Genomic DNA, 57671 nt, shown 5'->3' with positions numbered 1-57671 from the left:
ACCGCGAACGGTGTGCAGGACGATACGCAGATCCACACGCACATGTGTTATTCGGAGTTCAACGACATCATCGCGTCGATCGCCGACATGGATGCGGACGTGATCACGATCGAGACGTCGCGCTCGGACATGGAGCTGCTCGACGCGTTCGACAACTTCAAGTATCCGAACGAAATCGGGCCGGGCGTGTACGACATCCACTCGCCGAACATTCCGACGCAGGATCACGTCGTCAGCCTGATGAAGAAGGCGGCCGAGCGGATTCCAGCGGAACGCCTGTGGGTGAACCCGGACTGCGGCCTGAAGACGCGCCAGTGGGCGGAAGTGATTCCGGCGCTGACGAACATGGTCGCCGCCGCGAAGACGCTGCGCAACCAGATGCAGTAACGCGCGAACGCTGCGTGCCTGCTGCCCGGATCGATGATCCGGCGGCGGGTGTCGCACCGATCGGGATCGTCCCGGGCAGGCCACGGGACGTGTCGCTTCCCCTGCTTGTATTGTTGGATCCCCTTCCTGCCATGTTCGAACGCAGCCACTACCCGCTCGACCCGACCGCCCCGGAACTGTTCGATGCCATCCAGGAAGAAAACCGCCGCCAGGAAGCTCACATCGAGCTGATCGCGTCGGAAAACTACGCGAGCCCGGCCGTGATGGCCGCGCAGGGTTCGCCGCTCACGAACAAGTACGCGGAAGGTTATCCGGACAAGCGCTATTGCGGCGGTTGCGAGTACGTCGACGTCGTCGAGCAGTTGGCGATCGAGTGCGTGCGCAGGTCGCCGAGCTGACCAAACGTTTCCCGATGTATTCGTGACAGCACGCTGAGGAGGGCAAGGTGAGAAATGTGGAAAACGACGCGATCGAACGGCTGCTGAAGTCGCTTGACGACGACAGCGACGATTGCCAGGCGATGTACGAAGAGGTCGGCCGTGCAGTGGTGGACCGGCTGCGGCGGACCGATCGGGATGCGTTGCGTACCATTGCCCGCGCGTGGGTTGAATGCGATGAAGCACAAGCCGCGTTGCTCGACCTGGATTTTTTTTCTATGGAGCTTGGCGCGGCGAAGGAACGTGGCGAGCTGGCCGACGCCATGCTGCGCAATGTGGTCGGGAAAGTCGTTTTCAAGGATCCGACATGATTACGATTACGACGACTGGTTCGCGCGTGTGCGCGGGATGGCGCACGAGCCCGCGTGCGGCGTGCGCTGCAAGATGTGCTTCGACGTGCGTTTCGAGCGCACCGCGCGCTATCCGGGGTCGATATCCCGGGAATACAGCTGGCGCTAGGGCGGCGGCTCGGCACGCATGATCGAGATCAGAAAGCGCGAGACGTTTTATCAGCAGGAGTACTGCGGATGTGCGCATTCGCTACGCGATACCAACCTGCAGCGCGAGGCGAACGGTCGTGAGGCGATCGGGGGTGGCGCGACGTATTACACGAAGGACGCGCCTGAAGTCGGCAATCCAGAACGCTGACGATTGCCGCTTGCTTCGTCACATGCCCTGGTGTCCGGGCGTGCCGGTCGGTGCGTCAGGGGGCGGCGTTGCCGCGATCACCTGGCGCTCATGGTCCAGATCGAGCGAGCGGGACAGTAGCCAGTACACGCCCCCCGCGACGACCAGGCCGACGAGCCAGGCGATATCCACGCCACCGAGCAGGCGTGCGAACGGGCCGACGAAGATCTCGCGGTTCGCTTCGGCATCGACGATCGAGAAGAACGGCACCATCGCCCCGAAGCCGACCAGGTACGAGACGATGCCGCGCGGCTGCCAGGCGCCGTACAGACCGCCCGGCGTGAAGAAATGCGCGATCGCATAGTGGCCGCGTCGCACGAAGAAATAGTCGACGAGGTTCACCGCGGTCCACGGCACGAGGAAGTAGAGCATCAGCGTCAGGAACGTTTGCAGCAGCGCGATGCCGTTGCCGCGGATCGCGAACACGCACGCGAGTACGAACGTGCTGATCGCGACAATCGATGCGACGCGCGCGCGGCGCGTCGGCCGGATCGACACGATCGAGTCGATACCGGTAAGCACGGTCAGCATCGCGCTGTATGCGTTGAGCGCGATGATCGGCAGGAAGCCGACGAGCGACACGATCGCGATCAGCTTGCCGAGGCCCGGCACGAGCGACGCGCCGACGTCGTTCATCGCGACCAGTGCGTCCGCCGCGTGCAGCTTCTGCGCGAGCCACGCGCCGAGCCCGATCATCCAGGTGCCCGACAGCGATGCACCGGCGAAGATCACCGCGATCAGCTTCGCGCGGCTGGTGTGTTTCGGCAGATAGCGCGAATAGTCGGACACGTAGGGCGCATACGAAATGTTGTAGCTGGCGGCGATCGCAAACTGTGTGGCGAACCCGATCCAGTTGAAGCCTGGTGCGACGGCGGGTGAGGCGGCCGGTGCCGGTGCCGGCGCCGCGTGACCGAACGCGAGCGCGAGCGTGACGAGCGCATAGAGCGGCAGCGTCGCGATCAGTGCCCACGTGAAGGTCCGGTGCATCAGGTCGTGCCCGTAGATCGCGAGCAGCGCGCCGGTCGCGACGGCCGCGATAGCGACGAAACCGCCGTCGATCCCGAACACGTTGTGCACGCCGTCGACCAGCAGCGATACGTTGACGACGTTGAAGCCGACGAACACGAACAGCGTCGCGAGCAGCGCGACGATCACGCCGCGATAGCCGAATTGCGCACGAGACTGGATCATCTGCGGCAGCCCCATCTCGGGGCCCTGCGAGCCGTGAAACGCCATGAAGATCGTGCCGAACATGATCCCGAGCGCGCCCGCGAGCGTCGTCCAGCCGGCGGACAGGCCCATGCCGGGCCCGACGAAGCCGATCGAGATCGTGAAGAAATGGAAGTTGCCGAGGAACCAGAACGGCCCCTGGCTCGTGAGCTTCGCGTGGCGTTCGTGTTCCGGAATGTAGTCGATCGAGTGGTGCTCGATCGCCAGGCCGGCCGATTCGGTGTGGCCGAGATCGAGCGTGTCGGGGCGGTTCATGGCGGTCGTGTCTCCTGGGTCGCACGCGACTCGGCAAGGCGGCCGCGTGCGCCTGCCTGCCGCGACGCCGTCGAGGCAGGCGATGAATGTGGGGTGAGGCAGGCGGTGCGGCGCACCGCCGGGCTGCCTAATGAAAAACGGGCAGGCGAGGTTGCCTGCCCGTTGCGGGACGTTACGCGGTGCGCGCGCCGCGCGGCAGCGGCACTTCTTCCTTCCGGCTCGGCGCACCCGCATCGTCGATGCTGACGCGGCGTGAGATCAGCCACACGCACAGCGACGACAGGAGCGCGGCACTCGTGTACTGGAGCGCGAGCGGCCACCATTGCGGTGCGGTGTTCTGCGCGATGATGGTCGCGACCAGCGGCGTGAGGCCGCCGGCGAGTGCGCCGCACACCTGGTACGCGATCGAGATCGCCGTGTAGCGGATCCGCGCGACGAAGATGCCGCTGACGAAGCCCGCGACCACCGCGTAGTAGCCCGATTCCGCGAGCGTCGCGAGGCCGACGCCGACCGTGATCGACAGCGGCGTGCCCATATGCACGAGCGGCAGCATCAGGAACGGGACGATCGCGGCCCATGCGCCGGTGATCAGCAGCACGCGCGTGGTGCCGAAGCGCTGCGCGAGGAACGCGGCCGCGAGCTGCACGACGAACTGCAGCACCGCGACGATCGTCATGCAATGCAGCACCATCGACCGGTCGAGCGACAGGAACTGCGTCGCGTAGCTGATCATGAAGATGTTGCTGAAATACACGCCGGCGATGCCATACACGTTCGCGCCGATCGCGAGCAGCAGCAGCGGCCAGTACTTGAGCGCTTCGCGCAGCGGTTTTTGCGCGATGTTGCCACTTTTCTTGATCTCTTCGAACTCGGGCGATTCCGACACGCTCGCACGGATCACGAAGCCGACGATCAGCAGCACGGAGCTCGCAAGGAACGGCACGCGCCAGCCCCAGCTCATCATGTCTTCCTTCGACAGCGTGCTGATCGCGCCGAACGCGAGCATCGACAGGATCAGGCCGCTCGCGCTGCCGAGCTGCGCGAACGATGCGAAGAACGTGCGCTTGCCTTCCGGCGCATGCTCACCGGCGAGCAGCACCGCGCCGCCCCATTCGCCGCCCACCGCGATGCCTTGCAGCACGCGCATCAGCACGAGCAGGATCGGTGCGATCACACCGGCCTGCGCATGGGTCGGCAGCAGGCCGATCGCGACCGTCGACACGGCCATCAGCATCAGCGTTGCAAGCAACGAGCGCTTGCGGCCGAAGCGGTCGCCGAGATAGCCGAACATCACGCCGCCGAGCGGCCGCGCGAAGAAGCCGACCGCGAACGAGCCGAACGACGCGAGCAGGCTGATGAAGCGGTTTTCGCCGGGAAAGAACAGCGGCCCGAACACGATGGCGGCGGCGGTCGCGTAGCTATAGAAGTCGTACCACTCGATCGTGGTGCCGACGAACGACGCGAGCGCCGCCCGCTTGGGTTGCTTGACGGAAGTCCCCATCTTGATATGTGCTCCTCTGGAATCCTTTGATTTGGAATAGTCGTGGCGCGGGGATCAGTCGCGGTAGGCGACGCCCGGCAGCACGCACAGCAGTTCGTATGCGAGGTTCGCGCCGAGCAGCGCCGTGGTGCCGAACGGGTCGTACGGCGGCGCGACTTCGACGAGATCGCAGCCGACGATGTTCAAGCCCTTCGCGCCGCGGATGATCTCGAGCGCCTGCGGCACCGTGAGGCCCGCGATTTCCGGCGTGCCGGTGCCCGGCGCGTAGGCCGGGTCGATGCCGTCGATGTCGAAGCTGATGTAGACGGGCGTGTCGCCGACGCGCGCGCGCACTTCTTCCATCAGCGGCGCGAGCGACTTGTTCCAGCATTCCTCGGCCTGGACGACGCGGAAGCCCTGCTCGCGGCACCAGTCGAAATCCTCGGCGGCGTAGCCCGTGCCGCGCAGGCCGATCTGCGTGACCTTGTCGCCGTGCAGCAGGCCTTCCTCGACCGCGCGGCGGAACGGCGTGCCGTGCGCGATCTTTTCGCCCATCATCGTGTCGTTTACGTCGGCGTGTGCATCGACGTGGATCAATGCAACCTTGCCGTGCTTGCGGTGGATCGCGCGCAGGATCGGCAGCGCGATCGTATGGTCGCCGCCGAGCGTGATCGGCTTGCAGTCGTGCTCGAGGATCGCGTCGTACGCGGCTTCGATGCGCGCGATGGAATCGTGCAGGTTGTACGGATTGATCGCGACGTCGCCGATGTCGGCGATCTGCAGCGAATCGAACGGCGCGGCGCGCGTGGCCATGTTGTACGGGCGCAGCAGCACGGATTCGGTGCGGATCTGGCGCGGGCCGAAGCGCGCGCCGGTGCGGTTGGAGGTGCCGAGATCGAACGGCACGCCGACGAAACAGGCGTCGAGGCCTTCGGCGCTCGCCACGTGCGGCAGGCGCATCATCGTCGCGATGCCGCCGCAGCGCGGCATTTCATTGCCGCCGAGCGGCTGGAAATGGGTGTGGTCGTTCATGGGCTGTCTCTTCCGATGTGGGGTTGCCGTATCATGCGACGCGGCTTGGCGCACAGTTTTACGCGCTCAGCCGGGAAAGAAGAATGCGAAGATATCGACGTAAACATCGATTTTCATCGATGTATGGAAGGGGATGAGCGTGCTGGGGAATCTGTCGACCCTTGATCTGCGGTTGATCCGCGTGTTTCTCGCGGTCACGGACGCAGGCGGCGTATCGGCCGCGCAGGCGGTGCTGAACGTCGGGCAGTCGACGATCAGCGCGCAGCTGTCGTCGCTCGAGACGCGGCTCGGCTACCGGCTCTGCGAGCGCGGCCGCAGCGGCTTCCGGCTCACGCCGAAGGGCGAGCGGTTCCATGCGATGAGCCGCAAGCTGCTCGCGGCGCTCGACGAATTCGGGATGGCCGCGCGGCACATGGACCGCCAGCTGGTCGGCACGCTGCACATCGGCCTGATCGGCCATACGCCGGTCAGCCAGAACGCGCGGATCGCCGAGGCGATCGCCGCGTTCCGCACCCGCGACGAGGCCGTGCGTTTCTCGATCTCCGTGCGCGCGCCGGGCGATCTCGAGGAAAAACTGCTGAGCGACGAGATCCAGATCGCGGTCGGCTACTTCTGGCACCGGGTGCCGTCGCTGCACTACACGCCGCTGTTCATCGAGCGCCAGGTCGCGTACTGCGGCCGTGGCCATCCGCTGTTCGACGGCGCTGGCACGTTGACGCCGGCCGACGTCGCGGGCTTCGAATGGGCGTGGCGCTCGTATCCGCTGCCTGAAGCGCAGATGTCGACGACGCCCGACCGCGTGACCGCGACCGCCGACAACATGGAGGCCGTTGCGCTACTGATCCTGTCCGGCCACCACCTCGGCTATCTGCCGCAGCACTTCGCGGCGCCGTACGTCGCGCAGGGGCTGCTCACGCCACTCAATCCGGAGCAGTTGCGCTACGACGTGACGTTCCACATGGTCGTCGCGCGCAATGGGCGCGGCAATCCGCTCGTGGAGGCCTTTCTCGAGGATCTCGAACGCGCGCACCAGCCGCCCGACATCGCGTAGGCCGCCGGCATCAACAATGTGGAGGAGTGTTGCGGCAGCGTGCCCCGACGCGGCCCACATCGATCGGCGTCGAAGTGACGAACCGGCCGCAGGGTGCGGCTTGCGTGTGCGGTCCGCCCGCAGGCATCACGGTACCGGCAGCCCCGCGTCATGCTTGACCTCGCGCAGCGACAGCGCCGATTCGATCGACGTCACGCCGGGCAGCATCCGCAGCGATTCGCGCAGGAACGTGCCGTAATCGTCGAGATCGCGCGCCACCACCTGCAGCAGATAGTCGGCGGTGCCCGCCACGTTGTGGCACGCCAGGATCCGCTCGATGCCGAGCACTTCCCGCTCGAAGCGGTCGGCGGTCTTGCGGTCGTGTGTCGCGAACCGCACGAGCACGAACGCCACGACGCCGAAGCCGAGTGCCTGGCGCGACAGCTGCGCGCGGTAGCGCTCGATGTAGCCGTCGGTTTCGAGGCGCTTCAGGCGCCGCGCGCAAGGGGTCTCGGAGAGGCCCACGGTGTCGGCGAGGCGGGCAATCGGCAGGCGGCCGTCGCGCTGCACCGCGGCAAGGATGGCGCGGTCGGTTTTGTCGAGTTCGGTCATGTTGGCGGATTCCTGGTGCGGATTCGGTGATTGTGGCGGATTCCCCTGCAGATCGCCAATCCTGAGCCAAAGATGGCCAATAATCCCTCGTCCTCTGGCGGCAACATATCGTCGTAAGAGGACAGGGGCAGACCATGATTTCCACGCATTTGCTGTTGATTTATCTCGCCGCGCTGGCGGCCATCTATGCGGTGCCGGGGCCGGACATGGCGCTGGTGCTGCAGACCAGCATCGGCCGCGGCGTGCGGCCGGGGATGGCGGCGGCGGCCGGCCTGTCGCTCGCGCGCACCGCGCACGTGACGCTGTCCGCCTGCGGCGTCGCGGCGCTGATCCGCAGCGCGCCGTGGCTGTACGAAGTGATCCGTTACGGCGGCGCGCTCTATCTCGCCTATGTCGCGATCCAGGTGTTCCGTTCGCCGGTGTTCGCACTCGGCGACGGCGACGCGGCGGCCTCGGCGGGCGAACTGCGCCAGTCGTTCGTGAAGGGCCTGCTCACCAACCTGCTGAACCCGAAGGCGCTGCTGTTCTGCTCGGTGCTGCTGCCGCAGTTCGTGCGCCCCGAGGCCGGGCCGGTCGTGTTGCAGATGTTCGAGCTGGGCGCGCTGCTGGTGGCGGCTGGCGTGTGCTTCGACCTCGCGTGCGTGTTCGGCGCGTCGCGGATCGCCGCGTGGATGCGCGCGCATCCGCTTGCGCAGACGGTGCAGCGCTGGACGTTTTCCGCGGCGCTGATCGGCTTTGCGCTGCGCCTGTCGATGGACTGAGCGCCGATGCGGCGTCGCGCCGCCGCACCGGATGGAGGCCGTGCGCAACGCCGGCCCGCGCGTGTGCCCCGTCGCAGAAGGGCGTGCGCGCAAATCGTCTGACTGTTCTAAACTCCCTGTTACTTCGCGCTGCGCGAACCCGACCGACCGAACGGAACCGTCTCCCGCCGGCCCTGTCCGATTTCCTGGCTGTTCCGTGCAACGCGGTACCAAGGAGGGTCTGAACATGGCAAGGCATCTTCACGCCGACCGTGAACCCCGCATCGTCGCCGAGTCCAAGTGCCTCGGCCCGTGCGATCCGGCAGAACGCATCCACGTCACGATCATGTTGCGGCGGCAGGAAGAAGGGCAACTCGATACGCTGCTTCACCAGCTCGCCACCGGCGACGCGCAAGCGAAACCGGTGTCGCGCGAAACCTTCGCGCAACGCTTTTCCGCCAATCCCGACGACATTCGCAAGGCCGAGGACTTCGCACGTCGTCACCAGTTGACGGTCGATCGCGTCGATCCGGTCGAAAGCGTCGTCGTGCTGTCCGGCACGATCCAGCAGTTCGAAGCCGCGTTCGGCGTCAAGCTCGAGCGCTTCGAGCATCAGTCGATCGGCCAGTATCGCGGCCGCTCCGGCCCGATCGCGCTGCCCGATGATCTCGGCGACGCCGTCACGGCCGTGCTCGGCCTCGACAGCCGCCCGCAGGCGCGGCCGCACTTTCGGCTGCGTCCGCCGTTCAAGCCCGCGCGCGGCGGTGCGGCGGGTGTCACGTTCACCCCGATCCAGCTGGCGTCGCTGTATGGCTTTCCGGCCGGCGACGGCGCCGGGCAATGTATCGCGATCATCGAGCTCGGCGGCGGCTACCGCGCGGCGGACATCCAGCAGTATTTCCGCGGGCTCGGCATCACGACGCCGCCGACGCTCGTCGACGTGAACGTCGGCACCGGCCGCAACACGCCGACCGGCGACCCGAGCGGCCCGGACGGCGAAGTCGCGCTCGACATCGAAATCGCCGGTGCGATCGCGCCGGCCGCGAAGATCGCCGTCTACTTCGCGGCGAACAGCGACGCGGGCTTCATCCAGGCCGTCAACGCGGCCGTCAGCGATACGACCAACAAGCCATCGGTGATCTCGATCAGCTGGGGCGGCCCGGAGGCGATCTGGCAGACGCAGTCCGCGCAGGCGTTCAACCGTGTGCTGCAGGCGGCGGCTGCGCAGGGCATCACGGTGTGCGCGGCATCCGGCGACAGCGGCTCGGGCGACGGGCTGCAGGACGGCGCCGATCATGTCGACTTCCCCGCCTCGAGCCCGTACGTGCTCGGCTGCGGCGGCACGCAGCTCGACGCGCTACCCGGGCAGGGCATCCGCAGCGAGGTCACGTGGAACGACGAGGCGGCCGGCGGCGGCGCGGGCGGGGGCGGCGTCAGCACGCTGTTCGACCTGCCGGCGTGGCAGCAGGGGCTGAACGTCACGCGCGCCGACGGCAGCAGCACACCGCTCGCGAAGCGCGGCGTGCCGGACGTCGCCGGCGATGCGTCGCCGCAGACGGGCTACGAAGTGTCGATCGCGGGCACGGCCACGGTGATGGGCGGCACGAGCGCGGTCGCGCCGCTGTGGGCCGCACTGATCGCGCGGATCAATGTGGCGGCGAGTGCGGCGGCGGGCGGTGCGACTGCCGGCTGGGTCAACCCGGTGCTCTACAAGCATCCGGGCGCGCTGCGCGACATCACGCAGGGCTCGAACGGCACGTATGCGGCCGCGCAGGGCTGGGATGCATGCACGGGCCTCGGCAGCCCGAACGGTGCGCAGCTCGCCGCGATCCTGACGCGCAAGCCGTCGAGCTGACGGCCGCGGGTCACGTCTTTCCGTATGGCGCGGGCGGCCTGCCCGCGCCTTTTTCTCACCTCCAGGAGCAGCACGATGGGCATCGATTCCGCATCTTCCGGCGGCGTGTATCCGCTGCATCACGGCGACCACAATTCGCATGGCGTGCCGCCGACCGTCAACCCGGTCGCGCTCAGCCTCGGCCGCGACCAGCCGTTCTTCGATCCGGTCGCGTACGGCAACGGCCCCGACGACTCGGTGACCGACACGACCGAGGCGGCCGCGATCACGCATCACACGATCCTGATCGACGGGAAGCGCATCGCCTACACGGCGACGGCCGGCCATCTCGTGACGGTCGACCCGAGCAGTTCGCAGCCCGCCGCGAAGCTTTTCTACGTCGCGTTCACGGCCGACGGCGCAAAGGAAGAAACGCGGCCCGTGACGTTCTTCTATAACGGCGGGCCGGGCTCGTCGTCGGTGTTCGTGCTGTTGGGCTCGTTCGCGCCGAAGCGCATCAAGACGTCGATGCCGGGGTTCACGCCGCCCGCGCCGTACCAGATGGAAGACAACCCGGACAGCATGATCGACCACAGCGACCTGGTGTTCATCAACCCGGTCGGCACCGGCTATTCGGCGGCCGTCGCGCCGAACAAGAACCGCAACTTCTGGGGCGTCGACCAGGACGCCGATTCGCTGAAGCAGTTCATCAAGCGCTACCTGACGAAGAACAACCGCTGGAATTCGCCGAAGTACCTGTTCGGCGAATCGTACGGCACCGCGCGCAGCTGCGTGCTCGCGTACAAGCTGCACGAGGACGGCGTCGACCTGAACGGCGTCACGCTGCAATCGTCGATCCTCGACTACCGGCAGGCCGGCAACCCGGTCGGCGCGCTGCCGACCGCGGCGGCCGACGCGTGGTATCACAAGAAACTCGGCGTCACGCCGGCGCCGACCGATCTCGGCGCGTTCGTCGAGGAAGTCGCGCAGTTCTCGCGCACCGACTACCTGAACGCGTTGCGCACGGTCCCGCATGCGGACCCGGCTGCCGTGCAGAAGCTGTCGCAATACACGGGCATCGATACCGCGACGCTGCAATCGTGGAGCCTCAACATCGCCGGCTACGACACGCGCGGCAATTCGCTGTTCCTGACGACGCTGCTGCATGCGCAGGGGCTCGCGCTCGGCTCGTACGACGGCCGCGTGACCGGCATCTCGTCGGGCATCGCCGGCAAGATCGACCCGAACTCGGGCGGCAACGATCCGACGATGACGGCCGTGACGGGCGTCTATACGGCGATGTGGAACAGCTACCTGAACGAGCAGCTGAAGTTCACGTCGAATTCCGCGTTCACCGACCTGAACGACCAGGCGTTCCAGAATTGGGATTTCAGCCACATCGATCCGACCGGCGCGCAGCAGGGCATCGATGCGCAGGGGAACGTGATCCTCTATACGGCCGGCGATCTCGCCGCGGTGATGGCGCTGAACGTCGACCTGAAGGTGCTGTCGGCGAACGGCTTCTACGATTTCGTCACGCCGTTCTACCAGACCGTGATCGACCTGCAGCAGATGCCGCTCGAGGATCAGAAGGTGCGGCAGAACCTGTCCGCGCGTTTCTATCCGTCGGGGCACATGGTGTATCTCGACGGCGGCTCGCGTACCGCCCTCAAGCGAGACCTCGCGACGATGTACGACGCGACGGTCAGCAATACGGGCGCGCGGATGCGGATACGCGCGCTGCAGGCGTCGAAGACGGGCGGGCACGCGTAGCGGTGCCCGTAGGGAGGATGCCGCGCGCAGCCATGACGGTGCGCGCGGTTTTTTCTACCTGGGCGGCCGGCTTATGCAGTCGGCCAGTCGAACATCGTGTACGGCAGCGCGCGCTTGTGGCGCGAAGCGTCGTAGAAGCGCAGCACCGTTTCGTACACGTGGTCGCTGACCGGCTTGCCTTCGAGGAAATCGTCGATCTCGTCGTAGCTCACGCCGTACGCGTGCTCGTCGGGGCGCAGCGGGCGCAGTTCCTCGAGGTCGGCCGTCGGCACCTTCATCACGATCAGTTCCTCGCCGTCGAGCGCACGGGCCACCGCGCGCACGCGACGCTTGTTCAGCCCCGCGAGCGGCAGGATGTCCGCGCCGCCGTCACCGAACTTCGTGAAGAAACCCATCAGCGACTCGGCCGCGTGATCGGTGCCGATCACGATGCCGCGCTGCGCACCGGCCACCGCGTACTGCGCGATCATGCGCTCGCGCGCCTTGATGTTGCCGTGCACGAAGTCCTGCTGCGCCGGCGTCTCGAACACATGGCCAGATGCGGCCAGCGCGCCGAGCATCGCGTCGGCGGCGGGCTTCACGTTGACGGTCAGTTCCTCGTCCGCGCGGATGAACGCGAGCGCGCGCTGTGCATCGGCTTCGTCGTTCTGCACGCCGTTCGGCAAGCGCATGGCAACGAAGCGGGCATCGTAGCCGTCGGCGCGCAGCTTTTCGACCGACAGTTGCGCGAGCCGGCCGGCCGTCGACGAATCGACGCCACCGCTGATGCCGAGCACGTAGGTCCGCAGGCCGGTCGAACGCAGGTATTGCGCGAGGAACTCGACGCGGCGGGCGATCTCGGCCTCGGCGTCGAAGTGCGGGGCGACGTTCAGTTCGGCAATGATCGCGCGTTGGCGGCTGGCGTAATCGGCGGATGTCATGAAGGGAGTTCCGGAACGAAATCAAGGCGCCCATCATAAGCGCAATCGCGGCGCTGCGCCGCGCCGGGCGTGCGATCCGGCGATCTCGCGTTGCTTCGGCGAGACGGGCTGCCTCGCCGTGGTGCACGGTGCGCCGGGCGGGTGCAGGATGCCGCGCGCGGGGCATCCTGGCGCACGGCTCCGATGCGGGTACCGGCCCCGTGGCGCGCGTCAGCGCCGCGCGAGCACGACACCCACCAGCGCGAGCGCGAAGCCGGCAAGCTGGATCGCGGCGAGCGTTTCGCCGAACAGCCAGTAGCCCTGCAGCGCGGCCAGCGGCGGCGCGAGGAACAGCAGCGATGTCGCGCGCGCGGCGTTGCCGCGCCGCAGCATCCACATCAGCATCGAGATTGCGGCGCCGGACAGGAACACGACACCCCACACGAGCGACACCCACAGCGTCGGCGCGCCGATCCAGCGCGTCTCGTGCAGCAGCGCGACGAAGATCGCCGCGACGATGGCCGCACCGAAGTTCTGGATGGCAACGGCCGTGCGCAGGTCGCTCTGCGCGAGCTTGCCTTTCTGGTACAGCGAGCCGGCGGTGATCGACCCGACCGCGAGCACCGAGACGGCGACGACCAGCCACGCGGGCGCCGCGCCCGGCGGCGGCGCGACGCCGCCCGTGACCTTCGGCGCGAGCACGAGTGCGACGCCCGCGAGCCCGAGCGCCATCCCGAACCAGCCGCGCGCGGGCAGGCGCTCGTTGAACAGCGGGACGGCGAGCACGGCGGTGGCGAGCGGCTGCAGCGCGCCGAGCAGCGCCATGACGCCCGCGTTCAGCCCTTGCGCGACGGCCCAGTAGCTCGCGCCGAGATAGACGCCCTGCAGCAGCGCGCCCGCGATCAGGTGACGCGGCCATTCGCGCCGGGCTGGCCACGGCGCGCGCGTGACGAGCGCCACCGCGCCGAACAGCGTGGCCGTGCCCGCGAAACGCGCGAGCAGGAACAGGTTGGGATCGGCGTAGGGCTTGATTGCCCGCGCAACGATGAAGCCGGTGGACCAGAGTGCGACGAAGGCGGCGGCGACGATCGAGGTCAGCATGCGTGGCGGGCCGCGAGGCGGCCGGACAGAATCGTAAAGCCAGCCAGTATCGGGGGAAGCGATACCGGCGTCTTGTCGAATCCTGCACTCATGCTGCGTGCCGCGCATGCGGCCGTCGGGCCGGGCGGGGCAGGGGAGGGGCGCCGCCCCGCAGGCGGAGCGGGCGAGCGTGAAGCCGCGTGGATCAGTCGATCGAGAAGGTGTCGAGCGGCTGGTTGGCGCGAGCGTCGGTCGCGAAGCGCGCGGCGAGCTGTTCGTACAGCCGGCGTGCCTCGTCGAGCGTCAGATCGATCCAGTACGGATCGCCGGCCGCGTCGTTGAGTCGTTCGGGCGGAAACTGGATTTCGATCACACTGCCTTTGCGATACATGGCGCGAGCCCCTTTGCTTGGTCTGTCGTTCGGCGAAGCGCAAAGTGTAGCAACCGGCGCCGCGCCGATTCGCGCGCGTCGGGCAATACAGAATTTCGCTTTCGGGAAACCCGGCCGGCCCGGTTTCGCGCCGCAGTCAAATGCCGGTCAAACGGCCGTAATACAATGGTCGGCTTACCCATTACCAGTCGCCTCGGGCGCATACGCGATGCTGGCGGAACAACGTCATCAATTCATCCTGTCGGAGCTCGGACGGTCGGGCGCATTGTCGGTTGCGGAACTCGTCCGCTCGCTCGACGTGTCGCGCGAGACCGTGCGGCGCGACCTGAACGCACTGGCCGCACGCGGCCTGCTCGTGATGACGCACGGCGGCGCGCTGGCGGCTGACCGCCGCGAGCCGAGCCTGTCCGAGCGCGAAGCCGCGAACGCCGAAGCGAAGCGCACGATCGGGCGGCGCGCGGCCGAATTCGTGCCCGACGATGCGTCGGTGCTGATCGATTCGGGCAGCACGCCGCATGCGGTTGCGCTCGCGCTCGCCGACCGGCACCGGCTGTCGATCTACACGAACGACTGGCGCACCGCGTTCGTGCTCGCCCGGCGCAACGGCAACCGCGTGACGCTGCTCGGCGGCGAGTTGTCCGACGACGAGGACGCCACCTTCGGGTTCGACACGATCCAGCAGCTTGCGCAGTACCACGTCGATTTCGCGTTTGTCGGCGCCGGCGGCATCACGCCCGACGGCGAATGCACCGACTACTCGCGGCTCGCGGCCGAGGTGCGCAGCCGGATGATCGCGGCGGCCGGCACCGCGATGATCGTCGCCGACCATTCGAAATTCGGTCGCGTGACGCCCGTGCGGATCAACGGCACGGCGGCCGCCCGCTATCTCGTGACCGAACGCGCGCCCGACAAGGCCGTGCGCCGTGCGCTGACCGCGCGCGGGATCGAGCTGCTCGTGTGCGACTGACGCGCGTCCGACATACAAGGTTCATCGAATCGTCATCCTGCGGGAAGACGCGCCGTCAAGACTGACCCATTCAACTCGACCGGCCGCAAGGCCAGGGAGCAACGAATGACCGTCAGCGTGCGCAGCTATCTTTCCCCTACCCTGGTCCTGCTGGCCTTCGACTGGCCCGATGCGGCGTCGCGGTCCGATTTCCTCGGCTTCGCGATCCGGCGCACGCCGGGCTTCTGGTCGGCCGACGGCAAGACGCGCGCGCCGGACAGCTGGCTGCCGAACCGCCTGACGTTCGATGGCCCGGCCGCGCACACGCAGGGCGACGCGCCGACCGACCAGGCGCCGATCCAGAAATTCATGTGGTGGGATGCGCGGATCGATCCGCAGGACCGCGGCGCATCGTTCCGCTACGACGTGTATCCGGTCGTCGGCGCGCCGGCGAACCTGCAGGTGCTCGACGCGCAAGCCGGCGTGTGCGACGTGGTGCTGCCCGCGCACATCGAGGACGGCATCGGCACGTGGTTCAACCGCGCGGTGGTCAGCTCGCAGGCGTTCGCGAAGCAGGTCGCCGCGCTGGGCCTCGCGCCGAACGCGGCACCGAGCGACGCGCAGGCGCTGAAGCTGCGCACGTGGCTCGCGAACGACATGGAGCAGGTGTTCGCGGAGATGCTCGACCCCGCGTCGCGCGCGGCGTCGGCGGTCTATCACCTGACCGACACGCTGTGGGCGCTGCCCGCGTTCGAAGCGTTCGGACGTCAGCACGGCGAAGCGTCGCTCGCGATCGTCTACGACGCGCACACGACGGCGCGCAAGGGCAAGCCGCCGCTGCCGTCGCCGAACCAGCCGGCCGTCGACGCGCTGCAGGGTCTCGCGACGCTCGCGCCGCGCGACAAGACGCACATCATGCACGACAAGTTCATCGTGACCGATGCGTCGTCGAACCCGGTGCCCGCGCGCGTGCTGACCGGCTCCGCGAACTTCACGACCGAGGGACTCACGGAGCAGGCGAACGTGCTGCACGCGTTCGATTCGCCCGCGCTTGCCGCGCTGTACAACGATCGCGCGCATGCGCTGGCCGGGAATCCGTCGATCGCGGAGACGGCGAAGCTGTCGCCGGGCTGGTCGGAACCGATGACGATCGGCAGTGCGCAGGTGCGTGTCGCGTTTTCGCCGGAGCCGGCGGGGCAGCGCACCGAGATCGACACGATCGTCGCCGCGATCGCGGCCGCGAAGCATTCGGTGTCGTTCTGCCTGTTCATGCCGACCGACGCGGCGCTGCGCGACGCGTGCTTCGCTGCCGGCGACCGTGGGCTGATGATGTTCGGGCTGGTGAACAAGATCAACGTCGGCAGCGCAACGAAGGCCGATGCCGAGCAGCAGGCCGGCCAGACGCTCGATGCGGCGACGCTCGCGAACCTCGAGCTGTATCACCGCAGCCGCGACAACCACGACGTGATCGATGCCGCGTATTTCTCGCCGGCCACCGTGCCGCAGGGTTTCGAGCCCGAATTGCGCCTGTTCCCGGGGGAACCGGCGCCGGCCTTTCCGCCCGTCGTGATCCACCACAAGTTCATCGTGATCGATGCCGAAGGCGCGAATCCGGTCGTCTATACGGGCTCGGCGAACATGAGCCGCAACTCCGAGCAGTTCAACGACGAGAACCTGCTCGAGATCCGCGACCCGCGGATCGCAGCGATCTATCTCGCGGAATTCCTGCGGCTTTACGAGCACTACCGCGCGCGGGCACTGTCGATCAACGCGAAGCAGCACGGCACGGACGCCGGCACGGGTGCGCATGCGCGGCTCGCGCTTGCGCCCGATTCGAGCTGGGCGAAGAAGTATTACGCGGCGGGGAGCCCGGAAGAGAAGGCGCGGATCGCACTGGCGTCGACCGCGCCGACGGACTGACGCATGAGTGCGCGACGGGCGCGGATGTCGCGCGCCCGAGGTGTGGCTGGCAGGGGAAAGCGGCTAGCGCCGCCGCTTATGCGGCGACGTAGCGCAGCACGGCGTCGGCGATCGTGTCGCGATGCCGCGCGCGCAGGCGCGGCGCCGACGGATCGCGGCCGAACGCGGCGCCGAACGTGTAGCGGTTCGACACGCGGTGGAAGCAGAACGAGCTGATCAGCAGGTGCAGGTCGAATGCGTCGATGTCCGTGCGGAACGCGCCGCTCGCCGCGCCGCGCTCGACCAGTTCCTCGAGCGTCTTGATGATGCTGACGTTGCGGTTCTTGAACGACTTGAGCTGCTCGAGATACTTCGCGCCGTGGATGTTCTCGATCGACACGAGGCGGACGAAGTCGCGATGCTTGTCGTGATAGTCGAACGTGAATTCGACGAGGCGGCGCATGCCCTCGCGCGGTTCCATGTCGCCGACGTGCAGCTCCTGCTCGAGCGCGCGGATGTCGCCGTACACCTTCTCCAGCACGGCCTCGTACAAGCCTTCCTTGCTTTCGAAGTAGTAGTAGAGCATCCGCTTGGTCGTGTTCGTGCGCTCGGCGATGGCATCGACGCGCGCGCCGGAGAGGCCCATCGCGGAGAATTCCTGCGTGGCGACGTCGAGGATGTTGCGCTTGGTTTGCTCGGGATCGTATTTGCGCCGCGCATCGGACGGAAGCGCGCGGGGGGCGGACGTGGCGGCCTTGCTTCCTGCTTTCATGTGACTTTATTGTGGCTTCGGCGGCTTGGAAAAGCCATTCTAGCATGTGGAAAATTCCCGCCCGGCCGACCTCGCGCTCTAATCGGCAGGGCGGTTCCGGCCGCCGTGGCCGCCGCTCAGCGGCGGCAGGACGCGAGCGCGTCGCGGGCCTGGTATGCGCTGTACGTGAGCTGCGCGGCGGCGAGGCCCGCCAGCCCGAACGTGCGCGTGAGGCCGAATGCGTTGAAGCCTTCCGGCACCGGCCGGCCTTCGGCCAGCGCGGCCGCGAGCGCTTCGCCGGCGACCGTGGTCGGCGCCATCCCGTGGCCGCCGAACGCGATCGCGTGCCACACGCCGTCCGCGTCGCGGCCGATCTGCGGCATCTTGTGCCGCGCGTAGCTCATCAATCCGCCCCACGCGTAGTCGACCTTCACGCCTTCCAGTTGCGGATACACGCGCAGCAGGTCGCGCCGCAGCAGGCGCGCGATCGCGTCGGGGCCGCGGTCGAGCACGGAGATCCGGCCGCCCCACAGGATGCGCGTGTCCTTCAGCGGGCGGTAATAGTCGAATGCGAAACGCGTGTCGTAGATCGCGTACGGCGCGTCGATCGCGTCGGGCAGGCGCTCGCCGAGCGGTTCGGTCGCGATCACGTAGGTCGCGATCGGCAGCACCGCGCGCTCGATACGCGGCGACACGCCGCGCGCGTAGCCGCCGCCGGCGAACACGACATCCTTCGCGCGCACCGTGCCCTGCGCGGTGCGCACGACGTACCCGGCGCCTTCGCGCGCGATGCCGAGCGCGGCCGAACGTTCGTAGATGCGCGCGCCGCCGCGCGCGGCAGCGGCCGCGACGCCGAGCACGTACTTGAGCGGGTGGAAGTGGAAGGCGTTCGGCTCGAACAGGCCGCCGTAATAGCGCTGCGACTTCAGCCGCTCGCGCAGCGCGTTCGTCGAGACGGGCTCCCAGTCGACGCCGAGTTCGTTCTTCATCAGCGTGCGCACGCCGTCGAGTCGGGACGGATCGTCGAACCAGTTGGCGAGCATCACGCCCTGGTCGACGATGTCGCAGTCGATGCCGTAGCGCGCGATCCGCGCGCGGATCAGGTCGACCGCGTCGACGGTGAGCCGGTACAGCCGGCGCCCTTCGTCGCGGCCGAGCGTGCGCAGCAGGTCGGCGTTGTCGAGGCTGTAGCCGCCGAACACGAAGCCGCCGTTGCGGCCGGACGCGCCGAAGCCGACCCGTTCGCCGTCGAGCACGACCACGTCGCGCATGCCGCGCTCGACGAGGCCGAGTGCCGTGCACAGGCCGGCGAGCCCGCCGCCGACGACGCACACCTGCGTGTCGATCGTGCCGGTCAGTTGCGGATAGGGCTGGCGGGTAACGGTGGCTTCGTAGAAGTTCTGCATGTGATTCTGTGACTCGTAAACGGCGAAAAAAACGGACGGCGCGTCGATCTTGCCTGAACGCGCGCGCCGCGTCGAATGGAGGTTGTCAGGACGAACCGGCGGCGCTGTTCAGTCGGCCGCCGGCTCGCTGTGTTTCGTTACGCGCCCGACGTCGGGTTCGCGGGGCGGGCGATGTAGCCCGGTTGCTCGGCATGGGCCTGCGCCTCGGCCGCCTCGGCCGCTGCGGCCTTCGCGTTGCGTTCGATCCACGGCGCGATCTCCATGTCCTCGTAGCGGACCAGCCGGCATTTGCGCACGAGCGCGTAGCCGAGCCAGATGACGAAGAAGAACGGCACGCCGATGTAGGTCGCGGTGACGCCGGCCCAGTCGATCTTGTCGCCGAGGAACGCCTGGTAGTCCTGGCCCAGCGCGATGACCGCGCACAGCACGAACGCGAAGATCGGCCCGAACGGGAACCACTTGGACCGGTACGGCAGCTGGTCGAGCGAGTAACCCTGCTTCAGCAGGCCCTTGCGGAAACGGTAGTGGCTGATCGCGATGCCGAGCCACGTGATGAAGCCGGCCATGCCCGACGTGTTCAGCAGCCACAGGTAGACCGTCTTGTCGCCGTACAGCGACGTGAGGAAGCAGAGCGCACCGATGGCCGTCGTCGCATACAGCGCATTGCGCGGCACGCCGCCGCGTGACAGCTTCGCGAAGATCTTCGGCGCGCGGCCTTCGACGGCGAGGTTGTAGAGCATCCGCGTGGACGCATACATGCCCGAGTTGCCGGCCGACAGCACGGCCGTCAGGATCACCGCGTTCATCACGCCGGCCGCGACTGCGAGGCCCGCGTGGCGGAACACCAGCGTGAACGGGCTCACGCCGATGTCGGTCACGTCGCTTTTCAGCAGGCTCGGGTCGGTATAGGGAATCAGCACGCCGATCACGAAGATCGCGAGCACGTAGAACAGCAGGATGCGCCAGAAGATCTGGCTCACCGCGCGCGGGATCGTCTTGCGCGGGTTTTCCGATTCGCCGGCCGCGACGCCGATCATTTCCGTGCCCTGGAACGAGAAGCCGGCGATCATCGCGACGCCCATCAGCGCCGGCAAGCCACCCGCGAACGGCGCGTCGCCGATCGTGAAGTTGGTCCAGCCCGCGCTCGGGCCGCCCTTCAGAATGCCGAAGATCATCATCAGGCCGACACCGAGGAACGCGACCACCGTCAGCACCTTGATCAGCGCGAACCAGTATTCGGCCTCGCCGAAGCCGCGCACCGACAGCGCGTTGAGCGCGAAGATCAGGGTCAGGAAGAGCGCGCTCCACCAGACGCCCGGCACGTGCGGAAACCAGTAGTTCATCACGAGCTGCGCGGCGACGAGTTCGACCGCGAGCGTGACGGCCCAGCTGTACCAGTAGTTCCAGCCGATCGCGAAGCCGAAGCCTTCGTCGACGAACTTCGAGCCGTAAGTGGCGAACGAGCCCGACACGGGCATGAACGCGGCCATTTCGCCGAGGCTCGTCATCAGGAAGTAGACCATCAGGCCGATCAGCATGTACGCGACGATCGCGCCGCCGGGGCCGGCCTGCGAGATCGATGCGCCGGACGCGACGAACAGGCCCGTGCCGATCGAGCCGCCAATCGCGATCATCCGCAGATGGCGCTCCTGCAGGCTGCGGTGGAGGGACGGCTTCGCGGGGCGCGAGCCGGACGAATCAGGGGAATCGGGGCGAGCATCAGAATGCATGGGCGAGGGCTGGGCGCTGTCTCCGGATTGTTTTTTGGCTACGAAGCGCAACTCGTCGCCGGCCGCCGGCCGGACGGCGGCGGTGCCGTGCGGGCCGGGTTCGGGGGAACCGGGCCGCATTGCGCGTCGCGTTCGTCTGTCGTCCGGCCGCATTCGGGCGGCCGTCGGCGCGCCGGGTGCGGTGCACCTCGACGCGCTCCGATTGTGTGGGGCCGTGGCGCGGGCGGCAAACGATATTTCCGAACAGGGTGATGCAACTTTGTCATCAACTCGCAAGCTGACCGACGCGGCCGCCGGCGCGCGCCGATGGCCTGCGGGTCAAGCTTGAGACATGTATCGGCGCGACCAGGGGCGAGGGGGATCTGTCTCGCCGGGGTATTGCGTTTTCGGAATGAAGTCGTGAGTTAATATCAATAGCGGCCCGACTTGTGGCCGCCGACAATGTCATTCATGGATCGTGCCTTGCGAGGCGGGTGCGCGCCGTCCGGCCGGGTTTCCGGCGGCGGCGCTGCGCGATGCGCCGGACGGCGCACCGGGCCCGCCGCGCGGCGCATCCGCTTGCACAGGGCGCGCGAACGCGCTCCAATCGAATCACGCGGGCGGCGCTGCCGCCGCACCGATCAATCTGTCCCTGAAGAGGAAGTGATGCAATTCAACGACATTCTTGCTGCGCTCGATATCGATCTCGCCCAGTGGAAAGGCAATGCACTGACCGCGCGTTCGCCGCTCGACGGCGCGACGCTCGCGACGCTGGCTGTCGATACGCCGGCCGACGCAGAGCGCAAGATCGACGCTGCGCACGACGCATTCCTCAAGTGGCGCACGGTGCCGGCGCCGGTGCGCGGCGAGTTCGTGCGCGTGTTCGGCAACGTGCTCCGTGAGCACAAGGCCGAACTGGGCCGTCTCGTCACGCTCGAGGCCGGCAAGATCACGTCGGAAGGGCTCGGCGAAGTGCAGGAAATGATCGACATCTGCGATTTCGCGGTCGGCCTGTCGCGCCAGCTCTACGGTCTGACGATCGCGTCCGAGCGCCCGGGCCACCGGATGATGGAAACGTGGCACCCGATCGGCGTGTGCGGCGTGATTTCGGCGTTCAACTTCCCGGTCGCCGTGTGGGCCTGGAACGCGGCGCTCGCGTTCGTGTGCGGCGATTCGGTTGTGTGGAAGCCGTCCGAAAAGACGCCGCTCACCGCGATCGCGTGCCATGTGCTGCTCGAGAAGGCGATTCGCGAGTTCGAGAAGACGCATCCGGGCGTCGCGCCGAAGGGCCTGAGCCAGCTGGTGCTCGGCATGCGCGATGTCGGCGAGGTGCTGACGGCGTCGAAGAAGGTGCCGGTCGTCAGCGCGACGGGCAGCGTGCGGATGGGCCAGGAAGTCGCGAAGGTGCTGAGCCAGCGTCTCGCGCGCGGCATCCTCGAACTCGGCGGCAACAACGGGATGATCGTCGCGCCGAGCGCGGATCTGGATCTCGTGGTGCGCGCGGTCACGTTCGCGGCGGTCGGTACGGCCGGCCAGCGCTGCACGACGCTGCGTCGCCTGATCGTGCATCGCAGCCTGGTCGAACAGCTGCTGCCGCGCATCGAGAAGGCCTACACGTCGGTGAAGGTCGGCAACCCGCTTGAAGAAGGCACGCTGGTCGGCCCGCTGGTCGATCGCGCGTCGTTCGACGCGATGCAGAAGGCGCTGGGCGATGCACGCGAGCAGGGCGGCGAGGTGAAGGGCGGCGAGCGCGTCGACATCGGTCACGCGGATGCGTACTACGTGCGTCCGGCCATCGTGCGGATGCCGAAGCAATCGGCGGTGGTCGAGCGCGAAACGTTCGCACCGATCCTGTACGTGATGGTCTACGACAACTTCGACGACGCGATCGAACTGCACAACGCGGTGCCGCAAGGCCTGTCGTCGGCGATCTTCACGAACGACATGCGCGAGGCCGAGCAGTTCATGTCGGCAGCGGGCAGCGACTGCGGGATCGTCAACGTGAACATCGGCACGAGCGGCGCGGAAATCGGCGGCGCGTTCGGTGGCGAGAAGGAAACGGGCGGCGGCCGCGAGTCGGGTTCGGATGCGTGGAAGGCTTACATGCGCCGCGCGACGAACACGATCAACTACAGCCGTCAGCTGCCGCTGGCACAGGGCGTGAAGTTCGACGTTTGATGCGGCGCGCCGGTTTCGGCGCTGCGTGTGAGTAGAAAGGGCCGGCTGCCGCGTTGCGGTGCCGGCCCTTGGTGTTTTGGGGCGGCGCAATGCGGTATCGTGCGCGTTGGCGCCGATCGGGGTGATGGGCGCGGGGGATTGGATGACAGGCCGGGAACGCGCGCGGGCGACACGTCGACAGATGCGTTTCCCGGCGAACGGATCAACCGGCCCCGGCTGACGGTATCGGGATCGTGAACGGAAACGAGCTTTTCGCGAGACTGGCGATGTGGTCGCCGGTCGACCTGCAGGTCTATGCGTCTGCGTGTTTGCGTCGTTATTGCGACGCAAACGGGGTTTCGCACGCGGCCATCGATGCCCTCCTCGCGCATCTCGATGCCATCGCGGTCGCCCGGAGCCTGCCCGAGTGGGCGAGTCAAGGAGCCTTGCTCGAACTGAACGGCAGAGGCGATCCGGTTCCGCCAGGCGTCGAATCGGCACTGCCGGACGGCGAGTTGCCAAGGTTCATGGCGTTGGTCGAGGCCGTCGTCGAAGTCGGGATCGTCGATCTGTACGGCGCGAGAACCGATCGGCCGCTGGCTTTTCTTCGCAAGACGATCGCCGTCCTGGAGCAGGGCGGGATTCCGTTGCCGCCATTGACGAAGGTGTCGGGTCGATCGGCATCGGGTTGAATACCGCGAAACCAACTGCAAGCAAGCGAGACAAGATGGACGACATCAAAAGCAAGGTCAGGTTTGTCATTCCGGTGAAGCCGAAGGGCATCCGGGCCATGGTGGATTTCTATGAGCGTGGCCTGGGCTTTCAGGTCGTAGACGACCACGAAGTCTTGTTCGGGGGCGACGCCGGAGCCGGTCTGTTCGTCTATCGGGAGAAGCGCGATCCGGTCAGCGGCATCTCGATCCTGCAGATCTGGGTCGAAAAGGACTTCGGTGTCTTTTGCCGGCATCTGAAGGAGATCGGCGCGACGTTCACGGAGATCGCGCGCATGCGGGCCGGCTACGCAGCGCACGTCCTGGATCCCAGCGGAAACCTGATCACGATCCGGTGCGATGAGGATGACGCGCAGAACGACGAGATCGTCTACGGCTGGCCGGAGACGGTCACGATCGACTGACCGGATCGAGACGGAGAGGAAGAATGGATACGCTCGCCGACCTGATACGGGATGAATCGCACTTTCAAGCGGATTGCATTGCGTTCAGCCGGACACGCGTGATCGGCTACACGGTGGCCGGTTCGCGGCTGGATCTGGATGAGGCGATCGAGATCGACGTATCGGAGGTCACCGATGCGTTCGAGCGATTTTCGATCGAGATCGACGGGGTGACCTATGCGGGCGGCGAGGGTGCGTCGCACGGGTCGTACGGCTTCTTTTACAAGCGGACGGGACACCGCGTCGACTGGATCGTGATGTCGACGACGTCGGATCCGTTCGTCGCCGCCCGGCGCGCGGGCGGCGCCATCGCATTCATGACGCAGGCCGGACATGAATGGGTGGTGTCCGGGGACGATGTCGCGAACCTGCGCATCGACCGCGGACAGCCTCCTGTCTAGCGCGAACGCGCGCGGCGCGGAACGTGCATCACTGCTCCGCCACCGGCATGTTCTGCACGACCAGCATCTGCGGGCTCGACAGCGTGATCCCCGCTGCGCGCAACTGCTTCAGGATCTCGAACAGCAGATCGCTCTTCGTCGAACCGGCGATCCGCGGGCTCGACACGTAACCCGTCACGCTCAGCGTGATGCCGTCCGGGGTGAGCTGGCTGAACGTGACCGACGGCGCCGGCTTCTCGAGAATCGCGTCATGCGAGCGATACGCGTCGAGCAGCAGGTCGCGCACCTGCTCGGGATCGGTGTTCAGCGGGAACGTCAGCGCCAGCGTCGCGACGCCCTGCGTGCTGTTGCCCATCGTCACGTTGCGCACGTTCTGCGAGATCAGTTGCGAATTCGGCACGATCACGGTCGAGCGGTCGCTGAGCTGGATCTCGGTCGCCCGCACGTTGATGCGGCGGATGTCGCCTTCGACGCCCGCGATGCTGACCATGTCGCCCACCTTTACCGGGCGCTCGGTCAGCAGGATCAGCCCCGACACGAAGTTCTTCACGATCTCCTGCAGGCCGAAGCCGATACCCACCGACAACGCGCTGACGATCCATGCGAGGTTGTTCCACCGGACGCCGAGCAGCCCGAGCGTCATCAGCACGAGCAGCACGTAGCCGACATTGGTGAACAGCGTGATCAGCGACACGCGCATGCCCGTATCCATGCCGAGTGCGGGCATGAACTCGCTGTCGAGCCAGCGGCGCAGCGAGCGCAGCAGGTAGAAGCCGATCGCGAACCCGATCACGGCGTTCAGGATCCGGTCGGGCATGATGTTCAGGCTCTGCAGCCGCTGGCTGCCGATCATCGCGACCGCGCTGTCGAGCAGGTCGCCCGGCGTCGTGCCGAAACCGCCCGTCAGCAGCGCGATCGCCGCGATCAGCATCAGCAGGCTCGTGCCGAAACCGGACAGGACCGTACGGGCCTGGTCGAGGTGCCGGTCTTCGAGCGCGAACAGGTGCTTGATCTGCTGGCCCGTCGACAGGCTCGACGAGAACAGGCTTTCGCTCGCATCGCGCGTCAACTGGATCAGGATGTAGGTCGCGCACAGCACGATCTCGAACCACACGAGTTCGTACGTGATGAAGCGCGCGACCGTGATGTAACCGATCAGGAGTGCGATCAGCGACGCGACGATCGCCAGCGTGACGCCGGCGTGGATCAGCCCGGCGAGCGTCGAGCGCTGCTCGGGCGCCTCGCCGGCCGCCGCAAGCGCGGTGCGTGCGCGGTTCGAGCGCAGCAGCGACGCGCCGACCGTCAGCGCGACGACGAGCGACACGATACCGCGGCCGAACAACGTGACCGACAGGCTGGTGTCGACGATCCGGTTGATCGATTCGAGCGTGCCGGACATCAGCAGCAGCGCCGCCAGGATGCCGGGGAACGGCTTCATCGCGAGCGCGACGGGATCGGCGAGCGCAGGCAGGCGCCACGACGGGTGCTTGGTGCAGAGCAGCGCACGGCCGAGCCCGGCGATCAGCGCGCAGGTCGCGGCGAGCTTCGCGAACTGGTCCCACAGATCGGTCAGCGACGGCGTGAGCGCGTAGTGGCGCGCGACGGCGAGGTAGAGGATCTGAATGGCGATGGCCGTGGCCAGGAACGTCGACAGCGCGGTCGACAGTGCCAGCGCGCTGCGGCGCAGGCGGGTGTGCGGCAGGCGGTTCAGCGCGATCCACGCGAGCCCGCGCTCGATCAGCCGGCGGCCGCCGAGCCACGCCGCGAACGCGGCGATCAGCAGCACCGTCGTGATCGCGCGCTGCCCGGGCACCCACGACGAATGCAGCATGTCGAACAGTTCGTCGTCGAAATCCTCGAGCCGCTGGCGGTCGTCCGGCGACAGATGGAACAGCGGCAGCCAGAACTGCGCGCTGAAGATGCTGCCCGAACGGAACGCGAGCTGGTTCTTCAGCAGGCCGCGATGGAGCTTCGCGAACTGCTCGGTCAGGTTCGTGAGGCTGGTCTTCTGGTCAGCCGCCTGCTTCAGCGCCGCATCGATCTGCGTCTTGCGTGCGTCGAGCGTGGCCCGCTGCTTCGCGACGGCTGCCGTTTCCGGCGCGGCACCTTCGGCTGGCGGCGGGCCGAGCACGTCGAGTTGCGCCTGGATCTGCGCGCGTTGCGGCGTGAGATCGCTTTGCAGTTTCGCGACGTCGCTGCTCAGCTCCTGCGCAGAGTCGTCGAGCGCATCGAGTTCCTTGCTGTTGGTCGACGTCGAGGTCTGCTGCTTGATGCGGTCGAGCTCGACCTGCATCTGCTTGAGCTGCGCGACGGCGTCGCTCAGCGAGATGGCCGGCACGGGGGCGCCGACGCCGCTCGCCATCGGGGCTGAGGCGGCCCCTGGAAACGCTGACGCGGTCGCGATCGCCGCGAACTGCAGCAGTGCGATCAGCGCGATCCGGCGCGCGTAGAGGGATAGTCGTTGTATAGACATGGAATGCTTACGATTTGCCGACAATGCCGGTCGCCGAAAGGCGCCCGGAAGCCGGTGGTTGGCCCGGTAGCATGTTACCGGGGCGCGGAGGTGAACGACTCCCGAATGTGCATCTGTGGTGTCGCGGCGGCCGAAAAGGGGGACACACGGCGGGATGGGCTGTTTGCACCGTTTTACGGCGGGTGTGTCGATCGAATTGCGCCGGAACGGGTGCATTTTTGGCGGTGGGCGTTGGCCGGCGGCGGGACAGACGGTTACGAAATTTACATAAAGCCGGCGCGTGGGCGAGCCGGACAAACGGGGCATGAGTCGCTGCCAGGTGCAGGGGAACGGGTGGCCGGACATTGTCCGGCCGTCCGGTCGTCGTACAATCCCGCGAGTTACCGGCAGGTCGTCCGGAGCACGAGACGCGGCTCGGTCGCCGAGCGTCGAAATACGAACAACGAAAAGAATCCTGAGAGCGTGGCAGATCAACCCCTTCCTACGAGCGCGGCGGATGAATGGGCAACGTCGTGGCCGTCCGATGCGGATCCGGGCGATAGCGTGCCGTTCGGCGAAGGTTTCAGTGCGCGCGGCGACGTTAACGTCAGCCGGCCGGTGCCGGTGGCTAACGCGATTCCGCACCCGGGCACGCTCGCGGCCGATGTCCATCAGACCCGACGTCGAGACGGAGGCGAGTGATGGCGCTTCACCCACAGAAGATCGAAAGCGTTCTGCGGCTCGATACTCAGGCACGACTCGATTACTTCATTCGCAAGATTGCCGACTCGGAAGTCGTCTGGGGCCTGTTCGATACGGGGTGGGCGACCGCAACCGCAGAGGGCCGCATGGCGATTCCGTTCTGGCCCGAGCAGGACTTCGCGGCGCTATGTGCCGATGACGCGTGGACGGGCTTTCATGCGAAAGCGATTCCGCTCGACGCGTTCTTGTCGCGCTGGCTGCCCGGGATGGAGAAGGATCAAAGGCTATGCGCGGTTTTTCCGGCGCCGGCAGACAACGGGCAGCTTGTATTGCCGCGGGATCTGCTGGCGTCGATCCGGTTGGAGCTGACGCAATATGAGTGAAGCGAAACGCGTTCGCTTCGGGACACGAATCAGGTTGAGGGTGTGATGCATGGGCTATTCCATCAATAAAAGCGATGTCATTCCGTATTCCCCGGACGCGCTGGGCAACTTCTTTTGCTATGCGTACGAGTGGGTGGATAACCTGAATTTCTGTCGCCCTGCCAGCGAATTCCTGAGCGATCCGGCGCCGTATGAACAGCTCGCACGCGAGCGGTTCCTTCAGGAAGGCTGGAGGGGAGATGGCCGTATCGAGCTGATGTGGCTTCCTCCGTTTGTATTGGGCGGAATGCTTGCCAACAGAGCGGACGAGTACCTGACGATCGCCGGCAAATTGTGGACGAATGGTCTGGCTCTCTGGCACGTCAAGCAGGACGCGGATGGCACGTCGTTCATCCTGTCGCCGGTAGCGCTGAATATGACTGGCTTCGGTATCGATTGAATCGGGGCGCTTGCATGAAATATTGTGCTTTGCTGGAGAAAAGCGAGCAGGGATGCACGGTCGGCGCATGCACTGGATCGATCCGCATGAAACGGATACGGTGAAAGATGACGAAAATCTGGACCACGGAGGCGGACTATCCGGAAAGCCGGATGGCACGCTACGACGACGCAAAAAACGGGGTGGATCGTTTCGAGTTGCAGGCGGGAAAGCGCGTCGCAACGCCAGCCCCTTTATCGTTCGAGCTACCACGAAGCGGGCGGTCAAAGATCGGGGGTTACGGCGTCATCTGGTCGGACATCCTGATTCCGCTCGTCAGTGAAGCGGTGCGTGTTGCGATCGAGGCGCTGGTGAACGACGACGATGTTCAGTTCATCCCGGCTGTCATCGGCTCGAGCGGCGGCGCTATCGATGGCGCGTACTTTCTTCTCAACCCGCTGCGGAAAGTCGATGCGGTCGATCACGATGCTTCCGAGCCGATCATGGTGAAAATCCACGGGTTTCCTGACGCCAAGGTCGGCTTCAAAAAGATGGTCCTGCGCCCCGATTTCCCGGCCATCGGAATCGGTCGGCAATCCGATTCCCCGACCTACATTGTCGTCGGGGATCAACTGGCCGATGCCGTCCTGCGCGCCGCGAAGAAAGGCGTCCGGTTCACGCCGGGTATCCCGCCGGCCGGTTGAGACCCGATCAAGCAGGCGTGTTGTCGGCGATACCGGAGATCGGCGACAGCCGAGTGTGCCAAGCAAGGGGCGATCTATCGTGAAGCATTACGTTCTGTCTCAACGTCCAGCGCCAGGCTGCCCGGCCGGCATGCTCAATGGGGCGTTGTATGACCGGTACTATCCGGATGCCAGGCGCGTCGAAGCGGGATATTTCCCGTGGTATGCCAATCCGTCGCGCAGGAAGGCACACGAACCGTTTCCCGACGGTGTGGTTTTCATCACCGAAGAGGCTCGGTGCGATTTTGACGTTCGCAGCGACTTGGGTTTCTATTACCTGATCAGCGAGAGATTCGGGGCTGTCCTCTCTGCGCTGAGCGTCCCGATGGTTGATGTCGCGCCGGTCGAGATTCTGTCTTTGGCGGGAGAGCGGGTTTCCGGAAGGGACTATTGCGTGTCGATCTTCCCGAGCTTTCAACCCGAAGAGGTGGATGGCGGCGAGTCGGCCTTTGTGACTGGAAAGTTCGGTGGCATCGAGAGAATCAGAAAGCTGGTTGTTTCCAGCGATTTTTCATGCCCGGTCTTCAAGCTGGTCGGCATGGTTGGAAGCAGCAATTCGCTGATCTGCTCCGGGAATTTTCGCGACGAGGCTATCAGGCGTGGCATCGAAGGCGTCGAGTTTCTGGACGTGGAAAGTGTCGATTGGCCGACCGTGAAGCCCGTGTGACGTTGTGCTTCATTAGCCAGTGAAAGCGGCACCGGCTGGATTACAGCCGCTTCTGTGTGTCAGTCGACTGATGTGTTCCGCCGCTCGCCTCGCTAAAATGCGCGAAGCCGCTCGCCAGCAACGCTCTGGTAGCGCCAGGACAATCAAGAATCCGGAGACTTGCCACCATGGCATCCACCCAGCCCGACCCGCTCGCCGCAGCGGGCACCGCCCGCCCCGCGGCGATCGACCCCGGCTCCATCTCGGCCCGCCTCGACCGCCTGCCGCCTACACGTACCGTCTGGAAGCTCGTCGTCCTGCTGAGCCTCGGCTTCTTCTTCGAGCTTTACGACTTGCTCTACAGTGGCTACGTCGCGCCCGGCCTCGTGAAAAGCGGGATCCTGTCGGCGACGACGCACGGCCTGTTCGGCACCACGGGCGTCGCGAGCTTCATCGCCGCGCTGTTCTCAGGGCTCTTCATCGGCACGATCGCGTGCGGCTTCCTCGCCGACCGCTTCGGCCGTCGCGCGATCTTCACGTGGTCGCTGCTGTGGTACACGGCCGCCAACGTCGTGATGGCGTTCCAGGACACCGCCGCGGGGCTGAACGTCTGGCGCTTCGTCGTCGGTCTCGGCCTGGGCGTCGAGATGGTGACGATCGGCACGTACATCTCCGAGCTCGTCCCGAAGCAGATCCGCGGCCGCGCGTTCGCGTGCGAGCAGGCGGTCGGGTTCGTCGCGGTGCCGGTGGTCGCGTTCCTCGCGTATCTGCTCGTGCCGCATGCGCCGTTCGGTTTCGATGGCTGGCGCTGGGTCGTGCTGATCGGCGCGCACGGCGCGCTGTTCGTGTGGTGGATTCGCCGCGAACTGCCGGAAAGCCCGCGCTGGCTCGCGCAGCAGGGCCGGGTCGACGAAGCCGACCGCATCATGCGTGCGCTCGAGGCGAAGGTCGAAGCCGAATACGGGCGGCCGCTGCCGCCGCCCGCGCCCGCCGAGCCCGTGCCGCCGCGCGGCAGCTTCCGCGACATGTGGGTGCAGCCGTATCGCAACCGCACGATCATGATGACGATCTTCAACGTGTTCCAGACGGTCGGCTTCTACGGCTTCGCGAACTGGGTGCCGACGCTGCTGATCAAGCAGGGCATCACGATCACGTCGAGCCTGATGTATTCGAGCGTGATCGCGCTCGCCGCACCGATCGGCCCGCTGATCGGCCTCGTGATCGCCGACCGCTTCGAGCGCAAGTCGGTGATCGTCGCGATGGCGGCGGCGATCGTCGTCTGCGGGCTGCTGTTCAGCCAGACGACGGTGGGTGCATTCCTGATCGTGCTCGGCATCGGCCTCACGCTCGCCAGCAACATCATGTCGTACAGCTTCCACGCGTATCAGGCCGAGCTGTTCCCGACGTCGATCCGCGCACGGGCGGTCGGCTTCGTCTATTCGTGGAGCCGCTTCTCGGCGATCTTCTCGTCGTTCGTGATCGCGGCCGTGCTGAAGGGCTTCGGCACGTTCGGCGTGTTCGCGTTCATTGCGGGCGCGATGGTGATCGTGATGGCCGCGATCGGGCTCATGGGGCCGCGCACGAAGGGCATCGCGCTCGAAGCCATCTCGAAGTAATCGGCGATGGTGCACGCGTGTCGCACGGTTCGTGCGGCATGCGTGCGATGCGATGGCGATTGCATCGCGCGTACGGTGTGTGCCGCGGATCGGGAATGATCCGGTATGCGAATCGATTTGAAGATGCAGGCGTGCCATGGCGAAGCAGGCGACGACCGGTGCCGGTCTCGAACGCCCAACCAACAAGATTGCCACGTAACGAAAATACGGGCGGCAACGAGTTGAAACAAAGCGTGACGAAGCGCAAATCCGCCGGGAAACCGCCACTTGCGTCGCTGCCGATTCTTGCGCGGACGCGTAAAATGAAGGGCCTGACGACTCATTAGCCGCCATCGGACCGGTCGCGTTGCAACAGCGAACGGCTCCGCCGCGAAGAGGCGTCGGCGCCGGGCGCGCACGATGCGCCGGACGTGTCGATGGCTCGCGCGGAAGATGCGCCGCTCGCAACAGCAGCAATGCGGCGGCCGGATCGGCCGATGGCTTCGAACGTATGATGCCTTTCAGCTTCACGCTGCGATTTGCAAAGCCGCGTTGTCTTGCTCGTGTCGCCGCTGCGTGTATCTGGCTCGCGGCGGCACTGCCGATCGCCGTGCTGGTCGAGCGGCCTGCCTTTGCGGCGTCCGGCGCATCGTCGCCTGCCACTACGTCATCCTCATCAATCGAGTCGCCCGCATCGGCGGCTTCCCGTGCGCATGCCGTTTCGTCGGCGCATGCGTTGTCGGGTGCGTCGGCGGCGCAGTCCGCGCCTGCCGCATCGCACACGCATCCTGCGCAGCCTGCCAGTCCGGCGTCGGGCGCATCGAGTGCATCGAGTGCATCGGGCGTATCGGCGGCCTCTGCCGCTTCCGCTGCTTCCGCCGCGACACCTGCATCGGCCGCTTCCGCGACGCCCGCCAGCGAGGTTGGGCCCCCCGCACCGACGCCGCCGCGCCGGCATCCGCCACTGTCGGCGGAGGAGGCGAAAAATGCGACGGCGCGCGCGGTCGACATGCGCAAGCGCTTCACGCAGGAAGTCACGCGGCGCCTGAACGTGCCGGCAAGCGAGCAGCGCGCCTACGGCGAGCGGCTCCAGAAGGCGCTCGCCGATGCGGATCTCGGCGATCTCGCCGGCGAATACATCGCGATGGTCGACCGCGCGCCGACCGTGCAGGCGCTGTTCATCTACTTCCGCGCGACGCCGGCCAACGCGTGGATGATGATCGGTGCATCGCCGGTCGGCACCGGGCTGCCGGGCAAATACGACCATTTCCTGACACCGCTCGGCGTGTTCCATCACTCGCCGGACAACATGGATTTCCGCGCGGAAGGCACGACGAACGAGAACGGCATTCGCGGCTACGGCCGCCGCGACATGCGCATCTACGACTTCGGCTGGGTGGATGGCGAGCGCGGCTGGGGCAAGGGCGGTGTGTCGCCGATGCGCTTCCAGATGCATGCGACCGATCCCGATCGCCTCGAATCGCTGCTCGGCATCCGGCACTCGAAAGGGTGCGTGCGGATTCCAGCGTCGCTGAACACGTTCTTCGACCGGCACGGTCTGCTCGACGACGATTACCAGGCGCGCGTCGAGGCCGGCAAGTCGCTGTGGGTGCTGCGTCGCGATCGCGACATCACGCCGATCGCGGGCCGCTACCTGGTCGTGATCGACAGCGCCCGCAAGACCCGCCCGGGGTGGTCGCCGTTGCCGGGGCGCAAGGCGTGGTCGAAGGTGCCGAAGGGCGGCGACACGGCGGACTGACGGCCGGCGCGGCACGCAGCGGCTCCGTTTCGTCCGGGGGGCCCATCCGGCACGCGCCACACCACACCTTTCCGTTTTCCTGCCTGTCGCATGTGCCCGCGCCGGCTGGCACACGTCGCCCGTGTTCGCTATATTGGCGTCCGGTGGCGATCGGTCGTGTCGCCGCCGCCGTGCGCTGTCGCGCCGGACATTCCCCAAAACAATTCGAAGAGAGAGGCTTCAGCCGTGCGTACCCCCTTGTTCTGTCTGCTGTTGCTCGCGTCGCTGTCCGCGCGGGCCGGCACTGGCTGCGATACCCTGCTCGGCGATTACGCGCCGGCGGCCGGCAAACCCGCGACGCTGCGCGTCGAGAAAGTGGGCGGCGAGATCGTGCTGCGCGTGCGCGACGCCGGCCAATGGAGTGTCGAAACGGCACCGACGCACGAGGCCGAGCTGGAAACCGAGGGCCCCGACAAGGCGCCGCCGGGCGCCTGCGTGCTCGACGTGCCGGGCGGCGAGCTGATCAAGATGCCGATCGGCGCGCCATATCAGGTCACGTCGATTACCGGCCACAACTTCGAGACGAAGCATTCGACGACAGGTGTCGTGATGCTGGCAATGCAGGGCTTCCAGGTCGACGGGATCGAACTGTATCCGGTCGCGCGTAGCGGCGATTCGCCGCCTGAACCCGTGAAGGCGGTGGCGGGCCGGGAGATCGCCGACGCGGGCTCGTGCCCGGGCCACCATCCGCCCGACATGAGTCAGGCCGACTTCGATGCGCTGCCGGAACCCGTGCACAAGTACTTTACCGATCTCGAACCGGTGCGACAGCGCGCGTTCGTGTGCGGTCAGGCGCTCGACGAGATCGTCGGCGATGGCGTGACGTCGAACGACGACAAGGAAGTCGAGTCGATGTGGCGCTGGCTCGGCGTGATGTTGCGTGCGCACCAGGTGCCGCGCGACGAACACGGCCGCGACGATCGCTGGCGTGTGGCTGGCCAGTTGCTGCGGCAGAACCGGCCGGACGCGGATGCGCAGGCGTCGCCCGATCGCGCGCGCCGGCAGGCCCTCGTGCTCGACGCGCTGGTGCCGAACCTGCCGCCGCCGGACACGCTGCGCGATGGCCGCGAAGAGCAGGCGAGCGACCTCGTCGCGGAACTCGTGAAGCTGCCGGAGCCGGATGCGCTCGCGGTGCTCGGCAAGTGGCAGGCGCGCGGCATGCTGCGCTGGCAGCTCCATGACAACAACCCGTACCGGCTCGCCGATGTCGCGTTGCCGGACGCATTGAATCCGCCCGTGCCGGCATCGGTCTTCGTGCTGCTCGCGAAGGACGCAAACCCGGACGTGCTGCACGACGATGCGCTGCTCGACGGCGAAGTGACCGCGCGTCGTGTCGACGGCGTGCAGCGCCTGCTCGATGCCGGCGTGAAGCCGTCCGCGAAAGTGCTGGCGGACGCCGCCGATACGCCGGAGATCCTGCGGCTGCTGAAGGCATCCGCCGCGCACTGACGGCGACCGAACCGACGCCATACAACGACAACGAGGGCGAGTCGACCGATGGGCAATCGAGCGTGGCTGTATCTCCAGGCCGGTGATGGAGACGACGCGCGGACGATCGAGTTCGCGGAATCCAACAATCACTTTCCGCTGCTGTGGCGCGTGCTGCTCGCCGACGGCGGCGCGGGCGACGCGATTACGGATCAGCGCGTGTTCGGCGACGCGGGTACGCCGAACCTCGCCAGCGATGCGCGGGCCGCGCATGCACGCATCAGCCGGCTCGCATCGTTCGTCGTCGCGTATCCGCTGCCCGGTGACGATCCGGCGCTCGCGCGCCAGTTCGATGCGCTCGTACGCCATCTCGGCGAATCGATCGACGCACTCGGCGACGCGGATGGCGCGCCACGGTTTTCCGCGAATCTCGACGAGTTGTCGTGGCTTGCCGGCGGCGAGCCGGACGAATTCATCGACCAGGAGCGCGACACCTGCACGCGCCTGTGGTGGCAGGTCACGAACTGCATGGACTTCCGCGATGTGCGCGGCGTGCGCGACGCGCTCGAGATCGATGCGCGTCCCGACTGGCGCGACTGGGCGTGGGGCTTCGGATTCGGCGGCGTGTCGCATCACTATTTCGACCGTCAGGAGCCGCCGCGCGGCGTGACGTTTGCCGAGATGTTCGATGCCGGCGAGGTACATGGCCGCCGGCTCGACTACGACACGTTCAGCTTTCGCGGGCGCAACGGCCTGTGGGGCGTCCGACGTGAGAACAACGATGCATGGGACGTGATCGTGCCGCCGGCGTGGACGAACCTGTGGCGCAGCGGCGCGCACGACGACCGGTTGTTGTGGGTGGCGCGCGATGGGCAGTTCGGCCTGCTGCTCGCCGATGAGGCGGGTGCGCGAGTCGTGCGCGAGCCGACATTCGACGAAGTATGGGACTTCACGGGCGACATCGCATGCGTGCGCGTCGGCGAGCGATTCGGGCTCGTACGTACGGACGGCACGTGGGTGCTCGAACCGTTGCTCGACAACTTCGGCGAGTTCTCCGACGGGCTGGCGTCCGCGAGCCTGGACGAACGCTGGGGCTTCGTCGACACGAACGGCGCATGGGTGATCCCGCCGCGTTTCGACGATGCGCAGGAGTTCGTGAACGGCGCCGTCGTGGCGGTGCGCGAAGGCGAGCACTGGGGGCTGGTCGATCGCGGCGGGCAATGGCGGGCGCAGCCCTTATGGACGTCGCTCGAATGGTCGTCCGAATGCGGTGCGTTCGTCGCACAGCGGGGCGATCGCGTCGGCCTCGTCGATCTGAAAGGCCGGACGGTCGTCGAGCCGCATTACGCGGAAATCGCCAGGCTGATCGACGGCGAGCGGACGGAGACCGTGACCGAACCTGGCGCGATTCGCCACATCGTGCGGCGCGGTGACGGACGTTGCGCAATCGTCGACGGGCTGGGCCGCGCGCTGACGCCGTTCGATTTCGTGAACATGTGGGCGCTGTCGTGGTTGCCGGATGACACGGCGGTGCCGCGCGAGCTCTTCACGCGCTATGCGGTCGGCCTCTTGTCGCAGGAACCGGTGCATGTCGCGATCTGCGATCTGGAGGCCGGCACGACGATTTCGCTGGGGCGCTGCGACGACCTGGCCGGCCTGTTCTTCGGGTCCGGTTACGGCTGGCTGGCCGGCGTGCTGGACGAGGACGGCGACGACGTGCGCGCGACCGTGTTCCGTGCGGACGGCACCGTGCTGCATCCGGCCCGTTACACGCGGATCGGCGATGACGCGCTGTTTGACGGCAACGCCGGGCGCACGTTGCTGATGTCGTGGCCTGTCCGCCGCGCCGCGATCGCGGAAAACTGGCGCGACGGCAAGCCGGTCGCGGCTTGGCGCGACGATGGCGTGGCCGTCTGGTTGTATTCGGACGGGCGCGCGACGACGACGCGCCCGTAAAGCGGACGGCCGTCGTACCCGACGGCCCCTCGATCAGCGGAACAACCTCAGCCAGTCGAACAGGCCCGGATGCTGCGTGCGCCGCCGCGGCGCCGGCGCGCTGCGCGGCCGGAAGTCGGGCGAGAACTGCACGTGCGGATCGATTGCCCGCGCGCGCAGCGCCGCATCGTAGAAGGTACCGACGATCGGCAGCGCGCTGTGCGCGCCCGCACCCCAGTAGTCGCTGCGCAGCGTCACGCTGCCGTCGTCGAAGCCGACCCACGCGCCGGCCACGAGCTGCGGATGCATCAGGATGAACCAGCCGTCCGCGTTGTCCTGCGTCGTGCCCGTCTTGCCGGCGACGTCGACGCGGATCCCGTAGCGCGAGCGGATGTCGGCGCCGGTGCCGCGATCGACGACGTCGCGCATCACGTCGACCAGCGTCTGCGCGGCGGGCGCCGGCAGCGCACGTTCGGGCGGCGTGCTGCCGAAGGTGGCGAGCACCTTGCCGTCGCGATCCTCGATGCGCGTGATCATCTGCGGCGCGACGTACACGCCGCGGTTCGCGATCGTGCCGTACGCGGACACCATCTCCTTCAGCGTGACGGGGCTCGTGCCGAGCGCGAGCGACGGTACCGCGTCGAGCGGGCTTTCACGCACACCCATCGCACGCGCGAGCTGCGCGACCTTCGCGGCACCTTCCTGCTGCATCACCTGCGCGGTGATGCGGTTGCGCGACAGCGCGAGCGCATCGCGCAGCGTCATCGGCTCGCCCGTCGGCGGCTCCGCATCGGTGGGGCGCCACACTGCGCGGCCGCCGACCGGGATCGCGACAGGGCGGTCGACGAACGTATCGCCCGGCCGCATGCCGTCCGCGAACGCGGCGCCATAGACGAACGGCTTGAACGTCGAGCCCGGCTGGCGCCGCGCCTGCGAGACGTGATCGAACGGCTCGCTGCCGAAATCGGGACTGCCGACCCACGCGCGAATCGCGCCGTTGCGCGGATCGATCGCGACGAAGCCGGCCTGCACCTGCGTCTTGCGCTCGCACAGCGCGCGCATGAATTCCCGATTGGCGCCAAGCTGCTTCAGCGCCGGCACATCGGCAAGCCCCGTGTCGCGCGCCTGGCGATACTCGGGCGTCTGGCGGATGAAGCCGCGGAACAGGTCGTTGCGCAGCCCGCAGCCGGACGGGCCGCGCCACGCGCTGTCGGCAATCGCCTGCAGCCGTTCGGTCTGCCGCGTCAGCGCCTGCGTCGCCATGTCCTGCAGTCGCGCGTCGAGCGTCGTGCGTACGACGAGGCCATCCGAGTACAGATCGTAGTTGTTGCGATCGGCCCACGCGATCAGCCATTTGCGCAGCTGCACCGCGAAGTGCGGGGCGAGGCCGGGCTGCCCCGACTGCGGCTCGAAGTCGACGCGCAGCGGCTGGCGCTGCAGTTTCGCGAGCTGCTGCGGCGTCAGCATGCGCATCTGCGCCATCCGGTCGAGCACGATGTTGCGCCGCTGTACCGCGCGTTCCGGATTCAGCACCGGGTTGTAGTAGCTGTTGCCCTTCAGCATCCCGACGAGCGTCGCGCTTTCGACGATGTCGAGCTGGTCGGCCGACTTGCCGAAGTAGGTGCGCGCGGCCATTTCGACGCCGTACGCGTTGTACAGGAACGGCACGGTGTTCAGGTAGGTCTCGAGAATCTCGTCCTTGCTGTACACCGACTCGATCTTGAACGCAGTGATCAGCTCCTTCACCTTGCGCGTGAGCGTCGGTGCGCGGCCGACTTCGTCCGGATACAGGTTGCGGGCGAGCTGCTGCGTGATCGTCGAACCGCCCTGGCGATTGCCCGAGAACGTGTGCAGCCCGGCCGCGATCGTGCGGCGCCAGTCGATGCCGTGATGCGCGTAGAAGCGGTGATCCTCGGTCGCGATCAGCGCGTCGACCATGTGCGGCGAGATCTGCTTGAGCGGCACCCATTCGCGGTTGACCGGCCGGAACTCGGCGATCAGCTGGCCGTCGGCGGACAGCACGCGCGCGGGGCGGTCGATGCGCGCCTTGCGGATGTCGCCGATGCTCGGCGTGAACGGGACGAACGCGAGCAGCACCAGCACGCCCAGCACCGGTATGGCGGCGAGCGTCAGCGCGACGCCGCGGCGCGTCGGATGACGCAGGCGATGCAGCACGCCGGCGCCCAGCGCGCGGATGCGCGCGCCGCTGGCGGCGGCGAACGGTACGACGCGGGCGCGGCAATGGCGCCACGCATCTCGGAGAAGCGGCACGAAGCGATTCAAGGCGGCAGGAGCGCGGAGGGAAGAGGCGCGATCCTAGCAAACGGCACACGTGCGACACCGGCCAAAATGGCTGTTTGCTTGCAGGATTTACAGACGATTACGTTTGTTGCCCGCCGACAACCTTTTGCCGCTCGCGCGGATGCGATTCCGCTGACGAATCGCGGCCGGCCTGCTGTGACGAGGGGCCGCCCGATCAGCGCGGCGCGATGTCTGCCGGTCGTCGCACATCGGGCGGGCCCGCGCGGTCATTTCCACGCATAGCGCAGTCCCACCCACGCGCCACGCGGCGCGCCCACGCCGACGAACTGCTCGCTCACGGGATTCGCGGGGTCGTAAGTGTGGCCCGGTCCGTTGAAGAAATTCTCGCCGAGTACGCCGAAGCTCGCGTATTGCTTGTTGAGCAAGTTCGTCACGGTCGCGAAGAGCTGCAGTTGTTTCGTCACATTCCACGTTGCATCGAGATCGATCAGGAAATAGCCCGCGATCTTGCCGTTCGTATCCTGGTTGTTCTCGTCGCCGCGCGCGAAGATACTGCCGCGCCATGTGAGGTTGGCGCCCAGATCGACCTGCGAGACGGGTGTGTAGTCGAGTCGCAGCTTCACCGTGTTCGCAGGAATGCCGGGAATGCGGTCGCCTGATCGCACGACGATGTTGCCGTTCGCGTCGGCGCTCGAATTGCTCTGACTGCTTTCGACGAAGGTCGATTGATAGGTCGCGTCCACGTAGCTATAGTTCGCGCCGATGCCGACCGGGCCGAACTTCGTGTGCGCGCCCATTTCGAAACCCTGGCGACGCGTCTTGCCGACGTTCTGGAAATACCCCTGGCCGCTCGCACCGCTGCTGACGAACTGTATGTCGTCGGAAAGCGTCGTGCGCCAGGCTGCGATGTTCCAGGTCGTCGCCGAGCCGATGCGCCCGCGCGCGCCGATTTCAACGGTCTTGGCGATCACGGGCTGGAGGTTCGGATCGGAGACGAAGTCGTTCGGCAGCGAGCAGGGTGCGTTCGGATCCGCGCACGCGAGCTCGATCACGGTAGGCGAGCGCATGCCCTCGTTGTAGGCCGCATAGACGGTCAGCGCCGGCGTGGGGTTCCAGTTCACGCCGAAGGCCGGATTGAAGCGAGAGAACGTGTGATGCCCGTCTAGCGCAGGCTGCTGGCCGCTTTCGTCGCCGATGTTGGCGCGTGCCCAGTCGTAGCGTCCGGAGACGGTGGCCGAGAGCTGTGGTGTGAGCGAGAGCGTGTCGCTGAAATACAGCCCGTAGTTCGCGCTATGCGTTTTTGCATTGGTCTGGAGCTGATAGTTACCGATGCCCACAGTCGCACGCGTCGCCGTGAAGTAGGCGTCCTGTTGCGACGCGAGATACGTCGAGTTTGCCAGGTCCGCGTTCGCGCCGAGCACGAACTGATTCTTCATGGCCAGCAACTTGCCAAGCAGCGTCAGTTGCAGGCTTGCGCCGTAGCTATCGGTCGTGATGTCCGAAAGCGCGTTGGTGCCTTCGGCCGAATTCGGATCGGTGGGCTGGAAATTGTTGTTGTTATTGCTGCTGATATTGGTGTTGTCGTAGTGGCGGTAATACACGTTGCCGCTTAACTCGACGTTGTCATTGAAATAGTGGTCGCCCGACAGCGTGACCCAGGCAGCCTCGTTTTTGTTCTGGTCCGGGTACGTGTAGGCCTGGCGCCGGTTGTCGAGAAACGAGCGCGGGATCGTCTGCGACCCCTGCAAGGTATTGTCCGCGCCGCCCGCCGAGACCGAAAGCGTCGTATCCGAATCGGTGTAACGCAGCTTGCCGAAGCCCTGACGCACCCTGCTCGAGTTGTGATCGGCCCAGCCGTTGTCGTTCGCGACATTGCCGGTCACGTAGTAGTCGAGGTTCGAGCCGATGGTGCCGCCCTGTTCGATCTGGGCGGTCTTGCGCCCCCAGGAACCGCCGCTGATCTCGACTTCACCGCCGGGATGCGCACGACCGTTCTTCGTCGAAATCGCGAGGGCGCCGCCGAGCGTGTTCAAGCCATAGGTGGGGTTCGATCCAGGGATCAGCTGAATCGTGTCGATGGCCGCCGGCGGGATGAGATCCCAATTGACCACGTCACCGAACGGCTCATTCACGCGCACGCCGTCGAGAAACACGGAGAGACCCTGTGGCGTGCCGAGCAGCGGCGACGCCGTCGAGCCTCGATAGTTCACGTCGGTCTGCCAGGGGTTGCCCTGCGCTTCGTTGATATCGACGCTCTGCAGGTTCTTTTCGAAGTAGTCGGTGAGCGTCGCACGATGCTGATTCCCGATCTCGCTCGCGCGGATGGTTTGCACGTTTGCCGGCACCTGCGTAAGCGGTGTGCCGATACCGAGCAGCGGTGTCGTACCGATGACGACGATCGTCTGCAGCTGCGTGTCTGCGTCGGCCGTGGCCGGCGCGGCTTGCGCCGAGACATCGAGCGATGCGCCTGCCAGTACGGTGCCGCAGCAGAGCGCGACACAGACACGGCGCCGGTAGCGCGGCGAGGCCGGGCGGTTTTCGCATGGGTCCATCGTTCTTCCCTTGTCGTACATTCGCGTGGCGCGACGATCGCTGGATGCCCGGTCGACAAGAGCATTACACAGGCGCCGCGGGTTGCACGCGGGAAGATTTCCCGAAGTGTGCCGCGCGCCGGCATGGAAAGGAAAAGTCAGATCTTCAGAATCACGCGTCGCAAGCGGGCCTCATCGCAAATCATTACGTTTTCCTTTCCATCTGTTGAAGATGACATCGATCTGAAAGGGGGAATGGAATGGATACATTTCCATAATCCGCATGTTCGGCCGGGAAAAAACGGGGCAAGATTGTGGCGATCAGTGACGCGTGAAGACGAAACGCCAAGACGTCGGACATTTCGATACACGAGGCCTGCCACGTGCCCCCACGCCTTTCTATATTGCTCGTTGATGACCATGCGGTCGTGCGCGAAGGCTATAAGAGACTGATCGAGTTCGAATCGGATCTTTACGTATGCGGTGAGGCCAGGCATGCAGCAGAGGCCTATCCCGCCTTCTGCGCCCTGCGGCCCGATGTGGTCGTGATGGAAGTGTCGCTGCCGGGCCCGAGCGGGATCGAGGCCATCCGCCGCATGCTTGCGCGTGAGCGCGCAGCGCATATCCTGATATTCAGTGTCCGTGAGGAAACGATGTTCGTGCGCCGCTCGCTCGCCGCGGGGGCGCTCGGTTACGTGACCAAGGCCAGTGCCCCCGACGTGCTGGTCGATGCGGTTCGCACCGTGGCGCGTGGGCGTCGATTCCTGAGTCCCGACGTCGCACAGGCGCTGCACGCGAGCGATGCGTTTCAGGGCGGACAAGTTGACAGCACGCTGTCGGCGCGCGAGTTCGAGGTGCTGGGACTGCTCATCCAGGGTTATACGTTGCTCGCCATCGGCGAGAAACTCGGTATCAGTCGGAAGACCGTGGCCAACCATCAATCGATGCTCCGTCAGAAGTTCGGAGCGGACAACAGCGTGCAACTTGCCCGCATGGCTGGCCGGTTCGGTCTGCCGTTTCAATCGGTTCCAGGCAGTTGATTTCAGATCGGATCTTTCAGCAGAGGCATGCCATTTATCAATAGGAATACAAAGTGAAATGAAAGCCGATCAGTCGCCGAAGATAGCTCTGTGAACATTTGATGAACGTCGGGGCGGCATTCATCGGAGAGAACGATGAGAAAGAGAATCTCGGTTGCTTTGTTGTTGGGGGGGCTCATGCCGGCAGCATGGGCGCAATCGAGCGTGACGTTGTATGGCCGCGTCGATGCGGGGCTCGAATACCTGAACCACGTCACGACGGCACCGGGTCAGACCGGCACACGCTTCAGTGCGGAAGGAGGCGACTGGGGCACGAGCATGCTGGGCCTGCGCGGCAACGAGGATCTGGGTGGCGGGTTGTCCACGGTATTCAATCTCGAAACCGCGCTGCAAGTGATGAACGGTACGACGGGAGGCGGACGGCTCTTTTCGCGGCGTGCCTACGTCGGCCTGAAAGACGATACGTGGGGGCAACTCCAGGCGGGGCGCAACCTGTTCATCGATAGCGATGGCGTGTGGGCGTTCGACCCGTTCGTGCAGCAGGCGGTGTCGTCGGCATCCCTCGTGCGCGGGCGCAACTGGCAGCAGACCAGCAATAACGTGGAATACCACAGCCCGGTTTTCCATGGCTTCGACGTGCAGGCGCAATACGCGTTCGGTAACCAGGCGAGCGGCTTCAACAACGGCGCATCGGGTGAGTTCGGCCGCTCGGACGGCGTCATGCTGACCTACCACTCGCCGTATTTCGACGTACGCGGCATGTACGATGAATTGCGCGATTCGACCGGAAAGTTCAGCAACATCTTCACGAGCTCCCGTGAATATTTCGTCGGCGGAAACGTGCGAATTCAGAAGTTCACGATTCAGACGGCCTGGACGCACTATTCCGCGCCGGACACGCCGGCCGGCCTCGCGGACACCGCAGATCATTTCTGGCTCGGTGCGACATGGCAGGCGAATGCCCAATGGGCGGTGACGGGCGCCGGCTACTACGTCCGCGTGCGCAGCGGCAATGGCGACGCGACACATGACCCTGCCGGCCACGCGATGCTGTACGCGCTCGGCACGACCTACAACCTGAGCAAGCGCACCTTCCTTTACGGCACGGTGGCTTATGTGCGTAACGGAAGCCACTCGGATTTCTCGGTATTCGCGACGCCGCTGGGCGCGACGCCGACCACCCATCCGCTCGACGGCGAATCGCAGGTCACGACGTATGTCGGCGTGATGCACACGTTCTGAAACGATAGATGAGGACGGCATCGATGATCGGCGTCAAGCGGTTCCGGCAGCGGCGCAACGGCGCTCGTTCGGTTTTTCGGCAACGGGCGCAGGCGTGCGGTGCGTTGAGCATCCTGCTCGTTGCGCCGTCCCTCGGGTGGGCGCAGTCATCCGTGACCTTGTACGGCGTCATCGATACGAGCATCGAGATCACGAACCCCGGGGCGGGATGGGTGGCGCGGATGGACTCGGGTGCGTATCGCGGGTCGCGGATCGGCTTGCGCGGCAGCGAGCCGATCGGCGGCGGGACGAACATTCTGTTCGTGCTCGAGAACGGATTCGGCTCGGCCAATGGCACGCTCGATACGGCGGGCACGTTGTTCAACCGCCAGGCCTGGATCGGTGCGGGTGGCCCCTGGGGGGAAATGCGCGTCGGGCGGCAATACTCGCCGATCTATATCCCGTTCAAAGGCGAGATCGATGCATTTGGCGCGGGAACCATAGCGTCCGGGCTGAACAACTTCTCGAAGATCACGCCTTACGCGAGCAATGCGATCACCTACCTGTCACCGAACATCGCGGGCTTCGACGCAACGGTGATGATGTCGCTGCGCGCGGCGAGCGACAACGACGGCAACGGGCTCGCGGGCAACTTCGAAACGGTGTCGTACCAGTACGGGCCGGTGCGGCTCGCCTACGGACACCAGCAGACACACGGCAGCGGGGCATTGCGCGCGAATCTCGCCGGCGTGTCGTATCGGATCGACAAGGCCACCTTGTTTGCGGACTGGTTCAACGGGGCGGGCGGCAGTGCACCGATTTATCACAACGATGGTTTCGCGGTATCGCTGCGCTACGCGTTCGTGCCGAATCTCGATGCTTCGCTCGGCTATGCGTACGTGCGCGACCGTTCCGGCAGGGGCAACAACGCGGATCAGTTCAGTGCGATGTGCGATTACAGGCTATCGAAGACGTTGCAACTGTACGCGAGTGCGGGCTGGTTGCGGAATCGGAACAACGCGACCTTCACGCTGCGTGGCGTCAACGTAACCGGGCTCCCGCCGTCGTGGCCCGGTGCGCTGGTGCGCGGTGTGCAGATCGGCATGATCGATCGTTTTTGAATGCGCTGACTCGCCAAAGTGAGCGTAGTGGCAAGGCAGGGATTGTCTACCGCTGTTTTATGGAGAGCTGAAAATGAAACGAGTCTTCTACAGGCAAGACGCGGATCGGCGCGCTTCGCCGCTATCCTGGCGCAACCCGGCTATCGCGACGGCCGTCGCTATCGTCAGCAGCCTCATCGTTGCTGCTCCCGCTGCCGCACAAAGCGCGGGAGACTGGCCGATGGCCGGGCAGAATCTGCGCAATACCCGCAGCGCCGCGGGCGAACGCGCGATCGGCCTGAGCAACGTGGCGAAGCTGGCGCCACGCTGGTCGGTCGAGACGGACGGTAACGTGTCCGCCACGCCGACGGTAGCCGGTGGTGTCGTCTATGTTCCCGACTTCGGTGGCTCGCTATGGGCCGTCGATGCCGCGTCCGGACAGGTCAAGTGGCACAAGAAGGTCAGTGACTACAGCCAGATTCCCAACGATGCATCGCGCACCAGCCCCGCATACTGGAAAGGCACGTTGGTGATCGGCCAGGGCACGCAGATCGCCAACAATCCGACCGGCGCCTACATGCTGGGCATCAAGGCCGAAGACGGCGCGCCGCTGTGGCGTACGCAGGTCGATACGGACAAGTCCGCCATCATTACGAGTTCGCCGGTTATCGACAACGGGATCGTGTACGTCGGCGTATCGTCTCGCGCCGAGGCGCTGAAGGAAACGCCCCAGTATCGCGGCAGCGTCGTGGCGCTCGACGCGACGAGCGGCAAACTGCTGTGGAAGACGTACATGGTTCCGGAGGGCTACACCGGCGGTTCGGTCTGGGGCAACACGGCGGTCGTCGATCATGAAACCGGCTTGCTGTACGTGACGACCGGCAACAACTTCACCGTTCCGGAAGGGGTTTGCCGGTATCCGGGGCAAGAGAAGTGCAAGGCAGCCGTACCGGGCAATCATATCGACAGTTTCGTTGCATTGAACCTGAAGACGGGCAAGATCGCATGGGCCACCCGTACGTTGTCGGCCGACATGTCGACGAACTACGACCACGACGACGGCCCGGACTACGATTTCGGCTCGGGGCCCAACCTGTACACGACGACCGTCGGCGGGCACAAGCGCACGTTGCTCGGTGCCGGCCAGAAGAGCGGTGTCTACTGGGCACTTGATCCGAAGACGGGCAAGGTCGTCTGGCATGCCCAGGTCGGCCCCGGCAGCCTGCTCGGCGGCATGCTGTGGGGAACGGCCGCCGACGGCAAGCGCATCTACGTGTCGATCGGCAACCTGAATCACGCGTCCATCGACGTCAACTCGCCGGCGGGGACGAAGACGACCAAGGGCGGCATCTGGGCCGCAGTCGACGCTGCAACCGGCAAGGTACTCTGGCGCACCGCCGATCCGCAGCAGATGATGGACACCGTTGCGATGTCCGAGGCCAACGGCGTGGTGTATGCCGGTTCGCTGGCGGGCAGTGGCGCCAACATGTATGCACTCGATGCGTCGACCGGCGAAATCAAGTGGAGCTTCGAGAGCGGTGGCGCCGTCGTGTCAGGTGCCGCGATCGTCGACGGCACGGTCTATTGGGGATCCGGCTATCACACCAAGATTCTCGGGCTGCCCTATGCCGGCGACAACCACAAGCTTTACGCGTTTTCGGTAGCGAAGCAGTAAGCCGCCGTTGCCGGGTGTCGCGAGACCACCCGCGCGAGTCGAGATCCGCGCTCGGGTACGAGCGTGGCATCGTCCGCGCGGGTGGCGAGCGTTCGCGCGAACTCGTCTGGCACGAAGTGCAAGCGCTAAATCGAATCGGTTTGATTCCGTTTCTTTGGTGTTATTTCGACGCGAATACGTGTCAAATGTGTTGACCCGGCCACCGTGATGCCAGCGCACTGCGCACTGGGATTCCATCGCTTGCACGATCGAGGCCGGGCTCCCATTTTCAGATTCAAAGGACTGCAAACTTCATGAGCAATCGAAAACATGAAGTACCCACTCCGCAGCTTAGCCAGCCGATCTTCATCGATCAGCCCCCGCAGGCGGTGCTCGCGAACGTGCCGATGAAATAAGCGCCGGGTATCGGGCGCGGTCGCGTCGAGCTCGCCGGTTGCCGACACTTTCCCCACATTCCGTCAATCGAGTTCGAACTGTCGAGCGTCGTGACGTGTCCGTTGCAAAGAATGAGATCGAGCGCGAAATCGATGGCGCTCGCAAGCAATTCCTCATGTGATGAGTATTCGAAAAACGACTCGATGAGCGCGACCGCCTGCACGTCAATCAGCGTGACGAGCCGGCCCGCCAGTGCAGTCAACGACCGCGTTTGGACCGAGCCGGCCAGCGCGCCAGCACACAACCATCGATTCAATTCCCATGATGCAACACCTTCCTGATCTCGACGCCTGGGCCATCTTCGCGCGCGTCGCGGAAACCGGCTCGTTTGCAAAGGCCGCCGAGCTGATCGGCACGTCGCAGTCGACCGTGTCGAAGGCCATCGCACGCCTCGAGCAACGGCTCGGCACCATGCTGCTGTACCGGACGTCGCGCAGGGTGTCGCTGACCCCGACGGGCGATCTGCTGCGCGACCGTGCGCTCCGGCTGCTCGCGGATGCCGAACTCATCGAGAACGAAGCAACCGCTCAGGCGCTCGAACCGCACGGCCTCGTGCGCGTGAATGCGCCGATGTCGTTCAGCCTCCGGCATCTCGCGCCCGTGCTGCCCGCGTTTCTCGAGCGCTACCCGAGCGTCGACATCGATCTCATGCTGAGCGACCATCTGGTCGACGTCGTGCCGGGTGGCTTCGACGTCGCGATCCGGATTGCCGAACTGAACGATTCGACGCTGCGCTTCCGCAGGCTCTGCGCAGTCCGCCGACCGCTCGTCGCTTCGCCTGCCTACCTGGACCGCTACGGACGTCCGGCTCACCCGCGCGATCTCGAGCGACATGTCTGCTTCACCTACACGAACCTGCCGACGCCGGGTTGCTGGCGGTTTCGGCACACCACGTCGGGTGAAAAATTTTCCGTACCGGTGAACGGACGCATCCGCACCAACAACGCCGACGTGATCCTGCCAGCACTGGTCGCCGGGTACGGCCTCGCGCTGCAGCCCGAATTCGTGGTGGTCGATGCGCTACGGGATGGCGAACTCGAGGAAGTGATGCACGACTGGAGGATCGCCGACATCAACGTCAATCTCGTGACGCCGCCCGGCATGCTGCGTACCGCGCGCGTCGCGGTGCTGCTCGACTATCTCGCCGACCAGTTCACGACCGCGCCCTGGGCGCCGCCTATGGGCTGAACGTCTGCGATCGCCAGGACGCGACATCTCGGCTTTGCGCTTGCACAACGTCATCCCCGGATTCAGGCGAGCCCAGTTACTTATGCGTGGTGTGCTCGACGGGGTAAGGTCGACCCCATTCGCAGCCATCTCGAGCGCCGCGCTTCGCGTGAGTCCGGCTACTGCGTGCGTGCTGACGTTGCACGCGCTCTGATGCATGGCGCCACGCGTCGCGGAGAGGCGGCACGATGGAGCTCAATGCGGCAGTCGCGCGGAGCGAAGGGGCGCGATCGTGACAGACGACACGCGTGCGCCAGCAACTTCTTACGGCACGCGCGGCTGCGTTTCCACTGACGACACCACATCCGCGAGCCGCTGCGCGGCCGCTTCCATCTGCGCCCGGCCGAATCCGCCGAAGCCCAGCACGAGCCCCGGGCGGGCCGTGCCCGGCGCGAACATCGGCGACACCGCGCGCACCGCGACGCCGGCTTGCGCGGCGCGCTCGACCACGTCGAGATCGTCGATCCCTTCCGCGAGCCACAGCACGACGTGCATCCCCTGGTCGCCCGGCTGCACCCACGCGCGTTCGCGCGGCAGCCGCGCACCCAGCGTGTCGATCAGCAGCGCGCGCTGCTCCGCATACACACCGCGCACGCGGCGGATATGGCGGTCGAGATGGCCTTCCGCGATGAAGGCGGCCAGCACGTGCTGGTCCGCGGTCGGCACATGGCGATCCATCAGCGCACGCGCGCCGCAGAACGCGGGCACGAGATCGTCGGGTGCGATCACGTAGCCGAGCCGCAGCGACGGAAACAGGATCTTGCTGAACGTGCCGAGGTAGATCACGCGATCGGGGTCGAGCCCCTGCAGCGACGGGAACGGATAGCCTTCGTAGCGCAGCTCGCTGTCGTAATCGTCCTCGACCACCCACGCGCGCCGCGCACGCGCCCACGCGAGCAGCGCGTTGCGCCGCGCCATGCTGAGCGGCATGCCGAGCGGATACTGGTGCGACGGCGTGACGAATGCGGCACGCGCATCCGGTGCGACGCGGATGCCGGCCTCGACGTCGATGCCGTCGGCGTCGACCGGCACCCGCACCATCGCGTCGTGCCGCCCCGTGCTGTCGAGCAGCGCGGTGATGCCGCGATAGGCGGGATTTTCGACCCACGCCTGATCGTCCGGGCCGAGCAGCACCTGGCTCGCGAGATGCAGCCCCTGCTGCGTGCCGCTCGTGATCACGACCTGGCCGGCATGGCAGCGCACCGAGCGCGATCGGCGCACGTAGTCGGCAATCGCTTCGCGCAGCGGCAGCGTGCCTTGCGGATCGGCATAGCCGGACGGCGCGCCGGCGCCGCGTGCGCGCAGGCGGTTGCCGAGCCGGCGCCAGATGTCGTCGGGCGCGGTGAGGCCGATCGGCACCGAGATCGCGAACGGCATGGCCGGCAGCGGACGGAATTCGCTGGCGATCCGCGCGAAGGTGGCGGCCGGCTCGGGCAGCCCGGCGTGCGCCGGCGGGCGGCGGGTGGGCGGTTCGGCGGGATGGACGGGCGGTGGCTCCGCGAGCGCGTTCGCGACCCGCGTGCCCGCACCGCCGCGCGATTCGAGAAAGCCTTCGGCGACGAGTTGCGCATACGCATCGACGACGGTGCCGCGCGCCACCTGCAGCGCCGCGGCCAGCAGCCGCGTGGACGGCAGTGCGTCGCCCGGCCGGACGTCGCCGCGCCGCACGGCTTCTCGCAGCGCCTGCGCGAGCTGGCGGCTCAGGTCGCCGGCCGCGCGGTCAAGCGCGCCAAGCGACGGGATATCGACGTTCCGGGCCGTTCTTGCCATGATTCTGGTCTGCTGAAATTGTTCCAAACCGGCTCTACAGCATAAACCAGTTTGGAGCCACAATCGCCGCATGCCAGGCCATTGCCTGATCCATTCCAACCCCCACACGACCGTGGAGCCGACATGTACGTCCCCGCCGAATTCAACGAACCCAACCCCGACGCGCTGCGCGAGCTGATCGTGCAGCATCCGTTCGGCAGCCTGATCACGCACGGCAAGAGCGGGCTCGACGCGAACCACATCCCGTTCGAGCTGCTGCCCGGCGATGGCGGGCTCGGCGAACTGCACGCGCACGTCTCGCGCGCGAATCCGGTCTGGCGGGACGTCGCGAACGGCGACGAGGTGCTCGTGATCTTCCGCGCGGGGGACGCGTATATCTCGCCGACCTGGTATCCGAGCAAGCATGTGGCGCACCGGCAGGTGCCGACGTGGAACTACGTGGTCGTGCATGCGCACGGCCGCATCACGGTACGCGACGACGAGAAGTTCGTGCGCGGCGTGGTCGCCCGGCTGACGCGCACGCACGAGGCATCGCAGCCGGTGCCGTGGAAGATGGGCGACGCGCCGGCGGATTATCTCGACGAGATGCTGCAGTCGATCGTCGGGATGCAGATCGAGATCACGCGCCTCGTCGGCAAGCGCAAGCTCGGGCAGAACAAGGACGAGGCCGATATCCGCGGCGCGGGTGATGCGCTGGTCGCGAACGGCAACCTCGCGATCGGGGAAGCGATGATCGAGGCGGCCGACGCGAAGCGCGGGTGAACGCAACCGATTCGCGGGCCCGCGCGGGCGAGTGCCACGCCCGCGCGTGGGTTCGTTACTGCGTGCGCGTCGTGCCCTTCGCGCTTTCACCGGCCTGCGCGAGCGCGCCGCGAATCGCGGCCTCGGTCTTGTCGTACTCGCCTTCGCCATAGCGCGTATAGACGACCTTCCCGTTCGCGTCGATCAAATACAGCGCGGGCCAGTACTGGTTGCCGTACGCACGCCACGTGTCGTAGCGGTTGTCCTGCGCGACCGGATAGCGGATGCCGAAGCGCTTGATCGCATCGGCGACGTTGCCCGCGTCGCGCTCGAACGGATATTCGGGCGTATGCACGCCGACCACGACGAGCCCCTGGTCGCGGTACTTCCGGTCCCACTCCTTCACGTACGGAATCGTATGAATGCAGTTGATGCACGAGTACGTCCAGAAATCGACGAGCACGACCTTGCCGCGCAACTGGCCGAGCGTCAGCGGCGCGGTGTTGTGCCAGCGGTCGATGCCCGTGAAATCGGGCGCTGCGGTACCGGCCTGCGAAGTCGGCATGCCCGCGTCGTCGCGGGTGCCCGCGAAGGCGGCGAGCCCGGCCGTGGCGGCCAGGGCGATGACGAGGGCGGCGATCTTGAGTCGGGGCAGCATGGCGTTCTCCTGAGCGGGAGGCCGCCGCTCGAAGGCGGTGGCCGGACGGGTTTCGACAGGCCCCATTAGGCGGCGCCGACGTATCTGCGATGTGTCCGGCGAGCCACGCGTGTGCAACGTTGTGTGTCGTCACGGCGGCGCGATACATTGGGATACAAACGCATGCCCGCCGTGCGGTATAAAAGCGGACATCGCCTGCCCGAACACCTCGACACCGACAACGACTCATGGACAAGATCGACCACGTGCTGATCGTCGACGACGATCGCGCGATCCGCGAACTGATCGCGGACTATCTGGAGAAGAACGGCATGCGCGTGTCGCTGGCCGCGAACGGCCGCGAGATGCGCAACGTGCTGGACGACGGCGCGCCCGACCTGATCGTGCTCGACCTGATGCTGCCGGGCGAGGACGGCCTCGCGCTGTGCCGCGACCTGCGCGCCGGCAAGTTCCGGACTGTGCCCGTGCTGATGCTGACCGCACGCGGCGAGGAAACCGATCGCATCATCGGCCTCGAGATGGGCGCCGACGATTACCTGGCCAAGCCGTTCGCGGTGCGCGAGCTGCTCGCGCGGATCCGCTCGGTGCTGCGCCGCGCGCGCATGCTGCCGCCCGGCATGCAGGTGACGGAAACAGCGGAGCTGCTCGCGTTCGGCGAATGGCGGCTCGACACGACCGGGCGCCACCTGCTCGATGCCGAAGGCACGCTGGTCGCGCTGAGCGGCGCCGAATACCGGCTGCTGCGCGTGTTTCTCGACAACCCGCAACGTGTGCTGACGCGCGACCAGTTGCTCAATCTTACGCAGGGGCGGCAGTCCGACCCGTTCGACCGGTCGATCGACCTGCTCGTGAGCCGGCTGCGCCAGCGCCTGCGCGACGGCGCGCGCGAACCGCGCTACATCAAGACGCTGCGCAACGAGGGCTATGTGTTCTCGTCGGCCGTGACCGCCGTCGACGGTACGCCATGAGCGCGCGCATGCCGTGGCACTGGCCGCGCTCGCTGTTCGCGCGGCTCGCGCTGATCCTGTGCGTGGGCCTCGCGCTTGCGCAGACGCTGTCGTTCTGGCTCACCGTGACCGAGCGCGACCAGGCGACCACCAACCTGATGATGGGCTACATCGAGCGCGAGGTCGCGAGCTCGGTCGCGCTGCTCGACCACCTGCCGCCGGCCGAGCGGGCCGCGTGGCTGCCGCGCCTCGCGCGGCGCAGCTATGCGTTCATCCTCGGGCCCGGCGAGACCGGCACGCCGCCGGAAGCGCGGCTGTCGGCGCGTGTCGAGCGCTCGATCTCCGACGGCATCGGCGGCGACTACCCGCTGACCGCGAACGCGATCCCCGGCGATCGCGAACATCTGCAGGTGCATCTGCGCCTGACCGACGGGTCGCCGCTGACGATCGACATCCACCCGATGTCGACGGTGCCGCTGTCGGGCTGGCTGCCGGTCGTGCTCGCGCTGCAGCTCGCGGTGCTGGCCGCGTGCTGCTGGCTCGCGGTGCGGCTCGCGACGCGGCCGCTCAAGCAGCTCGCGCAAGCCGCCGATGCGCTCGGCCCCGATCTGAAGGGCGAGCGGCTGAACGAGGGCGGGCCGTCGGAAGTCGCGCGCGCCGCCAGGGCGTTCAATGCGATGCAGGATCGCATCGCGCAGTACATGGCCGAGCGCATGCAGATTCTCGCGTCGATCTCGCACGACCTGCAGACGCCGATTACGCGGATGCGCTTGCGCGCTGACATGATGGACGACGACGTGCAGGGCGCGAAGCTGCGCCAGGATCTGCTCGAGATGGAGCATCTGGTGAAGGAGGGCGTCGCGTACGCGCGGACGCTGCACGGCACCGAGGAGGCCGCGCGCCGCACCGATCTCGATGCGCTGCTCGACAGCATCGTGTGCGACTACACGGATGCGGGGCAGGACGTCGCGCTGCACAGCCGCGCGCCGCTCGCGCTCGTCACGCGGCCGAAGGCGCTGCGGCGCATCGTCGGCAACCTCGTCGACAACGCGCTGAAGTTCGCGGGCGCGGCCGAGATCGACGTGCACGCCGCGCCGGATGGCGGCGCGGTGATCGCGGTGCTCGACCGCGGGCCCGGCATTCCGGACGATCAGCTCGACGCGGTGTTCGAGCCGTTCCGGCGCGTGGAGACGTCGCGCAATCGCGAGACGGGCGGCACGGGGCTCGGCCTGGCGATCGCGCGGCAACTCGCGCTCGCGACGGGCGGCACGCTCACGCTGAACAACCGGACGGACGGTAGCGGGCTCGAGGCACGGCTCACATTGAGGAATGTGGTGTGACGGGATGCGGCGCGTGAGCGTCGCGGTTTCAGGGGCGTGTCGAAACTGAAGCCGAAGCCGAAGCGCGCGACCTCACACGCGCTGCAGATGCGCATCGACGAGCGGTGCGAGCGTGGACGCATGCACGGCCGCGAGATCGTGCCGGCCGCCCGGCACGACATGCAGTTGTGCATCGTGTAGCCGTTCGAGCAGGCGCCGGCCGGCCGCGACGGGGCTGATCGGATCGTCGTCGCCCCACAGCAGCAGCGTCGGCTGCGCGATGCGGCCGATTTCTTGCGACAGGTCGGCATGGAACGTCAGGAACCAGTCGGGAAGCTGCGGGTTGGCTTCCGCGAAACCGGTGCGCCAGTCCTGCGCGCCGAGCCCTGCCATGTCGAGTCCGCCGGACGTGACCGTCAGCACGAGGTGCGTGATCAGTTCGGGCTTGTCGAGCGCCGCGCGCATCGCGATCACGCCGCCCATCGATTGCGCGATCACGGCGGTCGGCCGGTCGATCGTGTCCAGCACGCGGCGCACGAGGCTGTCGAAATCGTCGACGGCCGGATCGTGCGGCGTGTCGCCGAAGCCCGGATAGCTGACGATCCGGCGCTCGGCCGGATGTGTCAGGAGGCTGGCGAGCGGTTGCCAGAAGGCGGTGCTGCCCGATGCGCCGGGCAGGAAAAGCAGTTGCGACGGAACGGGCATGGCGGTGCGGTTTTCCGGTGAACGAAGCGAAGCGGGATGATGGGGCGGGCGTATCAGCAACGGCCGGTGCGCAGCGCGACGACCCAGTCGTCGCGGCCGCGCGTGGCCGCGGTGGCCGCTGCCGTGTGCCAGTCGTATTCGACCGCATGGAATTCGACGTTCCAGCCGGCCGCCGTGCGCGACACCATCGCGTAGCGCGCATGCGGCGAACCCGTTTCGATGCGGTGCGGATGCGGCAGGTCGTCCGTGTACGCCTGCAGCCCGACGCTGCCCGGGTTGACGATCAGCCGGCCGTCGTCGAGCTTTGCCGTCCGCGGGATGTGCGTGTGGCCGCACAGGATCAGTGACGCCGGTGCGTCGCCCGCGCGCCGCGCGATTTCATCGGGCGTGGCCGCACGGCAGCCGTCGGGCGTGACCGTTTCGAGGAAATAGACGAGGTCGCTGTCCGGCGTGCCGTGCACCATCAACACGTCGTCGCCGAGCATCGCGCGTTCGGGCAGCGCAGCGATCCAGTCGAGATGATCGGCGCGCAGCGTGTCGTGCGCCCAGCGATCCGACAGCCGCATCGACTCGCGATCGCCGGTGAGCAGTTGCCGTTCGTGGTTGCCCTTGATGGTCGGCAGGTCGAGCGCGATCAGGCGGTCGGCCGTTTCGGCCGGATGGAGCGCGCCCGACAGGATGTCGCCGAGATTGACGATCACATCGGCACCGCGGCGGCGGACGTCGTCGAGCACGGCGTCGAGTGCGGCGAGGTTGCCGTGGATGTCGGACAGCGCGGCGATTTTCATGGCGGATCGTCGTGGACGGAAACGGCGATTGTCCCCAATTCGGCGCAGGCCGTCCAATGGCGTGCGCCCGCGCAGCCGTGAGCGGGTTGACGTGAAGCCGCGGGGGCGCGTCAGTCGGTCGCGAGGCGCGCGTACATCGCGAAATCGCCCGGCGTGCCGCGCACGATCTTGTACGCGCGCAACAGCCCTTCGTAGCGGTAGCCGCACTTTTGCAGCACGCGCGCGGAGCCCGCGTTGCTGGTCAGCACGACGGCCTGCATGCGCATGAAGCCGCCGTCCGCGAATGCCCACGCGGTGACGGCCGCGCACAGCGCGCTCGCGATCCCGCGCCCCCAGTGCGACGGCGCGAGATCGTATGCGATCTCCGCCGAGCGGTTCATGGTGGACACGGTATGCAGGCCGATCGTCCCGGCGAGTGCGCCCGATGCATCGTCGATCACGGCAAGGCGCCGGATCGAATCCGGGTCGGTCGACTCGATGGCGTCGAACAGCGGCAGCAGATCGTCGGGCGAGCGCAGGTTCCAGCTCGTGTGGCGGAAGACGTCGGGGTTCGTCAGATACGCGTGCCACGCGTCGAGGTCGGCGCGGTCGAGCTGGCGTAGCGACAGGCCGGGAAAGCCGGAGCGGGGCGGTGCAGCGATTCTCATCGGTATCCGCTCCTATGCCGCGTGACGCCGGTACAGCGCGAGCGACCCGGCGAGCGCGAGCAGCACGGTCGGGCCGGGCGTCGCGATGCCGACGAAGGCGACGGCGGCGAAGATCAGCAAGGTCGTTTCATGCATGAAGGCTCTCCCGATGGACGGCGCGCGTTCGATTATCGGCTGCGCCCGCCGGAGCTGTACAGGGACGGCGCACGGCGCATACGGCCTCCGTTCCACTATCTCGATTTTGGAAACAAACTGTTTTCATTATTCCGCTTTCGACCGGAACCGGTTCCATTTACCATGACGGCCGCAGCGGGCATGCCCGCCGCGCCGTCGCGCGCGCGTCACCGGCCTCGCACCGCCGGTGGATCTCGCCGCCCGCGCGCTACTCGCAACTGACAGCCAGAACAACGGGTTCACCGCCCGGAGACACGACAATCATGAACAAGCAACTGATCGCAGCCCCGCTGCTGCTCTCGCTCGCGGGCATCGCCGCCGCGCAAAGCTCCGTCACGCTGTACGGCATCGTCGATGCGGGCGTGACCTATCGCAGCAACGAGCGGGTCGGCTCGGCGGGCGCGTACACCGGCCATTCGGACGTCGCGCTCACGACCGGCAACCTGTCCGGCAGTCGCTGGGGCATCAAGGGTTCCGAGGATCTCGGCGGCGGGCTGCGCGCGCTGTTCGTCCTCGAGAACGGCTTCGACATCACGAACGGCACGTCGGGCCAGGGCGGCCGCCAGTTCGGCCGCCAGACGTTCGTCGGTCTCGGCAGCGATCGCTACGGCACGGTCTCGCTCGGCCGCCAGTACACGTCGCTCGACGACTTCGTGAGCCCGGTCGGCCCATCGTCGTACATCGGCGGCTTCGGCGCGCACCCAGGCGATATCGACGACCTCGACCAGACCGCGCGTGTCGACAGCTCGATCAAGTACACGAGCGCCAACTACTCGGGCTTCACGTTCGGCGCGCTGTACGGCTTCGGCAGCCAGCCGGGCAGCATGAAGCAGCGCAACACGTGGAGCGTCGGCGCCGGTTACGCGGCAGGCCCGCTGCGCGTCGGGGTCGGCTTCGAGCGTTCGGACAACAGCAAGACGGGCGCGACCGACCCGACGACCGGCAAGTGGCAGAGCACCGACGACGGGCTGTTCAACTCGTCGATCAACGAAGGCTATGCGAGCGCGCAATCGCAGCAGATCATCGCGACCGGCGCGACCTACGACTTCGGCCCGGCCGTCGTCGGCGTGGACTACAGCAACGTGCAGTACCGCAGCGGCGGCCAGTCGCTGTTCACGGGCCACGCGACGTTCAACGTCGTGGGCGTGTTCACGCGCTGGAACGTGCGCCCGCAGACGCAACTGTTCGCGGGCTACAGCTACACGCGCGGCAGCGATGTCGATGGCGTGGACGACCGCGCGCAGTATCACAACGTCACGCTCGGCGCCGTCTATGACCTGTCGAAGCGCACCAGCGTGTACCTGCTCGGCGCGTACCAGCATGCGTCGGGCATGACGCTCGACGCGATGGGCCGGCCGGTGGCGGCGACCGCGTCGGTGTCCGACAAGGCGAACGGCCACTCGTCCGATTCGCGGTCGCAGGCCATCGTCAGCCTCGGCCTGCGCCAGAAGTTCTGACGCGCAGCGATCGTTGCGGCTGCAACGTTGCCCGCATGCTCCTATACTGTCGCCTCCTTTCTTCGAGGAGACGACATGACCCGAACGCATTCCGCGAGTTGCCTGTGCGGCACCGTCACCGTGACGCTGCGCGGCGAGCCGGCGGCGCGCGCGAACTGCCATTGCGCGACCTGCCGCGATTTCTACGGCACGCCGGTGCTGTCCGCGACCGCGTGGCCGCCGGAGCAGGTGGCCGTCGAAGGCGGCCACGCGACGTTCCCGCATCCGGCGAAGTCGATGTCGCGCACGTACTGCGCGTCGTGCGGCGAGATCGTGTTCGGCACCAACCGGCTCGGCATGCGTGTCGTGCCGAACAGCCTGGCCGCGCGTGCGCACGGCGGGCAGTTGCCCGGCGACCTGCAGCCGACGATGCACCTGTTCTACCGGCATCGCGTGATCGACGTCGTCGACGCGCTGCCGAAATTCGTCGACGGCTGGGACGGCCCGACGTTCGACGACGCGAGCTGATCGATCGCGGCCGGGGGGGGGGGGGGGGGGGGGGGGGGGGGGGGGGGTTTGTGTGGG

The 57671-nt window shown here is 66.7% G+C and carries 48 protein-coding genes and 4 pseudogenes (1 of these 52 running past the window's edge); 32 read left to right on the top strand and 20 right to left on the bottom strand.

The window, feature by feature from the left end:
* The 4 genes and pseudogenes from metE to QZM67_RS35165 all read left to right on the top strand — a co-directional run.
* On the top strand, nt 1-387 hold the final stretch of the coding sequence (metE, locus tag QZM67_RS35180; protein WP_301810552.1) for a 5-methyltetrahydropteroyltriglutamate--homocysteine S-methyltransferase. It extends 1908 nt beyond the left edge of the window; 387 of the gene's 2295 nt are visible here — the last part of the coding sequence; its start codon lies off the left edge, out of view; its stop codon occupies nt 385-387.
* Nucleotides 388-518: 131 nt separating this feature from the next.
* Nucleotides 519-770 (top strand): annotated as a pseudogene (glyA, locus tag QZM67_RS35175) (serine hydroxymethyltransferase); the annotation flags it as partial.
* A gap of 71 nt (nt 771-841) precedes the next feature.
* Nucleotides 842-1135, top strand: coding sequence for a hypothetical protein (locus tag QZM67_RS35170; protein WP_235996086.1), 294 nt, complete (start codon nt 842-844; stop codon nt 1133-1135).
* Nucleotides 1134-1472: pseudogene (locus QZM67_RS35165) on the top strand (epoxyqueuosine reductase QueH); the annotation flags it as partial. The gene QZM67_RS35170 and the pseudogene QZM67_RS35165, both read left to right, overlap by 2 nt.
* Nucleotides 1473-1490: 18 nt before the next feature.
* Here the strand turns inward: QZM67_RS35165 and QZM67_RS35160 are convergent.
* From QZM67_RS35160 to speB, 3 genes are all read right to left on the bottom strand, one after another.
* Entirely contained in the window at nt 1491-2996 is a 1506-nt protein-coding gene (locus tag QZM67_RS35160) for a cytosine permease (RefSeq protein WP_301810549.1), read from the bottom strand.
* Between the two features lie 172 nt (nt 2997-3168).
* Nucleotides 3169-4497 (bottom strand): MFS transporter, encoded by a 1329-nt coding sequence (locus QZM67_RS35155; protein ID WP_175023422.1) that lies wholly within the window; start codon nt 4495-4497, stop codon nt 3169-3171.
* 54 nt (nt 4498-4551) lie between these two features.
* Nucleotides 4552-5508: an agmatinase gene (gene speB, locus QZM67_RS35150; RefSeq protein ID WP_011353980.1), complete on the bottom strand. Its 957-nt coding sequence runs from the start codon at nt 5506-5508 to the stop codon at nt 4552-4554.
* A 139-nt stretch (nt 5509-5647) separates the two neighbouring features.
* Between speB and QZM67_RS35145 the strand changes: the two genes are divergently transcribed.
* On the top strand, nt 5648-6559 hold the full coding sequence (locus QZM67_RS35145) for a LysR family transcriptional regulator (protein ID WP_301810564.1): 912 nt from the start codon (nt 5648-5650) through the stop codon (nt 6557-6559).
* 126 nt (nt 6560-6685) lie between these two features.
* Here the strand turns inward: QZM67_RS35145 and QZM67_RS35140 are convergent, their stop codons facing one another.
* Complete coding sequence (locus QZM67_RS35140; protein WP_043180815.1) at nt 6686-7150, bottom strand: Lrp/AsnC family transcriptional regulator; 465 nt, start codon at nt 7148-7150, stop codon at nt 6686-6688.
* Between the two features lie 134 nt (nt 7151-7284).
* Here QZM67_RS35140 and QZM67_RS35135 point away from each other — a divergent pair, with 134 nt between their 5' ends.
* From QZM67_RS35135 to QZM67_RS35125, 3 genes are all read left to right on the top strand, one after another.
* Nucleotides 7285-7911 carry a LysE family translocator gene (locus QZM67_RS35135; protein WP_043180813.1) on the top strand — a complete coding sequence of 209 codons (627 nt, stop codon included), beginning with the start codon at nt 7285-7287 and terminating at the stop codon, nt 7909-7911.
* 226 nt (nt 7912-8137) lie between these two features.
* Nucleotides 8138-9745, top strand: a complete 1608-nt coding sequence (locus tag QZM67_RS35130; protein WP_301810546.1) for a protease pro-enzyme activation domain-containing protein — start codon at nt 8138-8140, stop codon at nt 9743-9745.
* A gap of 75 nt (nt 9746-9820) precedes the next feature.
* A complete protein-coding gene (locus QZM67_RS35125; RefSeq protein ID WP_301810544.1) occupies nt 9821-11497 on the top strand; it encodes a S10 family peptidase in 1677 nt (558 codons plus the stop codon).
* Between the two features lie 71 nt (nt 11498-11568).
* Here the strand turns inward: QZM67_RS35125 and nadE are convergent, their stop codons facing one another.
* From nadE to QZM67_RS35110, 3 genes are all read right to left on the bottom strand, one after another.
* Entirely contained in the window at nt 11569-12417 is an 849-nt protein-coding gene (gene nadE / locus QZM67_RS35120; protein ID WP_301810543.1) for an ammonia-dependent NAD(+) synthetase, read from the bottom strand.
* Nucleotides 12418-12627: 210 nt separating this feature from the next.
* Entirely contained in the window at nt 12628-13497 is an 870-nt protein-coding gene (locus QZM67_RS35115; protein ID WP_043180803.1) for a DMT family transporter, read from the bottom strand.
* A gap of 184 nt (nt 13498-13681) precedes the next feature.
* Nucleotides 13682-13867: a hypothetical protein gene (locus tag QZM67_RS35110; RefSeq protein ID WP_006480515.1), complete on the bottom strand. Its 186-nt coding sequence runs from the start codon at nt 13865-13867 to the stop codon at nt 13682-13684.
* Between the two features lie 208 nt (nt 13868-14075).
* Between QZM67_RS35110 and QZM67_RS35105 the strand changes: the two genes are divergently transcribed.
* Both QZM67_RS35105 and QZM67_RS35100 read left to right on the top strand, forming a co-directional pair.
* Nucleotides 14076-14834, top strand: coding sequence for a DeoR/GlpR family DNA-binding transcription regulator (locus tag QZM67_RS35105; protein ID WP_089451863.1), 759 nt, complete (start codon nt 14076-14078; stop codon nt 14832-14834).
* Nucleotides 14835-14939: 105 nt separating this feature from the next.
* Nucleotides 14940-16733 (top strand): phospholipase D-like domain-containing protein, encoded by a 1794-nt coding sequence (locus tag QZM67_RS35100; RefSeq protein WP_301810542.1) that lies wholly within the window; start codon nt 14940-14942, stop codon nt 16731-16733.
* Between the two features lie 76 nt (nt 16734-16809).
* Here the strand turns inward: QZM67_RS35100 and QZM67_RS35095 are convergent, their stop codons facing one another.
* The 3 genes from QZM67_RS35095 to QZM67_RS35085 form a co-directional block, all read right to left on the bottom strand.
* Complete coding sequence (locus QZM67_RS35095) at nt 16810-17484, bottom strand: TetR family transcriptional regulator (protein ID WP_175023416.1); 675 nt, start codon at nt 17482-17484, stop codon at nt 16810-16812.
* 116 nt (nt 17485-17600) lie between these two features.
* On the bottom strand, nt 17601-18869 hold the full coding sequence (locus QZM67_RS35090) for an FAD-binding oxidoreductase (RefSeq protein ID WP_043180794.1): 1269 nt from the start codon (nt 18867-18869) through the stop codon (nt 17601-17603).
* A gap of 137 nt (nt 18870-19006) precedes the next feature.
* Nucleotides 19007-20599: an amino acid permease gene (locus tag QZM67_RS35085; protein ID WP_301810537.1), complete on the bottom strand. Its 1593-nt coding sequence runs from the start codon at nt 20597-20599 to the stop codon at nt 19007-19009.
* A 645-nt stretch (nt 20600-21244) separates the two neighbouring features.
* Between QZM67_RS35085 and QZM67_RS35080 the strand changes: the two genes are divergently transcribed.
* The 4 genes from QZM67_RS35080 (at nt 21245) to QZM67_RS35065 (ending at nt 24310) form a co-directional block, all read left to right on the top strand.
* On the top strand, nt 21245-22756 hold the full coding sequence (locus tag QZM67_RS35080) for an aldehyde dehydrogenase family protein (RefSeq protein ID WP_122948034.1): 1512 nt from the start codon (nt 21245-21247) through the stop codon (nt 22754-22756).
* A gap of 233 nt (nt 22757-22989) precedes the next feature.
* Nucleotides 22990-23427, top strand: a complete 438-nt coding sequence (locus tag QZM67_RS35075) for a hypothetical protein (RefSeq protein WP_301810535.1) — start codon at nt 22990-22992, stop codon at nt 23425-23427.
* Nucleotides 23428-23462: 35 nt separating this feature from the next.
* Nucleotides 23463-23870 (top strand): VOC family protein, encoded by a 408-nt coding sequence (locus tag QZM67_RS35070; protein ID WP_301810533.1) that lies wholly within the window; start codon nt 23463-23465, stop codon nt 23868-23870.
* A 23-nt stretch (nt 23871-23893) separates the two neighbouring features.
* Nucleotides 23894-24310, top strand: a complete 417-nt coding sequence (locus QZM67_RS35065) for a hypothetical protein (RefSeq protein WP_301810530.1) — start codon at nt 23894-23896, stop codon at nt 24308-24310.
* 28 nt (nt 24311-24338) lie between these two features.
* On the opposite strand, the gene QZM67_RS35060 is transcribed toward QZM67_RS35065, so the two are convergent.
* Complete coding sequence (locus QZM67_RS35060; RefSeq protein WP_301810527.1) at nt 24339-26783, bottom strand: DUF3772 domain-containing protein; 2445 nt, start codon at nt 26781-26783, stop codon at nt 24339-24341.
* Nucleotides 26784-27463: 680 nt separating this feature from the next.
* Here QZM67_RS35060 and QZM67_RS35055 point away from each other — a divergent pair.
* The 8 genes and pseudogenes from QZM67_RS35055 (at nt 27464) to QZM67_RS35020 (ending at nt 36431) form a co-directional block, all read left to right on the top strand.
* Nucleotides 27464-27847, top strand: a complete 384-nt coding sequence (locus QZM67_RS35055) for a DUF2750 domain-containing protein (protein WP_301810523.1) — start codon at nt 27464-27466, stop codon at nt 27845-27847.
* A gap of 49 nt (nt 27848-27896) precedes the next feature.
* Nucleotides 27897-28286: a hypothetical protein gene (locus QZM67_RS35050; RefSeq protein ID WP_301810521.1), complete on the top strand. Its 390-nt coding sequence runs from the start codon at nt 27897-27899 to the stop codon at nt 28284-28286.
* A gap of 107 nt (nt 28287-28393) precedes the next feature.
* Complete coding sequence (locus tag QZM67_RS35045) at nt 28394-28969, top strand: DUF1629 domain-containing protein (protein WP_301810518.1); 576 nt, start codon at nt 28394-28396, stop codon at nt 28967-28969.
* A gap of 79 nt (nt 28970-29048) precedes the next feature.
* A complete protein-coding gene (locus tag QZM67_RS35040; RefSeq protein ID WP_301810516.1) occupies nt 29049-29675 on the top strand; it encodes a hypothetical protein in 627 nt (208 codons plus the stop codon).
* A gap of 167 nt (nt 29676-29842) precedes the next feature.
* A complete protein-coding gene (locus QZM67_RS35035; protein WP_301810514.1) occupies nt 29843-31270 on the top strand; it encodes an MFS transporter in 1428 nt (475 codons plus the stop codon).
* Between the two features lie 399 nt (nt 31271-31669).
* Nucleotides 31670-33008: pseudogene (locus QZM67_RS35030) on the top strand (hypothetical protein).
* Nucleotides 33009-33233: 225 nt separating this feature from the next.
* Nucleotides 33234-34496, top strand: a complete 1263-nt coding sequence (locus tag QZM67_RS35025; RefSeq protein ID WP_301810511.1) for a hypothetical protein — start codon at nt 33234-33236, stop codon at nt 34494-34496.
* 48 nt (nt 34497-34544) lie between these two features.
* The gene (locus QZM67_RS35020; RefSeq protein ID WP_301810508.1) at nt 34545-36431 is read left to right on the top strand and encodes a WG repeat-containing protein; all 1887 of its coding nucleotides are present in this window, start codon (nt 34545-34547) and stop codon (nt 36429-36431) included.
* A gap of 33 nt (nt 36432-36464) precedes the next feature.
* Here QZM67_RS35020 and QZM67_RS35015 read toward each other — a convergent pair whose 3' ends face one another.
* Nucleotides 36465-38693, bottom strand: a complete 2229-nt coding sequence (locus QZM67_RS35015) for a penicillin-binding protein 1A (RefSeq protein ID WP_301810506.1) — start codon at nt 38691-38693, stop codon at nt 36465-36467.
* Nucleotides 38694-38938: 245 nt separating this feature from the next.
* Nucleotides 38939-41224: a TonB-dependent receptor gene (locus QZM67_RS35010; protein ID WP_301810504.1), complete on the bottom strand. Its 2286-nt coding sequence runs from the start codon at nt 41222-41224 to the stop codon at nt 38939-38941.
* A 362-nt stretch (nt 41225-41586) separates the two neighbouring features.
* On the opposite strand from QZM67_RS35010, the gene QZM67_RS35005 reads away from it, so the two are divergent.
* The 4 genes from QZM67_RS35005 to QZM67_RS34990 all read left to right on the top strand — a co-directional run bounded on the left by QZM67_RS35005 (nt 41587) and on the right by QZM67_RS34990 (nt 46239).
* Entirely contained in the window at nt 41587-42243 is a 657-nt protein-coding gene (locus tag QZM67_RS35005) for a response regulator transcription factor (protein ID WP_301810502.1), read from the top strand.
* A 135-nt stretch (nt 42244-42378) separates the two neighbouring features.
* Nucleotides 42379-43485, top strand: a complete 1107-nt coding sequence (locus QZM67_RS35000) for a porin (protein ID WP_301810499.1) — start codon at nt 42379-42381, stop codon at nt 43483-43485.
* A 23-nt stretch (nt 43486-43508) separates the two neighbouring features.
* Complete coding sequence (locus tag QZM67_RS34995) at nt 43509-44585, top strand: porin (protein WP_301810562.1); 1077 nt, start codon at nt 43509-43511, stop codon at nt 44583-44585.
* Nucleotides 44586-44805: 220 nt separating this feature from the next.
* Nucleotides 44806-46239, top strand: coding sequence for a PQQ-binding-like beta-propeller repeat protein (locus QZM67_RS34990; protein WP_175023395.1), 1434 nt, complete (start codon nt 44806-44808; stop codon nt 46237-46239).
* Between the two features lie 352 nt (nt 46240-46591).
* On the opposite strand, the gene QZM67_RS34985 is transcribed toward QZM67_RS34990, so the two are convergent.
* Nucleotides 46592-46876, bottom strand: a complete 285-nt coding sequence (locus QZM67_RS34985) for a hypothetical protein (RefSeq protein WP_186248741.1) — start codon at nt 46874-46876, stop codon at nt 46592-46594.
* 62 nt (nt 46877-46938) lie between these two features.
* Between QZM67_RS34985 and QZM67_RS34980 the strand changes: the two genes are divergently transcribed.
* Nucleotides 46939-47862 carry a LysR family transcriptional regulator gene (locus QZM67_RS34980; RefSeq protein WP_301810561.1) on the top strand — a complete coding sequence of 308 codons (924 nt, stop codon included), beginning with the start codon at nt 46939-46941 and terminating at the stop codon, nt 47860-47862.
* A 303-nt stretch (nt 47863-48165) separates the two neighbouring features.
* On the opposite strand, the gene QZM67_RS34975 is transcribed toward QZM67_RS34980, so the two are convergent.
* Nucleotides 48166-49671, bottom strand: coding sequence for a PLP-dependent aminotransferase family protein (locus tag QZM67_RS34975; RefSeq protein WP_301810496.1), 1506 nt, complete (start codon nt 49669-49671; stop codon nt 48166-48168).
* A gap of 123 nt (nt 49672-49794) precedes the next feature.
* On the opposite strand from QZM67_RS34975, the gene QZM67_RS34970 reads away from it, so the two are divergent.
* Nucleotides 49795-50433, top strand: coding sequence for an FMN-binding negative transcriptional regulator (locus QZM67_RS34970; protein WP_301810494.1), 639 nt, complete (start codon nt 49795-49797; stop codon nt 50431-50433).
* A gap of 55 nt (nt 50434-50488) precedes the next feature.
* Here QZM67_RS34970 and QZM67_RS34965 read toward each other — a convergent pair whose 3' ends face one another.
* Nucleotides 50489-51070: a thioredoxin family protein gene (locus QZM67_RS34965; RefSeq protein ID WP_301810493.1), complete on the bottom strand. Its 582-nt coding sequence runs from the start codon at nt 51068-51070 to the stop codon at nt 50489-50491.
* Between the two features lie 227 nt (nt 51071-51297).
* On the opposite strand from QZM67_RS34965, the gene QZM67_RS34960 reads away from it, so the two are divergent.
* Together QZM67_RS34960 and QZM67_RS34955 are read left to right on the top strand one after the other, a co-directional pair.
* Nucleotides 51298-52038 carry a response regulator gene (locus QZM67_RS34960; RefSeq protein WP_043180749.1) on the top strand — a complete coding sequence of 247 codons (741 nt, stop codon included), beginning with the start codon at nt 51298-51300 and terminating at the stop codon, nt 52036-52038.
* Complete coding sequence (locus tag QZM67_RS34955) at nt 52035-53357, top strand: ATP-binding protein (RefSeq protein WP_301810490.1); 1323 nt, start codon at nt 52035-52037, stop codon at nt 53355-53357. The genes QZM67_RS34960 and QZM67_RS34955 overlap by 4 nt, the downstream gene beginning before the upstream one ends.
* A 72-nt stretch (nt 53358-53429) precedes the next feature.
* On the opposite strand, the gene QZM67_RS34950 is transcribed toward QZM67_RS34955, so the two are convergent.
* The 4 genes and pseudogenes from QZM67_RS34950 to QZM67_RS34935 all read right to left on the bottom strand — a co-directional run.
* Nucleotides 53430-54041 carry an alpha/beta fold hydrolase gene (locus tag QZM67_RS34950; RefSeq protein WP_175023389.1) on the bottom strand — a complete coding sequence of 204 codons (612 nt, stop codon included), beginning with the start codon at nt 54039-54041 and terminating at the stop codon, nt 53430-53432.
* A 53-nt stretch (nt 54042-54094) separates the two neighbouring features.
* Nucleotides 54095-54829 carry a metallophosphoesterase gene (locus tag QZM67_RS34945; RefSeq protein WP_301810487.1) on the bottom strand — a complete coding sequence of 245 codons (735 nt, stop codon included), beginning with the start codon at nt 54827-54829 and terminating at the stop codon, nt 54095-54097.
* Nucleotides 54830-54939: 110 nt separating this feature from the next.
* Complete coding sequence (locus QZM67_RS34940; RefSeq protein WP_301810484.1) at nt 54940-55476, bottom strand: GNAT family N-acetyltransferase; 537 nt, start codon at nt 55474-55476, stop codon at nt 54940-54942.
* A 51-nt stretch (nt 55477-55527) separates the two neighbouring features.
* Nucleotides 55528-55611: pseudogene (locus tag QZM67_RS34935) on the bottom strand (LysE family translocator); the annotation flags it as partial.
* Between the two features lie 302 nt (nt 55612-55913).
* On the opposite strand from QZM67_RS34935, the gene QZM67_RS34930 reads away from it, so the two are divergent.
* Entirely contained in the window at nt 55914-57107 is a 1194-nt protein-coding gene (locus QZM67_RS34930; RefSeq protein WP_301810475.1) for a porin, read from the top strand.
* A gap of 75 nt (nt 57108-57182) precedes the next feature.
* Nucleotides 57183-57614, top strand: coding sequence for a GFA family protein (locus QZM67_RS34925; protein ID WP_175023385.1), 432 nt, complete (start codon nt 57183-57185; stop codon nt 57612-57614).
* The last annotated feature ends 57 nt before the right edge of the window (nt 57615-57671 follow it).

It is taken from the genome of Burkholderia sp. AU45251 (assembly GCF_030482905.1).
GTDB lineage: Bacteria > Pseudomonadota > Gammaproteobacteria > Burkholderiales > Burkholderiaceae > Burkholderia > Burkholderia aenigmatica.
The sequence above is the reverse complement of the archived record's forward strand: the minus strand, read 5'-3'. Positions and strand labels throughout refer to the sequence as shown.

Bases quoted from the DNA above. Each gene is read 5' to 3' on its own strand.
- QZM67_RS35130 (WP_301810546.1), top strand. From the start codon at position 8,138: ATGGCAAGGCATCTTCACGCCGACCGTGAACCCCGCATCGTCGCCGAG.
- QZM67_RS35140 (WP_043180815.1), bottom strand. From the start codon at position 7,150: ATGACCGAACTCGACAAAACCGACCGCGCCATCCTTGCCGCGGTGCAG.
- QZM67_RS35085 (WP_301810537.1), bottom strand. From the start codon at position 20,599: ATGCATTCTGATGCTCGCCCCGATTCCCCTGATTCGTCCGGCTCGCGC.
- QZM67_RS35020 (WP_301810508.1), top strand. From the start codon at position 34,545: ATGGGCAATCGAGCGTGGCTGTATCTCCAGGCCGGTGATGGAGACGAC.
- QZM67_RS35065 (WP_301810530.1), top strand. From the start codon at position 23,894: ATGGATACGCTCGCCGACCTGATACGGGATGAATCGCACTTTCAAGCG.
- QZM67_RS35080 (WP_122948034.1), top strand. From the start codon at position 21,245: ATGCAATTCAACGACATTCTTGCTGCGCTCGATATCGATCTCGCCCAG.
- QZM67_RS34965 (WP_301810493.1), bottom strand. From the start codon at position 51,070: ATGCTGCCCCGACTCAAGATCGCCGCCCTCGTCATCGCCCTGGCCGCC.
- QZM67_RS34955 (WP_301810490.1), top strand. From the start codon at position 52,035: ATGAGCGCGCGCATGCCGTGGCACTGGCCGCGCTCGCTGTTCGCGCGG.
- QZM67_RS35135 (WP_043180813.1), top strand. From the start codon at position 7,285: ATGATTTCCACGCATTTGCTGTTGATTTATCTCGCCGCGCTGGCGGCC.
- QZM67_RS35105 (WP_089451863.1), top strand. From the start codon at position 14,076: ATGCTGGCGGAACAACGTCATCAATTCATCCTGTCGGAGCTCGGACGG.
- QZM67_RS35000 (WP_301810499.1), top strand. From the start codon at position 42,379: ATGAGAAAGAGAATCTCGGTTGCTTTGTTGTTGGGGGGGCTCATGCCG.
- QZM67_RS35050 (WP_301810521.1), top strand. From the start codon at position 27,897: ATGGGCTATTCCATCAATAAAAGCGATGTCATTCCGTATTCCCCGGAC.
- QZM67_RS34975 (WP_301810496.1), bottom strand. From the start codon at position 49,671: ATGGCAAGAACGGCCCGGAACGTCGATATCCCGTCGCTTGGCGCGCTT.
- QZM67_RS34940 (WP_301810484.1), bottom strand. From the start codon at position 55,476: ATGAGAATCGCTGCACCGCCCCGCTCCGGCTTTCCCGGCCTGTCGCTA.
- QZM67_RS35100 (WP_301810542.1), top strand. From the start codon at position 14,940: ATGACCGTCAGCGTGCGCAGCTATCTTTCCCCTACCCTGGTCCTGCTG.
- QZM67_RS35115 (WP_043180803.1), bottom strand. From the start codon at position 13,497: ATGCTGACCTCGATCGTCGCCGCCGCCTTCGTCGCACTCTGGTCCACC.
- QZM67_RS34930 (WP_301810475.1), top strand. From the start codon at position 55,914: ATGAACAAGCAACTGATCGCAGCCCCGCTGCTGCTCTCGCTCGCGGGC.
- QZM67_RS34925 (WP_175023385.1), top strand. From the start codon at position 57,183: ATGACCCGAACGCATTCCGCGAGTTGCCTGTGCGGCACCGTCACCGTG.
- QZM67_RS35010 (WP_301810504.1), bottom strand. From the start codon at position 41,224: ATGGACCCATGCGAAAACCGCCCGGCCTCGCCGCGCTACCGGCGCCGT.
- QZM67_RS35125 (WP_301810544.1), top strand. From the start codon at position 9,821: ATGGGCATCGATTCCGCATCTTCCGGCGGCGTGTATCCGCTGCATCAC.
- QZM67_RS34970 (WP_301810494.1), top strand. From the start codon at position 49,795: ATGTACGTCCCCGCCGAATTCAACGAACCCAACCCCGACGCGCTGCGC.
- QZM67_RS34950 (WP_175023389.1), bottom strand. From the start codon at position 54,041: ATGCCCGTTCCGTCGCAACTGCTTTTCCTGCCCGGCGCATCGGGCAGC.
- QZM67_RS35160 (WP_301810549.1), bottom strand. From the start codon at position 2,996: ATGAACCGCCCCGACACGCTCGATCTCGGCCACACCGAATCGGCCGGC.
- QZM67_RS35110 (WP_006480515.1), bottom strand. From the start codon at position 13,867: ATGTATCGCAAAGGCAGTGTGATCGAAATCCAGTTTCCGCCCGAACGA.
- QZM67_RS34990 (WP_175023395.1), top strand. From the start codon at position 44,806: ATGGCCGGGCAGAATCTGCGCAATACCCGCAGCGCCGCGGGCGAACGC.
- QZM67_RS35155 (WP_175023422.1), bottom strand. From the start codon at position 4,497: ATGGGGACTTCCGTCAAGCAACCCAAGCGGGCGGCGCTCGCGTCGTTC.
- QZM67_RS35070 (WP_301810533.1), top strand. From the start codon at position 23,463: ATGGACGACATCAAAAGCAAGGTCAGGTTTGTCATTCCGGTGAAGCCG.
- QZM67_RS35095 (WP_175023416.1), bottom strand. From the start codon at position 17,484: ATGAAAGCAGGAAGCAAGGCCGCCACGTCCGCCCCCCGCGCGCTTCCG.
- nadE (WP_301810543.1), bottom strand. From the start codon at position 12,417: ATGACATCCGCCGATTACGCCAGCCGCCAACGCGCGATCATTGCCGAA.
- QZM67_RS35055 (WP_301810523.1), top strand. From the start codon at position 27,464: ATGGCGCTTCACCCACAGAAGATCGAAAGCGTTCTGCGGCTCGATACT.
- QZM67_RS34995 (WP_301810562.1), top strand. From the start codon at position 43,509: ATGATCGGCGTCAAGCGGTTCCGGCAGCGGCGCAACGGCGCTCGTTCG.
- QZM67_RS34945 (WP_301810487.1), bottom strand. From the start codon at position 54,829: ATGAAAATCGCCGCGCTGTCCGACATCCACGGCAACCTCGCCGCACTC.
- QZM67_RS35045 (WP_301810518.1), top strand. From the start codon at position 28,394: ATGACGAAAATCTGGACCACGGAGGCGGACTATCCGGAAAGCCGGATG.
- QZM67_RS35035 (WP_301810514.1), top strand. From the start codon at position 29,843: ATGGCATCCACCCAGCCCGACCCGCTCGCCGCAGCGGGCACCGCCCGC.
- speB (WP_011353980.1), bottom strand. From the start codon at position 5,508: ATGAACGACCACACCCATTTCCAGCCGCTCGGCGGCAATGAAATGCCG.
- QZM67_RS35060 (WP_301810527.1), bottom strand. From the start codon at position 26,783: ATGTCTATACAACGACTATCCCTCTACGCGCGCCGGATCGCGCTGATC.
- QZM67_RS35090 (WP_043180794.1), bottom strand. From the start codon at position 18,869: ATGCAGAACTTCTACGAAGCCACCGTTACCCGCCAGCCCTATCCGCAA.
- QZM67_RS34980 (WP_301810561.1), top strand. From the start codon at position 46,939: ATGCAACACCTTCCTGATCTCGACGCCTGGGCCATCTTCGCGCGCGTC.
- QZM67_RS34960 (WP_043180749.1), top strand. From the start codon at position 51,298: ATGGACAAGATCGACCACGTGCTGATCGTCGACGACGATCGCGCGATC.